The 57,671-nt window shown below is 39.6% G+C and carries 58 protein-coding genes; 41 read left to right on the top strand and 17 right to left on the bottom strand.

The genetic code is table 11. The features are described 5' to 3' along the window. The first annotated feature begins 54 nt into the window (after window positions 1–54). From Q1R07_RS12045 to Q1R07_RS12010, 7 genes are read left to right on the top strand one after another with little or no spacing between them, the layout of a single operon-like run. Window positions 55–870 (top strand): 2,3,4,5-tetrahydropyridine-2,6-dicarboxylate N-succinyltransferase, encoded by an 816-nt coding sequence (locus Q1R07_RS12045; RefSeq protein WP_300490517.1) that lies wholly within the window; start codon window positions 55–57, stop codon window positions 868–870. A gap of 9 nt (window positions 871–879) precedes the next feature. Beyond that, the gene (locus Q1R07_RS16415; protein ID WP_366526339.1) at window positions 880–2,772 is read left to right on the top strand and encodes a glycosyltransferase; all 1,893 of its coding nucleotides are present in this window, start codon (window positions 880–882) and stop codon (window positions 2,770–2,772) included. 50 nt (window positions 2,773–2,822) lie between these two features. Then, complete coding sequence (locus tag Q1R07_RS12030) at window positions 2,823–3,710, top strand: glycosyltransferase family 2 protein (protein WP_300490496.1); 888 nt, start codon at window positions 2,823–2,825, stop codon at window positions 3,708–3,710. Window positions 3,711–3,716: 6 nt separating this feature from the next. Beyond that, complete coding sequence (locus Q1R07_RS12025) at window positions 3,717–4,493, top strand: glycosyltransferase family 2 protein (protein ID WP_300490494.1); 777 nt, start codon at window positions 3,717–3,719, stop codon at window positions 4,491–4,493. A gap of 56 nt (window positions 4,494–4,549) precedes the next feature. After that, window positions 4,550–5,548, top strand: coding sequence for a hypothetical protein (locus tag Q1R07_RS12020; protein WP_300490491.1), 999 nt, complete (start codon window positions 4,550–4,552; stop codon window positions 5,546–5,548). A gap of 4 nt (window positions 5,549–5,552) precedes the next feature. After that, entirely contained in the window at window positions 5,553–6,740 is a 1,188-nt protein-coding gene (locus tag Q1R07_RS12015) for a glycosyltransferase family 4 protein (RefSeq protein ID WP_300490488.1), read from the top strand. A 20-nt stretch (window positions 6,741–6,760) separates the two neighbouring features. Further along, on the top strand, window positions 6,761–7,771 hold the full coding sequence (locus tag Q1R07_RS12010) for a glycosyltransferase family 2 protein (protein ID WP_300490485.1): 1,011 nt from the start codon (window positions 6,761–6,763) through the stop codon (window positions 7,769–7,771). A gap of 98 nt (window positions 7,772–7,869) precedes the next feature. Here Q1R07_RS12010 and Q1R07_RS12005 read toward each other — a convergent pair whose 3' ends face one another. After that, on the bottom strand, window positions 7,870–8,865 hold the full coding sequence (locus Q1R07_RS12005; protein ID WP_300490482.1) for a glycosyltransferase: 996 nt from the start codon (window positions 8,863–8,865) through the stop codon (window positions 7,870–7,872). 156 nt (window positions 8,866–9,021) lie between these two features. On the opposite strand from Q1R07_RS12005, the gene Q1R07_RS12000 reads away from it, so the two are divergent. The 9 genes from Q1R07_RS12000 (at window position 9,022) to Q1R07_RS11960 (ending at window position 18,287) form a co-directional block, all read left to right on the top strand. Beyond that, complete coding sequence (locus Q1R07_RS12000) at window positions 9,022–10,104, top strand: DegT/DnrJ/EryC1/StrS family aminotransferase (protein WP_300490479.1); 1,083 nt, start codon at window positions 9,022–9,024, stop codon at window positions 10,102–10,104. After that, window positions 10,098–10,745, top strand: coding sequence for an acetyltransferase (locus Q1R07_RS11995; RefSeq protein ID WP_300490476.1), 648 nt, complete (start codon window positions 10,098–10,100; stop codon window positions 10,743–10,745). Before Q1R07_RS12000 ends, Q1R07_RS11995 begins: the two co-directional genes overlap by 7 nt. 202 nt (window positions 10,746–10,947) lie before the next feature. After that, window positions 10,948–11,910, top strand: coding sequence for a lipopolysaccharide core biosynthesis protein rfaS (locus tag Q1R07_RS11990; protein ID WP_300490473.1), 963 nt, complete (start codon window positions 10,948–10,950; stop codon window positions 11,908–11,910). A gap of 6 nt (window positions 11,911–11,916) precedes the next feature. Further along, entirely contained in the window at window positions 11,917–13,035 is a 1,119-nt protein-coding gene (locus tag Q1R07_RS11985) for a glycosyltransferase (RefSeq protein ID WP_300490470.1), read from the top strand. 13 nt (window positions 13,036–13,048) lie between these two features. Beyond that, window positions 13,049–14,158 carry a UDP-galactopyranose mutase gene (glf, locus tag Q1R07_RS11980; RefSeq protein ID WP_300490467.1) on the top strand — a complete coding sequence of 370 codons (1,110 nt, stop codon included), beginning with the start codon at window positions 13,049–13,051 and terminating at the stop codon, window positions 14,156–14,158. Then, entirely contained in the window at window positions 14,145–15,140 is a 996-nt protein-coding gene (locus Q1R07_RS11975) for a hypothetical protein (protein ID WP_300490464.1), read from the top strand. The genes glf and Q1R07_RS11975 overlap by 14 nt, the downstream gene beginning before the upstream one ends. 65 nt (window positions 15,141–15,205) lie before the next feature. After that, entirely contained in the window at window positions 15,206–15,769 is a 564-nt protein-coding gene (locus Q1R07_RS11970) for an L-threonylcarbamoyladenylate synthase (RefSeq protein WP_300490461.1), read from the top strand. A gap of 33 nt (window positions 15,770–15,802) precedes the next feature. Beyond that, entirely contained in the window at window positions 15,803–17,236 is a 1,434-nt protein-coding gene (locus Q1R07_RS11965; protein ID WP_300490458.1) for an HD domain-containing protein, read from the top strand. Window positions 17,237–17,267: 31 nt separating this feature from the next. Further along, window positions 17,268–18,287 (top strand): COX15/CtaA family protein, encoded by a 1,020-nt coding sequence (locus Q1R07_RS11960; protein WP_300490455.1) that lies wholly within the window; start codon window positions 17,268–17,270, stop codon window positions 18,285–18,287. Window positions 18,288–18,297: 10 nt separating this feature from the next. Here Q1R07_RS11960 and Q1R07_RS11955 read toward each other — a convergent pair whose 3' ends face one another. The 6 genes from Q1R07_RS11955 to Q1R07_RS11930 all read right to left on the bottom strand — a co-directional run bounded on the left by Q1R07_RS11955 (window position 18,298) and on the right by Q1R07_RS11930 (window position 24,036). Next, entirely contained in the window at window positions 18,298–19,053 is a 756-nt protein-coding gene (locus Q1R07_RS11955) for a LytTR family DNA-binding domain-containing protein (RefSeq protein ID WP_300490453.1), read from the bottom strand. 24 nt (window positions 19,054–19,077) lie between these two features. Next, window positions 19,078–19,413 carry a 2TM domain-containing protein gene (locus Q1R07_RS11950; RefSeq protein WP_300490449.1) on the bottom strand — a complete coding sequence of 112 codons (336 nt, stop codon included), beginning with the start codon at window positions 19,411–19,413 and terminating at the stop codon, window positions 19,078–19,080. 1 nt (window position 19,414) lies between these two features. Then, complete coding sequence (locus Q1R07_RS11945) at window positions 19,415–19,723, bottom strand: 2TM domain-containing protein (protein ID WP_300490446.1); 309 nt, start codon at window positions 19,721–19,723, stop codon at window positions 19,415–19,417. A gap of 15 nt (window positions 19,724–19,738) precedes the next feature. Beyond that, a complete protein-coding gene (locus Q1R07_RS11940; RefSeq protein ID WP_300490443.1) occupies window positions 19,739–21,079 on the bottom strand; it encodes a histidine kinase in 1,341 nt (446 codons plus the stop codon). Between the two features lie 41 nt (window positions 21,080–21,120). Further along, window positions 21,121–21,747 (bottom strand): hypothetical protein, encoded by a 627-nt coding sequence (locus tag Q1R07_RS11935; RefSeq protein WP_300490441.1) that lies wholly within the window; start codon window positions 21,745–21,747, stop codon window positions 21,121–21,123. Window positions 21,748–21,885: 138 nt separating this feature from the next. After that, window positions 21,886–24,036: a carboxypeptidase-like regulatory domain-containing protein gene (locus Q1R07_RS11930; RefSeq protein WP_300490511.1), complete on the bottom strand. Its 2,151-nt coding sequence runs from the start codon at window positions 24,034–24,036 to the stop codon at window positions 21,886–21,888. A 165-nt stretch (window positions 24,037–24,201) separates the two neighbouring features. On the opposite strand from Q1R07_RS11930, the gene Q1R07_RS11925 reads away from it, so the two are divergent. From Q1R07_RS11925 to Q1R07_RS11865, 13 genes are all read left to right on the top strand, one after another. Next, window positions 24,202–24,543: an MmcQ/YjbR family DNA-binding protein gene (locus Q1R07_RS11925; RefSeq protein ID WP_300490439.1), complete on the top strand. Its 342-nt coding sequence runs from the start codon at window positions 24,202–24,204 to the stop codon at window positions 24,541–24,543. Between the two features lie 19 nt (window positions 24,544–24,562). Beyond that, a complete protein-coding gene (locus Q1R07_RS11920) occupies window positions 24,563–24,934 on the top strand; it encodes a VOC family protein (RefSeq protein ID WP_300490436.1) in 372 nt (123 codons plus the stop codon). Window positions 24,935–25,015: 81 nt separating this feature from the next. Beyond that, complete coding sequence (locus tag Q1R07_RS11915; RefSeq protein ID WP_300490433.1) at window positions 25,016–26,287, top strand: chloride channel protein; 1,272 nt, start codon at window positions 25,016–25,018, stop codon at window positions 26,285–26,287. A gap of 1 nt (window position 26,288) precedes the next feature. Further along, on the top strand, window positions 26,289–26,885 hold the full coding sequence (locus Q1R07_RS11910; RefSeq protein ID WP_300490430.1) for an HPP family protein: 597 nt from the start codon (window positions 26,289–26,291) through the stop codon (window positions 26,883–26,885). A gap of 129 nt (window positions 26,886–27,014) precedes the next feature. Further along, entirely contained in the window at window positions 27,015–27,449 is a 435-nt protein-coding gene (locus Q1R07_RS11905) for a hypothetical protein (protein WP_300490427.1), read from the top strand. A gap of 46 nt (window positions 27,450–27,495) precedes the next feature. Beyond that, window positions 27,496–27,885, top strand: a complete 390-nt coding sequence (locus tag Q1R07_RS11900) for a VOC family protein (RefSeq protein WP_300490423.1) — start codon at window positions 27,496–27,498, stop codon at window positions 27,883–27,885. 148 nt (window positions 27,886–28,033) lie between these two features. Further along, window positions 28,034–28,579 (top strand): hypothetical protein, encoded by a 546-nt coding sequence (locus Q1R07_RS11895; RefSeq protein ID WP_300490420.1) that lies wholly within the window; start codon window positions 28,034–28,036, stop codon window positions 28,577–28,579. 98 nt (window positions 28,580–28,677) lie between these two features. Continuing rightward, window positions 28,678–29,736, top strand: coding sequence for a nucleoid-associated protein (locus Q1R07_RS11890; protein ID WP_300490418.1), 1,059 nt, complete (start codon window positions 28,678–28,680; stop codon window positions 29,734–29,736). A gap of 222 nt (window positions 29,737–29,958) precedes the next feature. Further along, window positions 29,959–31,815, top strand: a complete 1,857-nt coding sequence (locus Q1R07_RS11885; protein WP_300490415.1) for a hypothetical protein — start codon at window positions 29,959–29,961, stop codon at window positions 31,813–31,815. Between the two features lie 67 nt (window positions 31,816–31,882). Further along, complete coding sequence (locus Q1R07_RS11880) at window positions 31,883–32,779, top strand: ATP-binding cassette domain-containing protein (RefSeq protein WP_300490412.1); 897 nt, start codon at window positions 31,883–31,885, stop codon at window positions 32,777–32,779. Between the two features lie 25 nt (window positions 32,780–32,804). After that, window positions 32,805–33,644 carry an ABC transporter permease gene (locus Q1R07_RS11875; RefSeq protein WP_300490409.1) on the top strand — a complete coding sequence of 280 codons (840 nt, stop codon included), beginning with the start codon at window positions 32,805–32,807 and terminating at the stop codon, window positions 33,642–33,644. A gap of 16 nt (window positions 33,645–33,660) precedes the next feature. Then, window positions 33,661–35,940, top strand: a complete 2,280-nt coding sequence (locus Q1R07_RS11870; protein WP_300490407.1) for a choice-of-anchor L domain-containing protein — start codon at window positions 33,661–33,663, stop codon at window positions 35,938–35,940. Between the two features lie 58 nt (window positions 35,941–35,998). After that, a complete protein-coding gene (locus Q1R07_RS11865; protein WP_300490404.1) occupies window positions 35,999–36,550 on the top strand; it encodes a GNAT family N-acetyltransferase in 552 nt (183 codons plus the stop codon). Between the two features lie 102 nt (window positions 36,551–36,652). Here Q1R07_RS11865 and Q1R07_RS11860 read toward each other — a convergent pair whose 3' ends face one another. Continuing rightward, window positions 36,653–38,176 (bottom strand): S8/S53 family peptidase, encoded by a 1,524-nt coding sequence (locus Q1R07_RS11860; protein WP_300490402.1) that lies wholly within the window; start codon window positions 38,174–38,176, stop codon window positions 36,653–36,655. Between the two features lie 167 nt (window positions 38,177–38,343). Here Q1R07_RS11860 and Q1R07_RS11855 point away from each other — a divergent pair, with 167 nt between their 5' ends. After that, window positions 38,344–38,826, top strand: coding sequence for a phosphoglycerate mutase family protein (locus Q1R07_RS11855; RefSeq protein ID WP_300490399.1), 483 nt, complete (start codon window positions 38,344–38,346; stop codon window positions 38,824–38,826). 58 nt (window positions 38,827–38,884) lie between these two features. Here the strand turns inward: Q1R07_RS11855 and Q1R07_RS11850 are convergent, their stop codons facing one another. Then, window positions 38,885–39,580 carry an OmpW family outer membrane protein gene (locus tag Q1R07_RS11850; RefSeq protein ID WP_300490396.1) on the bottom strand — a complete coding sequence of 232 codons (696 nt, stop codon included), beginning with the start codon at window positions 39,578–39,580 and terminating at the stop codon, window positions 38,885–38,887. Window positions 39,581–39,729: 149 nt separating this feature from the next. On the opposite strand from Q1R07_RS11850, the gene smpB reads away from it, so the two are divergent. Both smpB and Q1R07_RS11840 read left to right on the top strand, forming a co-directional pair. Then, window positions 39,730–40,182 carry an SsrA-binding protein SmpB gene (smpB, locus tag Q1R07_RS11845; protein WP_300490393.1) on the top strand — a complete coding sequence of 151 codons (453 nt, stop codon included), beginning with the start codon at window positions 39,730–39,732 and terminating at the stop codon, window positions 40,180–40,182. A 66-nt stretch (window positions 40,183–40,248) separates the two neighbouring features. Beyond that, window positions 40,249–41,301: a Fic family protein gene (locus tag Q1R07_RS11840; RefSeq protein WP_300490390.1), complete on the top strand. Its 1,053-nt coding sequence runs from the start codon at window positions 40,249–40,251 to the stop codon at window positions 41,299–41,301. A gap of 29 nt (window positions 41,302–41,330) precedes the next feature. Here Q1R07_RS11840 and Q1R07_RS11835 read toward each other — a convergent pair whose 3' ends face one another. Continuing rightward, a complete protein-coding gene (locus Q1R07_RS11835) occupies window positions 41,331–41,972 on the bottom strand; it encodes a protein-L-isoaspartate(D-aspartate) O-methyltransferase (RefSeq protein ID WP_300490387.1) in 642 nt (213 codons plus the stop codon). 168 nt (window positions 41,973–42,140) lie between these two features. On the opposite strand from Q1R07_RS11835, the gene Q1R07_RS11830 reads away from it, so the two are divergent. From Q1R07_RS11830 to Q1R07_RS11790, 9 genes are all read left to right on the top strand, one after another. Further along, the gene (locus tag Q1R07_RS11830) at window positions 42,141–43,106 is read left to right on the top strand and encodes a Gfo/Idh/MocA family oxidoreductase (RefSeq protein WP_300490384.1); all 966 of its coding nucleotides are present in this window, start codon (window positions 42,141–42,143) and stop codon (window positions 43,104–43,106) included. A gap of 2 nt (window positions 43,107–43,108) precedes the next feature. Beyond that, window positions 43,109–43,621 carry a mechanosensitive ion channel domain-containing protein gene (locus Q1R07_RS11825; protein WP_300490381.1) on the top strand — a complete coding sequence of 171 codons (513 nt, stop codon included), beginning with the start codon at window positions 43,109–43,111 and terminating at the stop codon, window positions 43,619–43,621. 2 nt (window positions 43,622–43,623) lie between these two features. Next, on the top strand, window positions 43,624–44,511 hold the full coding sequence (locus tag Q1R07_RS11820; protein ID WP_300490378.1) for a 3-hydroxybutyryl-CoA dehydrogenase: 888 nt from the start codon (window positions 43,624–43,626) through the stop codon (window positions 44,509–44,511). Window positions 44,512–44,577: 66 nt separating this feature from the next. Further along, complete coding sequence (locus Q1R07_RS11815; protein ID WP_300490374.1) at window positions 44,578–45,798, top strand: DUF1015 domain-containing protein; 1,221 nt, start codon at window positions 44,578–44,580, stop codon at window positions 45,796–45,798. A gap of 25 nt (window positions 45,799–45,823) precedes the next feature. Further along, window positions 45,824–46,483 carry a YggS family pyridoxal phosphate-dependent enzyme gene (locus Q1R07_RS11810; RefSeq protein ID WP_300490508.1) on the top strand — a complete coding sequence of 220 codons (660 nt, stop codon included), beginning with the start codon at window positions 45,824–45,826 and terminating at the stop codon, window positions 46,481–46,483. Between the two features lie 28 nt (window positions 46,484–46,511). Further along, a complete protein-coding gene (locus Q1R07_RS11805) occupies window positions 46,512–47,873 on the top strand; it encodes an exonuclease domain-containing protein (protein ID WP_300490370.1) in 1,362 nt (453 codons plus the stop codon). A gap of 12 nt (window positions 47,874–47,885) precedes the next feature. Continuing rightward, complete coding sequence (locus tag Q1R07_RS11800) at window positions 47,886–48,725, top strand: ion transporter (RefSeq protein WP_300490367.1); 840 nt, start codon at window positions 47,886–47,888, stop codon at window positions 48,723–48,725. Beyond that, a complete protein-coding gene (gene miaA, locus Q1R07_RS11795; RefSeq protein ID WP_300490364.1) occupies window positions 48,718–49,647 on the top strand; it encodes a tRNA (adenosine(37)-N6)-dimethylallyltransferase MiaA in 930 nt (309 codons plus the stop codon). The genes Q1R07_RS11800 and miaA overlap by 8 nt, the downstream gene beginning before the upstream one ends. A gap of 2 nt (window positions 49,648–49,649) precedes the next feature. Then, window positions 49,650–50,393: an acyl-ACP thioesterase domain-containing protein gene (locus tag Q1R07_RS11790; RefSeq protein ID WP_300490362.1), complete on the top strand. Its 744-nt coding sequence runs from the start codon at window positions 49,650–49,652 to the stop codon at window positions 50,391–50,393. Between the two features lie 152 nt (window positions 50,394–50,545). On the opposite strand, the gene Q1R07_RS11785 is transcribed toward Q1R07_RS11790, so the two are convergent. The 7 genes from Q1R07_RS11785 to recN form a co-directional block, all read right to left on the bottom strand. Next, a complete protein-coding gene (locus Q1R07_RS11785; protein WP_136402546.1) occupies window positions 50,546–51,262 on the bottom strand; it encodes a response regulator transcription factor in 717 nt (238 codons plus the stop codon). A 4-nt stretch (window positions 51,263–51,266) separates the two neighbouring features. Beyond that, on the bottom strand, window positions 51,267–52,853 hold the full coding sequence (locus Q1R07_RS11780; RefSeq protein ID WP_300490357.1) for a HAMP domain-containing sensor histidine kinase: 1,587 nt from the start codon (window positions 52,851–52,853) through the stop codon (window positions 51,267–51,269). Between the two features lie 71 nt (window positions 52,854–52,924). Further along, window positions 52,925–53,509: a dephospho-CoA kinase gene (gene coaE / locus Q1R07_RS11775; protein ID WP_300490355.1), complete on the bottom strand. Its 585-nt coding sequence runs from the start codon at window positions 53,507–53,509 to the stop codon at window positions 52,925–52,927. A 3-nt stretch (window positions 53,510–53,512) separates the two neighbouring features. Continuing rightward, the gene (locus Q1R07_RS11770; RefSeq protein WP_300490352.1) at window positions 53,513–54,511 is read right to left on the bottom strand and encodes a glycosyltransferase; all 999 of its coding nucleotides are present in this window, start codon (window positions 54,509–54,511) and stop codon (window positions 53,513–53,515) included. A 102-nt stretch (window positions 54,512–54,613) separates the two neighbouring features. Next, on the bottom strand, window positions 54,614–55,444 hold the full coding sequence (locus Q1R07_RS11765) for an SDR family oxidoreductase (protein WP_300490349.1): 831 nt from the start codon (window positions 55,442–55,444) through the stop codon (window positions 54,614–54,616). Window positions 55,445–55,454: 10 nt separating this feature from the next. Then, entirely contained in the window at window positions 55,455–55,979 is a 525-nt protein-coding gene (locus Q1R07_RS11760; RefSeq protein ID WP_300490347.1) for a hypothetical protein, read from the bottom strand. A gap of 12 nt (window positions 55,980–55,991) precedes the next feature. Beyond that, window positions 55,992–57,647 carry a DNA repair protein RecN gene (recN, locus tag Q1R07_RS11755; RefSeq protein ID WP_300490345.1) on the bottom strand — a complete coding sequence of 552 codons (1,656 nt, stop codon included), beginning with the start codon at window positions 57,645–57,647 and terminating at the stop codon, window positions 55,992–55,994. Window positions 57,648–57,671 lie beyond the last annotated feature (24 nt).

The raw sequence follows: 57,671 nt of genomic DNA, 5'->3' as shown, positions 1-57,671 counted from the left end.
TTTCTATTTCGTTTTAAAAAAATGGGGTTATATTTGCTAAAAATCGATTTTTATATGAATGCCTTACAGCCAATAATAGAGCAAGCATGGGAAAACCGTGCCTTATTACAAGAAGAAAAAACGACGAATGCCATTAGAGAAGTGATCGAATTACTGGATGCCGGAAAATTGCGTGTTGCAGAACCAACAACCGATGGATGGCAGGTAAACGAATGGGTAAAAAAGGCCGTAGTTATGTATTTCCCAATCCAGAAAATGGAAACGCTTGAGGCTGGAATATTCGAATATCACGATAAAATGCCTTTAAAAAGAGGGTATGCCGAAAAAGGTATCCGCGTCGTTCCAAATGCTGTAGCGCGTCACGGAGCCTATATTTCCAGTGGGGTAATCTTAATGCCAAGCTATGTAAATATTGGGGCTTATGTAGACGAAGGAACCATGGTCGATACCTGGGCGACGGTTGGTAGCTGTGCGCAAATCGGAAAACACGTACACTTAAGTGGTGGTGTTGGAATCGGTGGGGTATTGGAACCGTTACAAGCCGCTCCGGTAATCATTGAAGACGGTGCTTTTATCGGTTCAAGATGTATCGTGGTAGAAGGTGTTCGCGTTGAAAAAGAAGCCGTATTAGGAGCGAATGTTTGCCTTACCGCATCTACTAAAATTATCGACGTTACCGGCGATACACCAGTTGAAATGAAAGGTATTGTTCCGGCGCGTTCGGTGGTGATTCCAGGAAGTTATACTAAAAAATTTGCTGCCGGTGAATATCAGGTGCCATGTGCGCTGATCATCGGAAAACGCAAGCCTTCAACCGATTTAAAAACCTCATTAAACGACGCTTTAAGAGAGTATGACGTTGCCATCTAATAGTATTAAATGAGCAGCAGTCCAAAAATATCGGCTTTAGCCATCATTAGGAACGAGGAAGACAATATCCGGACCTATCTCCGGAATATGGCTTTCGCGGACGAAATTATTGTAGTCGATTCGTACAGTAGCGATACCACACTGGATATCATCCGGAGTGAATTTCCGCAGGTGCGAATCGTACAACGCCCGTTTGACGATTTTTCCCGTCAGCGGAATTTTGCCATCGATTTGGCCACAAATGACTGGGTTACTTTTTTTGATGCCGACGAAAGGGTGACCGAAAATGGAATCCTCGAATTAAAAGAACAGGTGGCTTCACATCCGGAGGAAGTCGCTTTTTGGGTAAAACGCGCTTTTTATTATGCAGAAAAGCCAATGTTTTATGGCGGACAAAATCAGGACAGAGCCATACGCCTGTTCCGAAAATCAAAATGCCGCTATTCCCATAAACTCGTACACGAACAACTTATCGTTGACGGTAAATCCGGGAATCTAAAAGAAATCATCCAGCATTATTCGTTTAAAAACAAAGCTGATTTTCTAGGAAAACGCCTGCAATATTCCAAATTACGGGCTCAGGAATTGTATCAGAAAAATACAAAACCTACCGCTTTTCATTTTTATGTAAAACCGGCTTTTCGTTTTTTTAAGCATTATATAATCGAATTCGGATTCCTAAATGGATCACAAGGTGTATCTTTGGCTAAAATCATGTCACAACACGTTTATATGCGTTATGTGTATCTCCAACAACTACACCGAAATAAAAACCGGGACAACAAAAGCCTAACGATTGGTTATGAAGCGAAACGCGTTTTTCATAATCAGACCGGACTGGGTAATTACAGCCGTGATCTGGTTCGGATTATGAATCGTTTTTTTCCGGAAAACCACTATTTACTATACAATCCGAAACCGGCAAAAAAGCAACTTTTCACCTCGGATTCGGATACGATTATCGAAAAACGTCCGACCGGCTGGTTCAATCGGAAGTTTTATAATATATGGCGCCAGCGCACTATTATTTCCGATCTGAAAAAAGACGGCGTTCAATTATTCCACGGTCTTTCGGGCGAACTTCCTTCGGGATTGAAAAAAGCCGGAATTAAAAGTACCGTGACGATTCACGATCTGATCTTTATGCGTTATCCGGCGTTTTATTCGTTCTTCGACCGGAAAATTCATTTTTATAAATTTAAAAAGGCCGCTCAAAATGCCGATACCGTTATCGCCATTAGCGAACAAACCAAAAACGATATTGTACAGTACCTGAAAATCCCGGAATCAAAAATCGAAGTGATTTATCAGGGATGTCAGCAGGTTTTTAAAGAGCTTTATTCCGACCAAGAAAAGAAAGCCGTTATCGAAAAATACAAGCTTCCGGAACAGTTTGTTTTAAACGTGGGTACGGTCGAAATCCGTAAAAACGTACTGGCAGCTGTAAAAGCCATTCGGAATATCGATACGAAACTTGTCATTATCGGAGGCGAAACGGCTTATACGCAAACGGTAAAAAACTACATCCGGGAACATCAAATGGACGAAAAAGTCCTGTTTTTAAAAGGACTAAACAGCCGCGAACTGGCAATGGTATACCAGTTGGCTACTGTTTTTATTTATCCGTCGTTGTTTGAAGGTTTCGGAATTCCGATTATTGAAGCGTTATATTCCAAAACTCCGGTTATTACAACCAACTCCGGTGTTTTCCCGGAAGCGGGCGGACCCGATAGCCTTTATGTCGATCCAACCGACAGTGCCGACATACAATCAAAAATTGAATTATTACTTCGTGATCCCAATTTAAGAGACGAGATAACAGAAAAAGGTTATATGTTTGTACAGAAATTTAATGACGATGTTATTGCGAACAGGATTATGACACTGTATCAATCATTATAACAAGCATTTTTATTTTTTAAGATATTAAAATCCAAATAAATCCAACCTACATGAAAGTCGCCGGTTTTACCTTTATCCGCAATGCGGTACAAAACGATTACTCTATCGTAGAAGCAATTACTTCAATATTGCCCATATGTGATGAATTTATAGTAGCTCATGGAAATTCTACCGACACCACATTAGATCTTATTAAAAGTATTGGTTCCCCAAAAATCAAAATTATTGAAACTGTTTGGGACGATAGCGTACGCGAAGGCGGTCGCACTTTTGCCCTCGAAACCGACAAGGCATTTAAGGCCATTAGTCCCGATGTAGACTGGGCTTTTTATATTCAGGGTGACGAATGTGTTCATGAAAAATACCTGGACACCATTCGTAAAGAAATGGAGGCATCGCTAAATGATCCAAATGTTGAAGGCTTGCTTTTTAACTATATGCATTTTTACGGATCGTATGATTTTTATGCACATTCCCGCAGATGGTACCGCCGAGAAATCCGTATTGTCCGCAACCTGCCCGGAATGGAATCCTATAAAGATGCACAAGGTTTCCGTTATAACGGTCGCAAGTTAAAAGTAAAACACATTCCGGCTTATATTTATCATTACGGATGGGTTAAAGCGCCTGGCGGATTAAAAACAAAGGTGAAAAACACCGGTCGTTTTTACAATAGCGACGACGAATGGATCGACCGAACCTATAATGAAGATTATGAATTTGACTATGGTAATGCCGAACGCTTACTAAAGTTTAAAGGTACCCATCCTCAGGTTTTCCAGGACAGGGTAAATCGCAGCAACTGGAAATTCTCGTTTGATCCGACCAAAATGGGACGCAAAATGAATTTCAGAAGAAAATTACTGGCCTTTATCGAAGACTTAACCGGTAAACGGCTATTTGAATACCGCAATTATGTAATTGTAAAAAGAAGTTAATCGTATATGACATCGCAATCCAGTTCTATTAAAATCAGCGGACTGATAATCACCTATAACGAAGAAAAAAACATCCGGGAAGTAATCGAATGTCTTGATTTTGTGGATGAGATTATCGTAGTGGATTCGTATAGTACCGATTCTACCGTGGCCATTGCCAATACGTACCCAAATGTTAAAGTGGTACAGCATAAATTTGTTGATTTTACAACACAACGGAATCTGGCACTGGAACTGGCCAGCTATAACTGGGTTTTATTTCTGGATGCCGATGAACGGATTACTCCGCCATTGCGTGCCGAAATTATCGCAGAAGTCCGCAAACCGGAAACCAAAGATGCGTATTACTTTTTAAGAAAGTTCTATTTTGCCGGAAGAGCGATCCATTTCTCCGGTACGCAAACGGATAAAAATTTCCGATTGTTTAAAAAAGACAAAGCACATTATATCCCGGAAAAACTGGTTCACGAAACCCTTAAAGTCGACGGAACGATTGGCATATTTCAAAATAAGTTACTCCATTATTCCTATGACAATTACGCTATTTATAGACAGAAAATGATTAGCTATGGTGTTTTAAAAGGAAAAGAACTTTTCCTTAAAGGCAAAAAATACAGCGTTTTTACCCAATACCTAAAAACCATTTTTAAGTTTATAAAAGCCTTCTTTATCCGTCTGGGAATATTGGATGGAAAAGACGGATTAATCATATCGTATTTACAGGCATTGAGCGTATACCATACGTATAAATCACTAAAAGCAAACCAGAAACAAAATATTTAACCCGTTGTAACAGTTATTAGTAATAACACACTCCCACTAATTATATTATTTGAAAAATGAAGCAGAAGATTTGTTTGATCAGTTTCGATAACTGGCACTACGACAAATATATCATCAAATTGTTACAGCAAAAGAATATTGATGCGTATCATATCAATTTGGGAGGTTATAAGCATGCCAATTTAGCATCGAGAATCGTAAACTTACTTTCTAAAATTTTCCTGGGTATTAACCTCAAAACCAAAAAGAAGCAGGAACATATTATATCCGAATTACAAAAACACGGACAACACGATATTATTTTGGTGATCAATCCCGATGTTATCGAACTGAAATACCACCAGCTAATTAAGCAATATACCAAAAACTATTTTGCCTATCTGTACGACAGTTTACATCGTTGTCCGGTCGATCATCTCTTAAATGCAGGTCTTTTTGACGAAATTTTTTCTTTTGACGAACAGGATGCCAAGGCACACAATTTTGTCAAAATGAACAATTATATCTACTTTGACAAACAGGAAATCCCAGCCGTAAAACCAAAATATAAGGTTACCACGATTTCATCGTTCGACAAACGTTTTCCGATATACAATAAAATTGCCTATCAGTTGGAGCAATTGAAAGCGCCGTTTCATTTTATTTTTGTGAGTCGGAATATCGAATACAAAAAATTCAAATACAATTTCAAAGCCGAAACCGCAGCCAAAACCAATAGCCAGCTGTTATTTCAGTCCAAAAAAATCCGATTAAAACAATTGCTGAAATTGTATTCGGAAGCCGAAATTATTCTGGACATCGTTCAAAACAACCAAACCGGTCTGAGTTTCCGGGTATTTGAGGCTATGGGAATGCAGAAAAAACTAATAACGGATAATAAAACGGTCGTAAATTACCCGTTTTATAACCCCAATAACATATTGATCATTGATCGCGAAAACCCCGTAATTGCCCCCGAATTTCTGGCTACGGATTACGAACCCGTTCCGGAAGAAATTTACAATCAATATACCTTGGACAATTGGGTTACTACGATTTTCGATCTGAAAAAATAACCGTATGAATATCCTCATTTTAACCCGGGAATACAAAAATGAAAAGCTTCCTCCTTGTGGTGGAACTGGGAATTTTAATACTTTACTGGCCAAAGAACTTGTAAAAAGAGGTCATCGGGTATACATTTTTGGCGTAAACAAAACCAATATCGATTTTGACGACGAAGGGGTTCATGTTCATTATACCAAAAACCTTTTTAAGCGAAATTTTGTGTACGATCTGTTTCGATCCGTTACACAGAAGTTTTCGTTTTTAATGCCGTATCATTTTAAAATTCACGAAAAAGAAAAACGCGATATCAGTCGGCGGCTTTTTGCCTATATTGAAAAGAACAATCTGAATATCGATATTATCGAATGTCATGATTTTGAAGGCTTAAGTTTATTTTTAGGCCAAAAAATCCCATATGTGGTACGCTGTCATGGTTCTTTTTCCGTTTTGGAAAAATATTTTGGCTACAAAGTAGAAGCCGGACGTAAACATTGCGAGCGCGAAGCGTTTAAAAAAGCCGAAAATGTAATTGCCGTTTCCCGTTTTTCCGAACAGGTTAATCGCGAACTGTTTGGCGTTTCGAAATTCAAACTTATTTATAACGGCATCAATATACAGGAATTCCAACCGAATCCGAATCCGTCGGTAATTCCGTTTTCTGTTTTCTATATCGGAAATGTTGCCCTCGAAAAAGGAGCCGATACGGCATTTCGCGTATTCGCTCGTCTAGCGGAGAAATTCCCGCAAGCCACCTTACAGTTTATCGGTCGGGAAACACCTTATAAGGCAACTTTGGACAAGGAAATTCAGACACAGACTTTAACCGATAAGGTTGTTTTTCACGGTTATCAGCCTAAAGAAAATATTATCCGTCTACTCAATAGCGCTCATGTTCTTATTTTCCCTTCCAAAGGAGAGAATTTTAGTCTGGCGCTTTTAGAAGCTATGGCGTTGGCCAAACCTATAGTGACTTCAAATCTGGATTCTTTTAAAGAACTGATCACATCGGGCGAAAATGGTTTTGTATGTGATACGGATACAGATTTTGTCGATCGTATATCCGCTATACTAACGGATGGCGTTTTGGCTGAAACACTTTCCCAAAATGCCCGACAAACCATCGTAGATCATTTTAGCATCGAAAAAATGATGACCGAAACATTGGATTATTATACTACTGTTATTAAAAATCACACCTAACCTTTATTGATCAATTAGTTATGAGCCAACCCGTTTTATCAGTAATCATACCGGTATATAATGCCGAAAAATACCTTCAGGAAACGATTGACAGTATTCTGAAGCAAAGTTTTACCGATTTTGAACTAATCGTGCTCAATGATAAATCGACCGATACCAGTAAAAGCATAATCGAAAAAAATGCAGCGGCCGATTCCCGTATTATTTTTGTTGATAAAATAGAAAATGTGGGCCCGGCTCGTTTGCGAAATGAAGGTTTTACAACGGCTAAAGGGGAATTTATCGCCTTGATGGATGCTGATGATATCGCCATGCCCGATCGTTTTTCCAAGCAGATCGAATTCCTGAAAAAAAATCCGGAAATCGGTGTTTGCGGAACCTTTTATACCCTTTTTAAACCGGATGGCAAACGAAAACTAATGGCCCTTCCCACAGAACATCTTGCTATTCGAACGGCTTTTCTTTTTTATAATCCGATTGGAAATCCTACGATAATGCTTCGTAAGGCTTGTTTAAAAGATTTCCGTTTTGACAACGATTTTGTTCCAATTGAAGACTATGAATTATGGAACCGAATGAGTGCTACTACCCTATTTGCCAATGTATCCGAATCGTTACTCGATTACCGTTGGCATGATACGAATATCAGTCAGACCAAAATCGATAACGTAAACCGTTCGCTTCGCAATATTCGTTTGGCACAATTACAACAGGACTTCGGTATAAATCCTGAAAGCACCGATATTGAAGGCTATCTGAATGCATTTGACTTTAAACGGGGATTATCGGCTCAGGAAGTCATCGCTACTGTTGACGCCGCTCAGAAATTAATCGCAAAAAACCGGGAATCCCGTATTTTCGACCAGAAGGTACTCGAAAAACAGCTCTATCAGATTGTGGTACGTACGATCCGTAAATCGAAAGAGTTTAACAAACCGCTATTAAAATACCTCCAAAACGAAGGTAAGCCTGTATTTCAAAAGGTGCGTTGGTTTGATCGTATTTTGATTATGCTGAAATCGCTATTTTAACCCCCTTACAAACTGATAATCAATGTGTTTCTTATTCAAAACTAGGCATTTTATACCACATCAAGATTATAAAAAAGAGGAACCTACGTTCCTCTTTTTTAATTGTATTTGATACCGAAATAGTTCATCTTAATATGACGTCGCCAGAATTTGATTCGCATTCCAAACGATGCCTGTTTTAAAAATAGCTGTACCGCCTGATGAGGTTCTTTAGCATAGGCTTCCTTATCTTTATACAGCTTTAAAGCTTCAAAAGCAGAATCTTTTAGCAACGACTGGATTACTTCCCGTATGTTTGCTGTTTGAGCCTGTGGCAACCTGTCATAAACTTCTTTTACATTCAGATAGGAGGAATAACGCTGGAAAAAAGCTGATTTTAACGAATAAATTCCGCCGGCATGCCAACGGTACACACCGCCCTGAAAATTTAGGAAAGCTCCTTTTCCATTGCAAAGTGCCAAACCATATAAGGTATTGTCTTTGGAATAGCGGAAACTCTTGTACTCTTGTGGTTTTACAGCCGATTTTAAAAACACACACGTCAGCGTATAGGTGCAATACGGTCGGAAAATCGTATCAAAATCGATGGTATACACTTCGGGTAAGGTTTCTTTAAAATCGTTTGGAACCAATTCGTCCCCTTTTTTGTTTAAAAAGTCGGTCCATGTTATAACATAATCCGGGTGGGCTTCCAGAAAATCGACCTGTTTTTGCAATTTATACGGATCAATCCAATAATCGTCACCTTCACAAAGCGCAATGTATTTTCCTTTCGCTTTCGGAAAAGTATGATCGCCCCAAATATCGACATCCGCATTGGAATATTGGTTTTCGGTCTGGTAAATTGGCTTGATCAATAACGGATAACGGCTTTCAAAGTCTTTTAATATTGCTGGTGTTCCGTCTGGAGAGGCATCTTCATGGACAATAATTTCAAACGGAAAATTTGTTTTCTGACTTAAAAATCCTTCCAACGCATCGCTTAAATACGCTTCATGCTTAAACGTGTCACATAAAATACTTACTAAAGGCTTGTGGATATCCTGTCCGCTCCAATCGGCCAGTATTTCTTCCTGACTTCTGCAATGCTTCATATATAATTTAGGTTACGATCCGGCCACTCCCGATCTGATTGATATCTTATTCCGTTTGGGTACGGTTAGATTGCTTAACTTTTTATATTTTTACTGCACAAATGTAACCATTAAGTTCGTTTATCAACAGAAATAAAATTTACAAATCCCATATTAATGATAACAGTAACCAAAACCTTTTTCCCGGATTTAAAAGAATACGAAAAGCAACTTGAACGGATATGGGAAAACAAATGGCTTACTAACCGGGGTGAACTGGTATTGGAATTGGAACAGAAATTAACCGATTATCTGAAAAGCAATTCTATGATCATCACCAACAACGGAACCGTACCGCTACAAATCGCGCTTAAAATTCTGGGAAAACAAGGGGAAATCATTACTACTCCGTTTTCGTATGTAGCGACGACGTCTTCTATTATATGGGAAAATTGCACGCCTGTTTTTGTCGATATTCATCCGGAATACCTTACTATTGATGAAACCCAGATCGAGGCTGCCATAAGTCCAAAAACGACCGCTATTTTAGCCACGCATGTCTTTGGTAACCCTTGTGAAGTAGACGCGATTGAAGCCATCGCTAAAAAATACGGCTTAAAGGTGATTTATGACGCCGCACATGCTTTTGGCGTAACCTATAAAGAGGAATCACTATTCAATTATGGCGATGTGAGTACCTGTAGTTTCCATGCCACCAAACTTTTCCATACCGGAGAAGGTGGCGCGCTGTTTTGTAAAGATGCAACGCTTTTTCATAAACTATTCTACAGTCATAATTTCGGTCATAACGGACCGTTGGAATTTCACGGATTAGGGATTAATGCTAAAATTTCGGAACTTCAGGCCGCTATGGGACTGGCTGTTTTGCCTCATATGGGAACCATTTTGTCCGAACGAAAAAAAGTAGTTGATTTTTACAACCAACATCTCGATTTTAATCAATTGCAAACCATGGCTATCCGACCGGAAACCATCTGGAATTATAGCTATTACCCGATAATACTACCTTCTGAGGCTATACTTTTAAAAGTACAAAAAGCATTAAACGACAACAATATTATTCCGAGAAGATATTTTTATCCATCGTTAAACACGATCGGATATGTGAACCAACCGGATCAGGCAATGCCGGTTTCAGAATCGATAGCCCAACGTGTACTTTCGTTACCGCTTTATGTTGGTTTAACCGTGGAAGACTTAGAAAAAATAACCACCTTAATTAATCAAAACGCATGCTAATAGTTGGAGCCAAAGGATTTGCTAAAGAAGTTTTAGAAGTATTACATCAGAGTGGACAAACCGAAAATCTGGTTTTCTATGACGATGTGAACACCGATATTCCAGCCGTATTATACGATCGTTTTCCGGTTCTTACAAACCTTGACGACGCTACGGCCTACTTTATGCATACCGATAATCGTTTTACCATCGGTATCGGAAATCCGGCTTTACGAAAACGCCTGTATGAAAAATTCAAAGCTATTGGTGGTGTCTTTACTGCTACAATAAGCCCAAAAGCCGTTATTGGCAGTTTTGGGAATCAAATTGACTCCGGATGTAATATTATGACTGGAACCGTCCTTACAAATGACATAATTGTCCAAAAAGGGACACTAATTAACCTAAATTGTACCATCGGCCATGATTGTCATATTGGAGAATTTTCGGAAATTTCACCTGGTGTAAACATCTCCGGTAATTGTAAAATTGGCGCCTATAGTAACATCGGGACAAATGCCACTATCCTCCCTAAAATTACAATAGGAAGAAATGTTATAATTGCCGCAGGAGCTGTAGTCACCAAAGATTTACCAGACAATTGTATGGCTGCAGGTGTTCCTGCTGTTATCAAAAAAGAATTACCTGAGATAACATTTTAAATTCCCTCCTAAAAATTTGATCATCGACTGTTACATCGATTATAAACGCTGTTTGTAATTCGGTCAGGGTTTTTATTGTTCAAATTAAAACAATCTAACAGACTTCAAAAAACAATTCCGGAACAGGATAATCTCTTGTCTGGCAGGTCTGCTATTGTCTGCATTCAACACATATATTAACAGCTGTATAAAATCAAGTCTAATGAAGAAAAGGATCTTATATATTGCTCCGGATCATTATGACTTCTATAAAGTCATCTTGAAAGGATTTGAGGACTTTACCGATTATACCGTCGTTATGGTCCTATCCAACGGATATCCGTATCACTATAAAAATAGTGGCGAACGATGTTTGAATTTCTTTTTGAAATGGTGTTTTAATACGAATATCAAAAAAATACATTCTCAAAAAGTGATCCTTCAAAAAATAAACGAATATCCCACTTACGATATCGTGTATGTTAACCGACCCGATATGCTCTCCCCTAAAGTATTATCTCTTGTTACCAAAAAAGCAAAACATTCAATTGTTCATTATTGGGATAGTTTTGCGAAAATAAAAGGTCAGAAAGAGACAATGCCTTTTTTCGATGTTCATTATAGTTTTGACAAAAACGACTGTGATCAATATGGATTACACTTTACTACAAATTTCTATTTTACTGAAACCCTACCATCTGGTCCTAAATATGATGTCCTTTTTCTAGGCACCTACGACCATCGTTTTACCCAAATAAAGCACATCATCCAACTCTTAAGCTCTAGCGGAAAAAATGCAAAAGCATTGCTGTTTTCTAAAAACAAAAGCATACGTAAAAAACACGCTACAGCAGATATTCTCTTTCTGGATAAAATTATTCCATTTCCCGAAATTGTCACCTATAGTGGCAATACACAAATTATTCTGGATATACATCATCCCGATCAATCCGGCTTATCTTTTCGTCCCTTTGAAGCAATCGGCTTAAAGAAAAAATTAATCACGACCAATCCAGACATCAAAACGTATGATTTTTACGATCCAAATAACATTTTTATCTGGACCGACACCACCTTTTCTATTCCGGATTCCTTTTTCGCTACGCCCTATACTGAAATTCCTATTGCAATACGGCAAAAATATACACTCGAAAGCTGGGTTCATTCAATATTAACTATAAAATAGTCCATTATGATGAAGCAAAAAATTTATTTTATTTGCCCGGATACCAAAACACCAATCGGAGGTATCAAACAATTATACAGGCAGGTAGACATCTTAAACCGGAACAATTTTAATGCTGTTATCCTTCATAAAAAAAGGCATTTTCGTCATAAATGGTTTGAAAATACTACCCGGTTAGAATACAACCTTCCGTTGTTTTTATTGATCAGACAAGGTCTTAGAACCGGTAAAACCTCATTTCTAAAAAGCATTTTCACTAAAATCACTTTAGGCATACAACGGTTTATAGCACCTAAGCTTGATGAAAATGCAATATTTGTTTTTCCGGAAATCTTTAGTCTGGGTTTCTTAAAAATTAAAAAAGATATCCGAAAGGTGATTTTTAATCAAAATTGCTATTATTCGTTTTTATATAATTCTATCGAAAAATTACCCCATGAAAAACAATATACGGATCAAAATATCCTTGCAACGATAACCGTATCCGAAGATTCAAAAAACTATTTGTCCTTTGCCGTTCCCAATACTACCGTTTACCGAATACGAATTGGTATTGATCAAAGTAAGTTCCATTACCATCCGCAGAAAAAGAAGCAAATTGCCTTTATGCCTCGCAAAATGAAAACCGAAATCGTTCAGATTTTAAACATTCTGAACTATAGGAATAGTTTACGCGACTGGTCATTAGTGAGCATTGATAATAAAACCGAACAGGAAGTCGCTCAGATTATGAGGGAAAGCCACATTTTTTTAAGCTTTAATTATTTCGAAGGTTTTGGTCTCCCTCCTGTAGAAGCTATGGCTTGCGGTTGTATTGTGATCGGCTTTACAGGCAGGGCTGGTAAAGAATATTTTAATCCCGACTTTTCATACCCCATTCCGGATGGAGATATAATTGGTTTTGTTCACAAGATTGAAGAGGTTCTGGCCCTTTATGAAATGACCCCTACTACTTTTTTTGAAAAGCAAATAAAAGCTTCACAATCTATTCTGAAGGAATACAGTCTGGAAAATGAGAAACAGGACATTATTACCGTCTGGAAGCGGATTTTAAACCTCCGTAAATCCAACACCATACAATCCGGGCAACACGCTGTTGCCACAACTGATTCACCCTCAATTTAACACCATAAACAAGATGAAAAACTATGACATTCTAATTGTAGGATCCGGGCTTTTTGGAGCTGTTTTTGCCCACGAAGCAACTAAAATCGGTAAAAAATGCCTCGTTATTGACAAAAGGTCACATCGGGGAGGTAATGTATATTGTGAAAAAATAGAAGATATTACAACCCACAAATATGGGGCTCATATTTTTCACACCAATGATAAATTCATCTGGGATTACGTCAATCAATTTACCACTTTTAACCATTACATCAATAGTCCCGTAACTATTGCAAAAGGGAAGCTTTACAACCTGCCTTTTAATATGAATACGTTCTATCAGTTATGGGGCGCTATAACTCCCGAAGAAGCCCGGGCGAAAATTAATATCCAGGTAGATCGGTTTGGCGTTTCAGATCCGTCAAATCTGGAAGAACAGGCACTCTCAATGGTTGGTAAAGATATTTATGAAACTTTGATTAAAGAATATACCGAAAAGCAATGGGGACGCAAAGCGACCGAGTTGCCGCCATTTATCATTAAAAGGCTTCCGGTGCGTTATACGTTCAATAATAATTATTTTAATGATGCCTATCAGGGCATACCGGTTGGCGGTTATAATACAATTATTGACGGATTACTGGAAGGAACGGAAGTTCGCTTAAATACTGATTTTTTTGACGATCGCTCTTATTTTGAATCGCTGGCCAAGACTATTGTTTTTACCGGAAAAATCGATGAATATTTTGATTATGAATTTGGCGAACTCGAATATCGCTCGCTCCGATTTGAAAACGAAATTATCAATAGCTCCAATTTTCAGGGTAATGCCATTGTCAATTATAATGATGCGACTGTTCCTTATACCCGTATCATCGAACACAAACATTTCGAATTTGGCAAGCAACCACAAACGGTTATCACCAAAGAATATCCGGAATCCTGGTCTTCGAAAAAAGAAGCGTTTTATCCCGTTAACGATAAAAAAAATCAGGCAATTTATAAAAAGTATTGCCTAAAAGCCAAAGGAACTAATGTCATTTTCGGAGGGAGACTTGCCGAATATAAATACTACGACATGCACCAGATCATTTCTTCAGCCATTCGAAAATTTAAAACCGAATACTATGAAATTAAATAAAAATACGGCAACATTCTATGTGATCGCCCCGGCGAACTTTGCATCGGGTGGGCCTTTTTTAATGCATCAGCTGGCATCCAAACTCCTCAATATGGGATTTAAGTCCAAAATGGTATATATCGGACAACAGGCATCCACTGATCCGGTGCATGACTTTTACAAGCGTTTTAAAATCCCTTATACCAATACAATAACAGATGCTTCGGAAAATATCGTCATCTTTCCCGAAATCTATACCGGGATGATCTATCACTATAAAAAAATTCATAAGGTAATCTGGTGGCTAAGTGTCGATTTCTTTTTGGCTGCCATTAGGCCAAAACCCTTTTCCTTACGACGCTTTTTGGGAATAAAACCAACAGTGTGCCATTATGATTTTAAAAAGGAGCCCTTGCTCTCTCATTGGGTACAATCACATTATGCCCGGCATTTTCTGGAATCGAAAAACGTCACCGATATTTATAATTTATCCGACTATCTTGACGCTATTTTTATCGATAAATTAAAAAGGAAATCATTTACCAACCAAAATAAAAGCAACAGGATTGTATACAATCCCAAAAAAGGATATAATGAAACGCTGGAATTGATCCGAAAAGCACCACTACTCGATTGGGTTCCGATAGCAAACATGACTCCGTCTCAGGTTCGGCAATTGTTGCTCAGTGCCAAAATTTATATCGACTTTGGAAATCATCCCGGTAAAGACCGTATTCCGAGAGAAGCTGCAATGTGTGGCTGTATTATAGTTACAAACAAAAAAGGAAGTGCTAACTTTGCAGAAGATATTCCGATACCGGATAAATTTAAAATAGATTATATCCCGGGTAAAGAACGCAATATTATTGATTTGTTAGAACATTGTTTTACAGCATATGAAAACGAAGTCCAACATTTTGATACGTATCGCAAAAAAATTGAACAGGAAGAAGCTGTTTTCAACGACGACTTAGCTAAAATAATAACCACTTTTTTTGATTAAGTCGCTGGTATTGTTTAGAATCGCTTCCTGTAACTATTTATAAAAACAGTCTAAATAAATAAAAAATGATTGCAGAAGAAATTCATAAAGCCTACGAAGTGATCAAAAACGGAGGAATCATCCTATATCCAACCGATACGGTTTGGGGAATCGGTTGTGATGCGACCAATCCGGAAGCCGTAAAAAAGATATACGCGCTCAAACAACGGGAAGAAAGTAAAAGCATGATCGTCCTGATGAACGGGGATCGTATGGTATACAATGTTTTTAAAGATATTCCGGAAGTAGCCTGGCAAATCCTCGATTTATCCGAAAAACCAACCACACTGATCTTGGATAATCCGAGAAATGTCGCGCCAAATATCATCGGTCAGGATAATACTTTAGGGATGCGAATCGTTAAAGAACCTTTTTGTTTTAAGCTAATGGAACGGATGAAAGTTCCGTTGGTTTCTACTTCGGCAAACATTAGTGGCGAACCAACACCAAAATCGTTTAAAGAAATAAGCCCGGCAATTTTGCAAGGCGTAGACTATGTTGTAAATTTGCACCACGATAAAATTGGCGGTAAACCGTCGACTATCATAAAACTGTCTGGAAACAGTGAGGTAAAAATTATACGAAAATAAACAACTTAGCCCTGCAAACCGGAGCGACCATTAATGAAAAAACAAACTTCATATAAAGAGGCATTACAGTCAAAAATTTTTGAAATTATATCCAATGCAGCCAAAGAACTGCAAGTCGATTCCTATGTTATTGGCGGCTTTGTAAGGGATTTGATCCTGGAACGCAATCATAAAAAAGACATCGATATCGTGGCCGTTGGCAGTGGTATCGAATTGGCTTTAAAAGTGTCGGAACTGATCCCACATAAACCAAAAGTACAGGTTTTTAAAAACTACGGTACCGCCATGCTTCGCTATGATGATATGGATATTGAATTTGTAGGCGCCCGTAAAGAATCCTATCATTTCGACAGCCGAAATCCGGTTGTGGAAAACGGAACTCTGGAAGATGATCAAAACCGTCGCGATTTTACGATCAATGCATTGGCACTCTCTTTAAACGAAGCCAATTACGGCGAACTGGTTGATCCTTTTAACGGATTGGCCGATATGGAGCACAAAAGTATCAAAACGCCTTTGGATCCGGATGTTACCTATTCGGACGATCCGTTGCGTATGATGCGCGCCATCCGTTTTGCTTCGCAGCTTAATTTTACCATCGAATCGGAATCGCTGGAATCTATTTCCCGTAATAAAGACCGGATCAATATTATTTCCGGAGAACGTATTGTCGAGGAATTAAACAAAATCCTTTTATCGGATAAACCTTCCGTTGGTTTCCTGTTACTATACCAAACCGGATTACTGGATATTATTTTACCGGAGCTAACCGCTTTAAATCAGGTGGAAGAGATCGAAGGACATACGCATAAAAACAACTTTTATCATACCTTGGAAGTGGTCGACAATATCTGCCCGAACACAGACGATGTATGGTTACGTTGGTCGGCTTTGCTACACGATATCGGTAAAGCGCCGACAAAACGTTATAATAAAAAACAAGGATGGACCTTCCACGGGCATGAGTTTTTAGGCGGTAAAATGGTAAAACGTATCTTTGAGCGTTTGCATATGCCGTTAAATCACAAAATGAAATTTGTCCAGAAAATGGTCATGATGAGTTCCCGTCCCATCGTACTCGCTCAGGATATTGTGACCGATTCGGCCGTACGTCGTTTGGTTTTTGATGCCGGTGAGGATGTGGAAAATCTGATGACCTTGTGCGAAGCCGATATCACGACTAAAAACCCGTCGAAATTCCGAAAATATCATAATAATTTTAAAATCGTCCGCCAGAAAATTGTCGAAGTGGAAGAACGCGACCACGTTCGCAATTTCCAACCGCCCATTACCGGAGAAGAAATCATGGCCATTTTTAACCTGAAACCTTCCCGTGAAATCGGTCTTTTAAAAGAAGCCATCAAAGAAGCCATACTCGAAGGAGAAATCCCGAACGAATACCAGCCGGCTTACGATTTTATGATGGAAAAAGCGGCAAAATTAGGATTAAAAAAGGCAACCGAATAACCTTCGGATTTAAACATAAAAGCATACTAAAATGAAAAAACATTTCACCTCCATCGCAAAAACTGCTTTAGTATTAGTCTATTTAGTAATTGTAGCCGGAGCACTGGTTCGTATGACCGGTTCCGGAATGGGTTGTCCCGATTGGCCGAAATGTTTTGGATATTATATTCCTCCAACCGATATCAAGGAATTGACCTGGAGTGAAAACCATGAGTTTAAAAAAGGTCAGGTGATCATTAAAGACGAAAGTCTGTTGGTCGCCAAAGACAATTTTACCACCGGAACGGAATTTGACGCTTCCCATTGGAAAAAATACACCAAGCACGATTATGCGATCTTTAATGCTTCGCACACCTGGACCGAATATGGCAACCGACTGGTTGGTGCTTTGGCCGGTCTGGCTTGTTTTATTATGGCTATTGCTTCTTTTTCAATGTGGAAACAAAGTAAAAAAATTACCCTATTGTCCTGGTTGGTTGTCTTTATGATGGGATTCCAGGCATGGTTGGGCGCAACAGTGGTGTATTCGGTATTAAACCCGGTAAAAATCACCGTTCATATGGTGATGGCACTGGTAATCGTTGCCGTTATCTTATATATCATCCGACTGGCCAAACCGGTTTCGTCGGATAAAATTGCGAATCCGATGTTTTTGACTATCCTTTGGGTTTCACTTGGGTTAACATTAATTCAGGTGGTTTTAGGAACTCAGGTACGTCAGTTTGTAGACGAGCAGGTAAAATCCGGAATCGGAAATGAAACCCTTTGGTTAAGCAAACCTGAAGTGAGCTTTTACTTTCACCGTACGTTTTCCGTAGTGGTGTTTTTATCGAGTCTGTTCCTGTATTTACGTAACAAACGACTGGGTTTGGGCTTTTCAAAAATCAACTGGGTAATGCTTTTATTAGCATTGGAAATCGCCTCCGGAATTGCAATGTATTACCTACATTTCCCATTTGGAAGTCAGACAATTCATTTGGTACTTGCGTCGATTTTATTCGGAGTACAGTTTTATATGATTCTGGAAGCCCGAAAAAATAAAACAGCATAAAAAATGGATCCTAACCGATCCATTCTTTAAAATCACTAACCCTTTCGCGGCTCACAATAACCTCATCGCCTTTATAGGTTGGCAAAACGACTTTTAGTCTGGAATTGCTGTAGAGTACGATTTCTTTTATGGCGCGCATCGGAATGATAAATTTACGGCTTACGCGATAGAAATCTTTTGGATCCAATTCGGTTTCCAATAGCTCCAGTGTCTGATCCAGTAAATAATCGCGGTTATCGGTGGTGTGCACATAAGTTCCTTTGTTTTCGCTATAAAAACATTCGACTTCCTCGATCGGGATCACTTTTAACTGCTGACCGATTTTTACCGTAAATCGTTTTTTATACGATTTATCCACCGGATTCACCAGCATTCGTTTGATTGTTTCAAAATCCAGCGATAATTGTTGCGGTTCCGGATTTCGTTGTCGGTATTTGTTTAATGCCACTTCCAGATCGTCTTCGTCTATCGGTTTTAGCAGGTAGTCAATACTGTTTAATTTAAAGGCTTTTAACGCATATTCGTCGTAGGCCGTTGTAAAAATAACCGCGCTTTTGATATTGATTTGTTCAAAGATTTCAAAAGAAAGTCCGTCGGAAAGCTGGATATCGAGAAAGATAAGATCCGGATGCGGATTGGCTTGAAACCATTGTATCGATTCTTCTACCGAATGCAACATGGTGTGGACGTTTAATCCTAGTTTTTCAACTTTTCGCTGTAATAATCGCGCCGCCGGTTTTTCGTCTTCTATAATTATAATATTCATCGTATTCGTATTCCTATTTTGTGATTATTCCCATTTTTCATTTTTCTCTTTATCCATAAATTCTTTGATTTTGCGCGCTTCCCAGTCACGTCCAAAGAAAAAATCGTATCCAAAAACCCGCAATCCGTGTGCTAGCAATCCGATACCCCAACATATCGCGGTAAAGAAGTTTTTAAACTGAAAATAGCTTTCTCCTACTTTTAAATCCCGAAAGTTTAAAAATACGATAAACAGATTTACCAATAGGTATATCATCAGGTGCGTATAGAATCCTTTGATTCGTTTTACCCTTTTGGCAGCTTCTTCATAACGACTATCGCTACTGTATTGCTCTTCCCATGATTTGTATTTACGGCGCATCTTAGTTCCAGTTTTGTTTGTGTTTTTGCTTTTCTTCTTCTAAAAATTCTTTCATTTTTCGGGCTTCCCAATCACGTCCCAAAAAGGGCATATAATTGAAAACCTTCATTCCGTGGAAAACGACTCCGATTCCCCATCCGATCATCGGATAAAAAAACCATAAATGCTCCGGGGACGTTAGCAGGTTGATTGCTAACAATGTGAGATTTACAGCGATATAACCGGTAAGGTTTCCGTAAAAACCTTTGATTTCTTCTACTCTTTTACGAGCTTGCTCATAGCGCTCCTGTTCGTTATAATTGCGTTCCATGATTGTTCTGTTTACTTACTTCCAGTTCTTTTTACTGTCGTTATCCTGTTTTTCCATCAATTCCCGAATCTTGCGTTCTTCCCAACTTGCGCCATATCCCAGCACGCTAAATCCGTGGATAAAAAGGCCCATTCCCCATCCCAACATCGGAAACCAAAACCACTGGAATCCCGGTGAAAAATAAAGATTGATAAATATGAGGGATGGAATTACCACACAATAGGATGTCAGATTTCCGTAAAATCCTTTTAAGGCTTCAACTTTCTTTTTGGCCCGGTAATAAGCCGTATCGTCATGTTGTTCATACGTTTCCATAATACCAATTTGTTTGGTTAACATCGGTAATTGTACCGTAAATTTATTTTCAGTTTGTTCTATTTTTACCTTACGTTCCGTGAGAATCGCATAACGGTCGATGATGTTTTGTAAACCTACACCCTGTCGGTCTTTTAAAACTTCCTTTTTTTGCAGATCGTTTTGTACTACGAGGTAGCCGTTTTGTTCGAATATGCGAATGTGTAACGGTTTTTGTTCGCTAACGATATTGTGTTTTATCGTGTTTTCCAATAATAACTGCAACGATAACGGAACCACTTTCGCCTCCGGATTTGCTGATTTTTCCGGGTGTTCGTAGAAAATACTGTTTTCAAAACGCATTTTTAATAAGTTCATATACGTTTTGGCAAAAGCCAGTTCTTCTTCCACACTAACCAGTTCCTTATCTTTTTGTTCCAGCACATAACGGTATATTTTAGACAAAGAAGAGGTAAACCGTTGGGCATTATCCGGGTTTTCTTCGATCAGCGAACTCAGTACATTCAGACTGTTAAACAAAAAATGCGGGTCAATCTGGTTTTTTAAACTTTCGAATTTGGCTGAAGCCGTTCCGGCGATGATTTTTTGCTGTTTTAACCGGTTTTCCTGATACGCTCTATAAAAATAGATCATATGGAGAATCAGCGTAATGATAAATGTAATGATGATCGCTGTAAGATAATTCCCTGGATTTTCTTTTTCTAAAAACGCTTGAAAGGTCAATCCGTTGATTTGTATTTCTTCAAAAGCCCGCAATAAAAAAATTACCGCTATAGAGACCACAAAGGAACTTAAAAACCCTATTATTACTCTTTTCAAAGCAAAACGATCTTTCTTAAATATCCGGTCAAGCATCACGAAAACAGCCATATTTGCCATATATAATGCTACTGTATAGAGCATTGTAAATTCAACATTTAGCCAGAAAGCGCCGTTAATTGGTACCGGGTTTCCATTAATCCATCGAAGCAAAAGCAATACAACAATGATGGCTGTTCCGATACCTATGGCTCGTAAAAAATGTCTCAGGTAAAAGTTCATTTTATTTCTGTTTATTCGTGGCTATTCCGCCGGTTTGTTTTTTATTTTGTGTTGCAGTTTTGTAGCACTTCCTGCGCTCTGTCCAATCCCCAGTTCGGATGAAAAGGCGATTCTGGTTTAAAAGTAGCAAAAAGTTCAATTGATTTCGCAACTTGCGCACACATTGGTTTGGTATCTTTTCCGAAAAATTTGGCGCCACCTATTTCAAATTCGGCTTTCGAAAATACAACTCTCGGGTTGTTTGGAGCCAAAGCCAGTGCTTTATAATATTGTTCCATCGTTTTACCGGTATATTTCATTCCGTTCGATTGCGGATCGTATACAATCCAGGCAGTGTAAATCAGTGCTTGTACAACTAATAATTCCGGGTTATTCGGACTGATGGCATTCGCTTCGTTTTCGGCCTGTTGTGCTTTTTCCAATAAAGCTGAAATTTTGTCGCGGTTGGCTGGAACAAAAGCTTCTGTTGTGTTGATCAAAGCCACGTAGTAGTTCGGAAGCCAGTTTTCTTTTTCCACCAAAGCGATGCGTTCAAAAAGGGCTTTTGCTTCGGTTGGTTTTCCTTCACTCCACAAACCAAGGGCTTTTTTCATTCCTTGTTCGTATTGCGTTTGTGAAAATGTAATAGTGCTGATCAAAAGTGTTAGTGCGATGATAATTTTTTTCATGATTTCTATTTTTTTAAATGGATTAATGATTTTGTATTGTGATGATTGAAACTTTATTATTTATAGGTCAAAGGTAGTATGGGGCATTCTGCTTTAAAATTAATCCTGACCCAACTGTCATTTTTCAGGGATGAATTGTTACAGGTTTTCCAATTGGTTGGATTTCTTATCCTGACTGATGGTCCAGAAGAACCCGACAAAGAAAAATCGGTCGGCAGCCTGTCCTATTGCCTGGCGTTGAAACTGTCCGCTTACATCAGGCGAATTGGCATATTGGTAACCAAAAACGTTGTCTTTTCCCATTACATTTGAAACCGAGAAGTATAGTATTTTTTGTGGCGACATCAGGTACGCCCAACTCAGACTCAAACTGTTATAGCTCGTCGTTTTTCCATTCATAAAGGTCATTTCATTCGGATTGTTATACGGACGTCCGGTTGCAAAACTGTTCGTCACACTCAACTGCGAACGCAAATCGTTGATCCAGTATTTTCCCACTACCGAAAGTGTATGGTTCGCTACAAAATTGGGCGTTACTTTATCCGGATAGTTTTTATAATCCCTTTTACTGTCGATATACGAATAGGACAACCAGTATTCCAGATTTCTAACCGTTTTATTATCTCTCCAGAAAAGATCAAATCCCTTGGCATATCCGCTTCCGTTATTGGTATAAATACTGTTGTATTGCGGCAAATCAGTGTTGTATTTTACCAGATTGCTATAATCTTTATAATACAATTCGGCACGTAGCGTTCTTCCTTCCGGGTTGTAGGTGTAATTCAGTATATAATGTGCTGTTTTTTCCGGTTCGAACGCTGAAGTGTATTTCAGGTAATCCTGTTTTGGCAACTGATTAAAATCGCCATAGGCCAGTGACAATTGCCCGTTTTTATTGGTTCTGTAAGCCAGTGAAGCTCTCGGTTCCAATACCGATGTTCCCAATAAATCGCTGTGCATTCCGCGAAGTCCGGCTTTTACGGCAAAGTCCGATGTTACTACGATATCCGTTTCAGCATATAAAGCTCCAATCCCACTGGTATAACCGGTTTTGAATTCATTAGACGGCTGGCGATAGCTTCCGTCAAAATCGGTTGTAAAATAATCCCCTCCGAAAATCATTCTTACTTTATTCGAAAGCTTTTTACCCAGTTTTAGTTTTAGGTGTGCGGCATTTTCCTGATCTTTTACCGCATTACTATCCAAATCCGTTTTGGTCAGACTATAACCGTAGCCTATTCCGGTTTGTATCGTCCAGTTGGCTCCAAAATTTCCTTTATAAGAAGCATTCAGATATAGATTATTGTTTTGAGTAGCTACCCGAATCGGGTCTTCATAATTGATATCTTTTTGATTTAGCTCAAAATTGGCATAATCATAAGCCGTATAAAATTTAAACAATCCGTTTTTAAACTGACGACGGAAAACCATTTCTCCCGACATGGACTGATACGGTTTGATCCAGTCTACATTTTGTTGGATCGTCTTTTGGTACGGCTCCAGATTGATATAGCTTGTATTAAAACTAAACGATCCTTTTTCCCATTTCTGCGTATTTCCTACACCTAAACCAACAGTCATTAAGGATACATCCGTTTTTTCCTGATCCGGTTCATTAATCGTATTCAATAACAACACACTGGATAGAGCATCACCAAATTCCGCCGAATAACCTCCGGTTGTAAAAGACATTCCACTAAACAAGAAAGGTGAAAAACGTCCTCGGGTTGGCAGATTATTGGCCGAAGCACCATAAGGCTGTGCTACCCGGATACCGTCAATATAGGTTTGGGTTTCATCCGATTCCCCACCGCGAACAAACAGACGACCGCTCTCTCCTACAATCTGCGCACCCGGAAGGGTTTGCAAGGCTCCGATTATATTACCGGGCGAACCGGCCGTAGTTACAATATCCAATGGTTTTAAAACCGATGCTTTTGAATTGCCACCAGCCTGAAACGAACCCACAGAAATCACTACGTCATTTAAAGCATTTGCACTGGATTTTACGGTAAACAAACGGGATTTGTAAGTCTCTATTACGATAGTTTCCCGGATGGTTTCCAACAGCAACGAACTGATCACCAAAACCTGGCTCCCTTTCGCATCGGTTTCAAATGAGAAGGTACCGTCGGCTGCAGATGGCGCTCCGTCATAGGTTCCTTCTATAAACACATTCACCCCTTCCTGCGGTTTCCCTTTTTGATCGACCAGTTTTCCGGAAATTTTTGTTTGCGCCTGAAATACCAGACAACATAAAAGACTACAAATTGTAAGTATCGTTTTCATCATTTCTTGTTTTTTAGTGATTCAAAGTTGCAACAGTTGGCTTTCATTTAATAAAAAAGGATACCGAACTGTTATTTTTTTAGGATGAATTGTGAATTAGTGACTACTCCTATTCCGATTTGCCCAAAAATGACGTAACTTAGCTTTAAACCAAGCCTTTACCTTATGAATATAGAAGCCTTACAAATCCTTTGCACTTCTTTTCCGGCTGTTACCGAGGACATTAAATGGGGAAACGACCTGTGTTTTTTGATCGCTAATAAAATGTTTTGTGTGATCGGGCTCGACAGTACACCACTAACCGTTTCGTTTAAAACAACCGAAGAAGATTTTGATCAATTAATCGCCCGACCGCATATAAAACCGGCTCCGTATATGGCTCGGTACAAATGGGTACTGGTAGAAGACAGTTCCGTACTAACCCCAAAAGAATGGGAACACTATATCGCACAGTCTTATCAACTGATCAAGGGAAAACTGCCCGCTAAAATTCAGGCTTCCCTATAATAACGCTAAAAATAGTAGTATGAAAATTCCAGAACAATACCTGCCGGTCATGCCGTATATCATTACCGACCATGCCGAGGCTTTTCTCGATTTTACCAAAAAAGTACTGGACGCCCAGGAGCAGCTTATCGTTCCCGGTGAAGGCAATCGAACCATTATGCATGGCGAAATTCGGATTGGAGACGCGGTAATCATGTTCGCCCAAAAACCGGACAATTATGAGACTCGCTCCTGCGGGATGTTTATTTATGTAGCCGATGTGGATACGGTCTATCAAAAAGCATTACAGCAAAAAGCTGTCTCGTTAATGCAGCCTGTTCGCCAGGATTACGGCTATACCGCTGGTTTTGAAGATCCTTTTGGAAACCAATGGTGGATTGTCACACCGTAACTTTAACGTTTTTATACCGTTTTTTAGCATTTCAATGGTTATTTTTGCGTATCAAATTTTGCATTCATAGCTCCCCCCGAAATGAAAAAAATAACCCGGATCAAAAAGAACCATCGTCTGATTGTTCTTCAAAAGTTGATCATCACATCTGCCGTTATTGGTTTTTTAAGTGCCTTACTCGGCAATACACTCAAAAAAATAACGGAACATTACGAAGCTATTTTCTTTACACTGGCCCAGCAACACTGGCTGTTGTATTTATTATTCCCGGTATTGGGATTTTCGATCATTTATTTTTTAAGGCAGACGCTATTTCGTAAAAAGGAAAACAAAGGTATCAAGGAGATTTATGAAAGTACCGAATCCAAAAACAAAAACCTGCCGGCCTATAAAGTGAGTTCACATTTTATTAATGGTTTGATCACGGTTATTTTTGGTGGTTCTACCGGGATTGAGGTTTCTACCGTAGTGGCTTCGGCAGCTATCGGTTCGGTGGTTCAGCAAAAGGAAAATCTGTTTAAACGTTATAAAACACAACTCATTTGTGCCGGAATTGCTTCCGGAATCACCGCGCTTTTTGGTAGTCCACTTGCCGGACTGATTTTTGCGTATGAGGTGATCTCCCGAAAATGGTCGCGATCGTTTTTGCTAACCAATGGCATTGCCGTTGCAGTTGCGTTTCTGTTTACGTATTTTGTAGACAATCAGCCGCTTTTTAATCTCAATGTATTGCCTTGGCATTTACACGCCCTTCCATATATGATCCTCTTAGGAATGATTGCCGGGGTGAATGCGGTATATCTGAATCGATGTGTCTTGCTTTTTAAAAAGAAATTCGCTGAAATCGACCAGCATCATTTTCGTATTATTATTGGCGCCGGATTGGTTAGCCTTGCGCTACTTGTTTTCCCGCAGCTTTATGGCGAAGGTTATCACGCAGTAAAAGAACTCACACAACAATCGGGTCATCTTACACTCACCGTATCTTTGGCCGCTACGTTGGTTTTTGTGATTTTACTAAAACCTATCGTAACCTCATTAACGCTGGTTTCCGGTGGCGATGGCGGTGTATTTGCACCGAGTTTGTTTATCGGTGCTTTTCTGGGTTTACTAACGGCCTCGGTTTTAAATACGTTTTTCCATGCCAATGTCCTGCCGGTTAACTTTATGGTTATCGGAATGGCGGCTATGTTAAGTGCCAGTATTCATGCGCCTTTTACAGCCTTATTTCTGGTATGTGAAGCCATTGGCGATTATACCTTGTTTTTCCCGATCCTGATGGTTTGTCTGGTATCGAAAACTACTGCTAAATTCATTTATCCGTATACTGTTTACAGCTATTCCCGAGTTTAATATGCCTACCCCTAAAATAAAACGCAATTATCGTAAAGCCCGTTATGTGCTTTACAAAGAAACACTAATCGATTATAAAGAACATTTCTGGGCTTTCCTTGGATCGTTGGTTGGATTGGGAATTATCTCCTACCTGCAATACGGTTTGTTTACGCCTCAGGATTATACCTTCCTGATCGGTTCTTTTGGCGCGTCGTGCGTACTGGTTTACGGCGTGATTCAGAGTCCGCTGGCACAACCGCGCAATCTCGTAGGTGGCCATCTTATTTCGGCACTGATCGGTGTTACCATACAAAAACTAATTCCGGATATTCTATGGATTTCGGCTCCTTTGGCGGTTTCGCTGTCGATTGTGCTGATGCAGATCACCAAAACCTTGCATCCACCGGGAGGTGCCACAGCATTGATCGCGGTAACCGGTTCGCCTCAGATCAAAGAACTGGGTTACGGGTATGTGATTTCTCCGGTATTAACCGGGGCACTGATACTACTGGCAGTGGCCCTCATCTTTAACAATATGACTTCCAACCGACAGTATCCTACGCATCCAAAGTTTACTCATTTTAAGAAAAGTATCATCAGTCGGTTAAAACCTTAAACTAACAAAGTGCTGCTAAAAGTGCGAATTAATAACAAAATGATATCAATATTTTAATTACTCTTAAAATATTATAATTATAAAATTAATTTTCTTAGTATTGCAAAACAATATTAACTACCTTAAACTATGAAATACTTTAAATCTTTATTAGTGATCGTTGCATTATTCGCATTAAACACGATTTCAGCACAGTCCGTTACCGATAAATGGCCGGAAATGAAAAATTTTCAGGATTTATTAACCAAAGTATCCCGTGAGACTCAGAAAGGGAATTTCGCTCCGCTTAAAGGAAATGGAGAATATCTGGTAAAATATGCAGTAGCAATTGATGCCAATAAATTTCCGGAGCATGTAACCCGAACTTCAGGTTTAACAGAAAAGGTAGAAACACTACACAACGAAACCAAAGACTTAAATGACATCATTAACAGTAACGGTTCTAATGATGCGATTTTAAAAGCACTTACCAAAGTAAACAATTCGTTCGAAACGGTATTAAATACAGTAAACGGAACTGCAAAGGCTAAAAGTGCCGCTCCAGCTCCAAAAGCTAAAAAATAATTTACAGAAGCCTGGTTCACACCAGGCTTTTTCTTTTCTCTATTCCATGTTATCGCTTAACAAAATCCACCATATTGCCGTTATCTGTTCGGACTATACTGTTTCCAAACATTTTTATACCGAAATTTTAGGATTAACCGTCCTTCAGGAAGTATACCGAAGCGAACGCCAATCGTATAAACTGGATTTGGCTATAAACGGAAATTATTGCCTCGAACTTTTTTCTTTTCCCGATCCGCCGCAACGCCCTTCCCGACCGGAAGCTGCCGGATTGCGCCACCTGGCATTTGAAGTCGACGATATTGTCGCCACACAGCAGTATCTTTCCGAACGTAAAATCGAAACCGAAACCATTCGTGTGGATGAATATACCGGAAAACGCTTTTTCTTTATCGCCGATCCGGACGATCTTCCGATCGAATTCTACGAAAAATAAATGTTTCTTACCCAAAACAGTAGCTGCTCAAAAATGCACTTAACACACTATAATCAAACACCTTACAAAACTTCGTCAAAAAATTATCAACACTAATTGGAATCAAAAGTATTAACCGTAACTTTGGCTTTTTAAAATAAATAAGGTTATGGTTTATAAATTTAGAGTTATACTCGACGCCGAAGAAGACATTTTCAGGGACATTGCCATTCTTGAAGACGATTCTCTGGAGGATTTACACAATGCTATCGTAAACGCTTTTGGCTTTGACGGAATGGAGATCGCTTCATTTTACACTTGTGATGACGAATGGACACAAGAAGACGAAATCCCGTTGTTTGATACCGGTGACGTTCCGGGCGAACAAAGAACCATGGCTGATTACCCGCTTTCTTCCATTCTGGATGAAGACAGTACTAAAATCATCTATGTATACGATTTCCTAAACATGTGGACCTTTTTCGTAGAATTGGCCGCTGTAGAAGAACCTGAAAACGGGGTAACCTATCCGGATCTGATGTTTGCGCATGGTGAATTACCTGTAGACGCGCCAACCAAAGATTTCAACAGTCCTATTGTATCGAGCGACGATATGTACGGGGAGTTTGAAGACGATTTTGACGAGGAAGATCTTGACATGTTCGACGGAGACGACAGTTTTAACGATTACGGTTTTGAAGAAAACTGGAACTAAAAATCGCTTTAAAAATACAACCACATCATTAATATATCCGGCATAAAAAATCCGACTAAAAAACAGTCGGATTTTTTTGCCACAGCAATTATAACACCATGATAAACTTATTTAATACCCACATCGACAACCTTTCTATCCACAGAGTAGGAAATAAAAGCCGTAGCGAGGCTATCTTTCTTTCGGACACACCTTACGGTCTGAATGATGAGATTATGCCTTTATTAAAAGAGTATTTTTTCAAACCTTTCCGCGAAAAAGAGGAAAATTACTTTCAGTTTGCACACGATGTGGATTTGGATTATAACGAAATGTACAATTTCTCAAATGAGATTTTTGCTAACCCGGGAAGCATTCATGATGTTTCTAAAAAGATAACCAAACACCTTTTTGAGCAATCCAACCATCCGCATATCAAAAACGGAGAGGTATATGTAACCTATCTGACCAATGTTTCGATCGATAATAATGTGGTGGATGCGATCGGAATTTTTAAAAGTGAGTTAAAAGCCGATTTCCTTCAGTTTGAAGAAAAAGGTTCGACATTGGAAATGATTTTGCAACAGGGAATCAACCTGAACAAACTGGACAAAGGTTGTTTGATCTTTAACTATAAAAAAGAAGAAGGTTATAAAATTTTAACGATCGACAGTAACCGTTATGATGCGCGTTACTGGTTGGAGCATTTCCTATCGGTGGATGCGTTTCAGGATGAAAACTTTATGACTAAAAAATACCTGAAATTCTGCCAGGATTTTGCAAAAGAAGTTGTTTTACCGGCCGAAGACAAAAAAGAAGAGGTAATGTTTATGAACCGTTCGGTAAATTATTTTGCTAAAAACGACGAGTTCGAAGAAACCAACTTCCTAAACGAGGTAATCGACAATCCGGATTTGATTTCCGAATTTAAAAACTATAAAGTTGACAAAGGCGAAAAATACAGTATTGAAGACCTGACCAACTTCCCGATTGCCAATGCGGCCGTTTCGGATGCCCGTAAAAAAATGAAGAACATCATCGAACTGGATACCAACATTCAGATCAAACTGGACTTTATTAACCCGGAAAGTGCCGAAAAATTCGTAGAAAAAGGCTGGGACGAAGAAAAACAGATGTATTACTACTTAGTATACTTCAACAAAGAGCAAAAAAGCTAATACACGACAAAGCGGCTGTTTCAAAAATGAACAGCCGCTTTTTTTTATGTAATACTACACCTGACAGGTTTTAAAAACCTGTCAGGTGTAACTATTCCAATATCCCTTGTAAAAGACAAAAAGGGACTTCCCTGTTTTTTTTATTCCACAAGATAACAACATTCGTTTTTTTCCGTTCATTAACGTATCTTTATAACATCAAGTACCGATTATTACCGATAAATGTTACAAAAAATTGCTGCTTTTCTGGTTGTATTTCTCGTTCTCGCATCACATGGATATGCGCAGGACAACAAAACCAAAGCCGATTCGTCAAAAGTCATTTATCAGGATATCGAAAAGTTTTCCAAAAAGAAGAAATTTACCAGTTTTATTCACCGGCTTATTTTCAGGCCAACCCGTAGTGTAACCACTCCAAAAAAGGAAATTAAAAACGCTCCGCCACCCAAAGCGGCTTCCTATTTACTGTTTGAAGGAAAAGTAATCCGTAACATCAAAATCGAAACACTGGATCCGTTTGGTTATTCCGTTACCGATGAAAATGAGGCGCCGCGAAAATGGATCGAACGTTTTGGAAACCGGATTCATATACGTACCAAAAACTGGACGGTGCGCAACCTGTTACTTTTTAAGCAAAACGAAACAGTCGATTCACTCAAAATGCGGGAATCGGAACGTCTGATCCGTCGCCAGCGTTATGTGCGCAGCGTGGTCGTAAAACCCGTTCCCACCACAAGCCCCGACTCGGTCGACGTGGTAATCCGCGTACTCGATTCCTGGAGTTTTGTACCAACCGGAGCCATTTCCAGTTCGCAAAGCAATCTGGAGTTAACCGAACGAAATTTTCTGGGATTGGGACATGAGTTCGAAAATAATTTCAAGCAACGTTTTTCCGATAATAAAAGTGCCTATAGTGCGAAATATACGATTCCAAACATCCGGAATACCTATATCAATACGACACTTCGCTACGAATACGGACTGGAAGACGATTATATTAAAGGTTTTGCCGTAGAACGCGGGTTCTTTTCGCCCTTAACCCGATGGGCCGGCGGCTATGGTTTTGAACAAAACTTCCATAAAGAAGAATTTAAAGACGGTACTTTAGATGATGAGGGCAATCCGAACATGGTTTCCCAAAACTTTAAAGCCGAAGGACAAAATATCTGGGCAGGTCATGCGTTCCGTATTTTTAAAGGACGTTCGGAAGACAACCGGGTAACCAATCTGGTCACCACCGCCCGTTATTACAACCTGAAGTTTATCGAAAAACCTTCCGTACAATACGATTCGATCAATTACTATTCCAACACCCAATTGTATCTGGCCAGTGTCGGAATTACCACCCGTAGTTTCGTTCAGGAACGATTTTTATTTAACTACGGTATTATCGAAGACGTTCCGGTGGGGCGTGTGTACTCGATTACCGCGGGGATTCATCATAAAAACCAATTAAAACGCCTGTATTTGGGTGGCCGACTGTCATCCGGCGATTATTATAATTTCGGTTTTCTAGGAACTACCGTCGAATGGGGTGCTTATTTTAACGGTGCGTCTACCGAACAAACGGTATTTCGTTTTGAACTTAATTATTTCACCAAGCTTATTGAACTCGGTAGTTGGAAATTCCGTCAGTTTATAAAACCCGAACTAATCATCGGTAGTCATCGTTTGCCTACGGAACGGGATTTATTAACCTTATCCGGCACTAATGGTATTCAGGGTTTTGATAGCGTCGATCTCTATGGTAGTCGGAGATGGCAGTTTACGGTTCAAACACAATCGTATATGCCGGGAAGTTGGTACGGTTTCCGTTTTAGTCCGTTTGCCAACTTTTCATTTGGTATGTTAGGCGATGAAAACCATCTGTTTTCCACCCGACTCTATTCCAAATTCGGTTTAGGGGTACTGATCAGTAACGATTACCTCGTTTTTAACAGCTTCCAATTGTCGTTTGCCTTCTATCCTACGATTCCCGGAAACGGAGATAATATTTTTAAGACAAATTCCTTTAAAAACACCGATTTCGGTTTGCAAAATTTCCAGATGGGGAATCCTAGTGTGGTGCCGTATCAATAATTTTATTTTTGTCGTAACAAATCGGTTGGTGGTTCGTCATATATTTTATCAATCAAAAAAATATACTTTGGAAACAATCCTTACTATTCAAAACTTAGATAAAAAGTTCGGAAATGTACATGCCGTAAAAAATGTGTCTTTCGAGATCAAAAAAGGAAATGTATATGGCATTTTAGGTCCGAACGGTAGTGGAAAATCCACTACATTGGGTATTATCCTGAATGTGGTTAACAAAACCGCTGGAAATTACACCTGGTTCGACGGCAAACTGGACACGCATCATGCGCTGAAAAAAGTCGGTGCCATTATCGAACGGCCTAATTTTTATCCGTATTTAACCGCTGAACAAAACCTAAAACTGGTTTGCAAAATCAAAGGCGTTTCGTATGATAAAGTAAAGGAAAAACTGGAAGTTGTAGGTCTTTACGAACGAAAAGACAGCAAATTCAGAACCTTTTCATTAGGAATGAAACAACGTCTGGCTATTGCATCGGCACTTTTAAACGATCCTGAAATCCTGATTCTGGACGAACCCACTAATGGATTGGATCCACAGGGAATCCGTCAGATTCGTGATATCATCCGACATATTGCCTCAATGGGTACAACAATTCTACTGGCTTCACACTTATTGGACGAAGTAGAAAAAGTATGTTCGCACGTGGTCGTACTTCGCAAAGGCGAAATCCTATATACCGGTACCGTTGACGGTATTATTTCGAACGAAGGCTTCTTTGAACTGCAATCGGACAATCACGAAATCCTAAAATCGACGCTTACAAACCTTAGCGCTATTGATAAAATTGAAGAGGAAGAAGGCAAATTGCTGGTCTATCTCAATGCACCATTGGAAGCTTCGGAGCTCAATCGTTTCCTGTTTCAGCACAATATTGTCCTGAATCATCTGGTAAAACGCAAACACAGTCTCGAAGAACAGTTTTTACAATTAACCAGCAAGCACTAATTCTCATCAATCACAATCGCATATTATGAAACGTCTTTTAGAAATCGAACTTCAAAAACTATGGAAAAACAGAGCCAGTAAAGTCCTGATTCTTTCCTATTTTATTTTATTATCATTTATTGCCTTAATCGCAGCCATCAAATTCGAGTTTGGAAACTTCAGACTCCATATTGCCGAACAGGGAATTTTTAATTTTCCATTTATCTGGCATTTTAACACCTGGATTGCGTCCATTTTTAAACTTTTCCTAGCCATTGTAATCGTTTCCATGATGGCGAACGAATACAGCTACGGCACATTAAAACAAAACCTTATCGATGGTTTGAGCAAAAAAGAATTTATTCAGTCCAAATTCCTGACGGTATTACTATTTGCTTTTGGATCGACTGTTTTTGTATTTATAATGTCACTTATTTTAGGCTATAGTTATTCGTCCTATAATGAACTCGGCATTGTTTTTTCCGATCTGGAATATCTATTCGCCTATTTTATAAAACTAACCGCTTTCTTCTCGTTCTGTTTGTTATTGGGTATACTCGTAAAACGTTCGGCTTTTGCACTTGGTTTCCTTTTATTATGGAGTATTTTAGAAGCGATTGCCATCGGATTAATGCGTTGGAAGTTTTTTAAAGACACCGATGTTTACCAACAGGTAAGTCAGTTTTTTCCTCTGGAATCGATGAGTAATCTGATTAAAGAGCCTTTTACCCGTCTTTCGGTTATTAAAAACCTAAGCAGCACAATCAGCGGACAGGACATGGCAAAAGACTACAGTGTTCATTTTGGTGACCTAACAATCGTGCTTGTCTGGACCGTTATTTTTATGTTAATATCGTATAAAATTCTAAAAAAACGAGATTTGTAGTATCTTTGCAGGCATTATGCAGGTACAGATCTCCCGTTTTTTTACAGCAATAGTATTGTTGTTTTCCACAACAATATGGGCACAATACATACAGGTAACCGAGAATTATACAGATGATCAACTCGTTCTTGATAAACTATTTAACAGTTCCTGTGCACAGGTTTCCAATATTGCGATCAATGGATACACTTTTTCGGATGGCGCCAAAAGTTACGGCTACTTCCAGGGTTACAACGGTTTTCCTTTTAACGACGGTGTGATCATCACCACCGGAAAAGCGATATCGGCAGTAGGTCCGAATTCCTCAATTTTGAGTGAAGGCCCGGCCAGCTGGCTCGGCGATCCGGATCTGGAACAAGCCATTAACGAACACAACACGATTAATGCCACCGTTTTAGAGTTCGACTTTGTACCGATTTCCAATAAAATGAGCTTTGACTACGTCTTTGCATCCGAACAATACTTAACCAATCCGAGTGCCAATCAATGTAATTACTCGGATGGTTTTGCTTTTTTATTACGGGAAGCGACTACGCCACAATACCAAAATCTGGCCGTAGTTCCGGGTACCAATATCCCGGTTAAAGTAACCACCGTTCGCGGACCGGGAACTATTTGTCCGCAGGCGAATCCGCAGTATTTTGGTGGATTTAACGATGTAAACAGCCCGACCAATTACAACGGTCAGACACAAACCTTACGAGCAGAAGCAACCGTAACACCGGGTGTGACCTATCATATTAAAATGGTTATTGCCGATCAGGGGAACCAATATTACGATTCGGCTATTTTCTTAAAAGGCGGTAGTTTTAATATTGCAACCGATTTAGGTCCGGACCGACTTATTGCTACCGGAAATCCATTATGTCCCGGAAGCAGCTATCCGCTGGATGCGACAGTAACGGGTACTAATGTTACCTATCAGTGGTTTGATGCTACTGGAGCTATTACCGGTGCTACCAATCCGATTTATAACGTAACCGCTCCGGGAACCTATCGCGTGGAAACCACGATTACTTCGGCTGGCGGAAGTTGTACATCGAGTAGCGAAGTGACTATCGAACATGCTCCGGTAACGGCAAATGACGCTACTTTAATACAATGTGCGGCTCCAAGCGGACCAACAAAGTTTAACCTGACACTTGCCAATCCTACCATTACCGCTGGCGGTACCAATCTTAGTGTGGCTTTCTATCCGACTTTAGCCAACGCACAGGCACAAACCAATCTGATTACCAATCCCGACGATTATCAATATAACAGTGCCACTACCGTTACAGCCCGTGTTGAAAACCAATACGGTTGTGTGGATTATGCTACGGTAACGCTACAGGTTGTAAACAATACGATTACCCCTATTGGTCCGCAAAGCGAATGTGATAACGATGGCGACGGTAAAGCCAATTTTGATCTGAATGCAATGACTGCGATGTTTACCGGCCTACCGGCAGGTGCTACGGTACAGTATTTTGCATCGGCGAATGACGCCCTTTTATTAGTTAACCCGCTCAATTCTCCTTATAACACAACCAGTACCACCATTTATGCCCGCGTGGTAAACGGTTCCGATTGTTACGGTATTGCTCCCGTTTCGCTGGTTGTGAATAATTTTAACGGTTCGAATATTCAGGACGAAACCAAAACAATTTGTCCGAACACCATACTGTCACTTTATGCACCGGCTGGATTTATTTACGAATGGAATAACGATTCTACACAAACCGCTCAGCATATTACCGTGAATCAGGCGGGTACGTATAGCGTAAAAATCACCAATTCCGACGGTTGTTTTGTGACCAAAACCTTTACCGTAGTGGCTTCGGCACCGGCTACCATCCTATCGGTTGCGGTAGATGATTTTCAATCCGGACAAAACAGTGCTACTGTCAATTACCAGGGAATCGGCGATTACGAATTTTCTATCGACGGCGTTCATTTCCAATCATCCCCTACTTTTACCAATTTGGATTCCGGTGAATATACCGTTACGGTAAAAGACAAAAAAGAATGCGGCATCACGACTAAAACCTTTTTCGTTTTGGATTATCCGCGCTTTTTCACCCCTAACGGTGATGGCTATAACGACGTATGGCGTATTCCGTACCTCAACCGTTATCCAACCGCACAGGTGGCTATTTTTGACCGCTACGGAAAACTGCTTTACTTTTTTAAAGGAAACGGCAGTGGCTGGAATGGAAAATACAACGGCCGCGACCTGCCTTCGACCGATTATTGGTTTACTGTAACGTTTGACAGCGGACGAGTTATTAAAGGACATTTTTCAATGTTGCGATAAAATCGTTTTTTGAATCGAAAGTTTTTATACTTTTATTTCGATTTTAAATTCTGATACTATGCTCCATTTGAATTTTTCCCCATTTCCGATTCTGGAAACCGATCGCCTGCGATTGCGTCAAATTGTTGAAACGGATGCCGAACAGATGTTCCAACTTCGTTCCAATCCCGAAACCATGCAATATATCCCGCGTGAGTTACCCAAAACAATCGATGATGCCATTGCGCATATCAATTATATGAATGACCTACGGTTGAATAACGAATGTGTAAACTGGGGTATTACCTTTAAAGACGAAGACATCATAGTGGGTCTTATTGGTTATTTCCGACCAAAGCCGGAAAATCACCGTGCCGAAATTGGTTATATGTTGTCACCCGATTATCACGGAAAAGGAATTATGCAGGAAGCTTTGGTAAGAGCTATCGATTATGGTTTTAACGAAATGAAACTACATTCCATCGAAGCGATTACCGCTCCGGAAAATTTTGCTTCCTGGAAACTACTGGAAAAAAACAATTTTATCCGCGAAGGGCATTTTAAAGAAGATACTTACTGGAACGGTCAATATCTGGATAGTTATGTTTATTCTTTGATCAATAAAAAATAAAAAGTCCTGACCCGTTTTTAAAAACGGGTCAGGACTAAAAAAACACAAATAAAAAAGGGTTGCCCGATGAAGGCAACCCTTTTTTATTTGATCATATTATAATTATTGTACCGCTAATTGTGCATTGATGTTTCCGTGTCCGAAATCTGCATTTTTAGTTGGATAGAACGTCGATGACTGTTTCATTTTGGTCAACACCTGATCGCGTGTCCAACCTGGGTTTTTAGCCCAAACCAAAGCCGCGATACCCGCTGTTGTAGCCGTTGCTACCGACGATCCGCCTACATAATTGGCCGCGTTATTATAGTAGCTTAATACCGGTACGTTGTTATTCGTTCCGGCGCGTTCCATTACGATCGTAAAGTCGATTTTACCTCCTTTATGACACACATCACATTCCTGGAAGGTCGTTCCTTCCTTAACACCGGTTACAGCAACCGCCTCGCTCATCGAAGCCGGGAAGATCACACCTGCGAAGTTGGTAAAACTGGTAGACGTTCCACCGGCGCAGAAAATCAGTTTTCCTTTGCTATAGGCATATTTTACACCGTCTTCAATTTTTCCAACTGAAATGATATGCCCCATCGACATCGAAATGATTTTAACATTGTTGTTATTTCCTAAAGCGGTAAAGGCCAACTTAACCCCTTCCTGCTCGTGATAACCGTCCAAAACCACATTCGAAGCCGCTCTATACGTAATCAGACTGGCATTATAGGCCACACCCACCGGTAATCCGCTGTTGTTTCTTGGCGCCGTTGCCACCGATGCCATACTCGTTCCGTGTCCGCATTGATCATCCGGGCCGTCAAATCCTGAAGACCATGGCCAGATCGAATCGACATAAACACCAAAACGTTGTACCGTTCTGCCAGACGAAGATCCAGAGTTAAAACTGGTTCCCATCAGGCTTTGTTGCGGCGATAATCCGGTGTCGACAACTCCAATGGTGATCCCGCTTCCGGTACTGTAATTCCAGGCACCCGGGATATTGTGTTTGTAAAAATTCCACGGCACACGCGCATTCGGTGTTACCGTTGTATAATCGGCTGTCGCAATGGTAGCCGATGAAAAACCACACCCCGAACTCGAACTTACTTCCGGTCCATAAACCGGACGTGCCTCGACAGTATCGAAATAACGGTAATCGGCCGGTTCGATATAACGAATATGTTGTTCTTTTAATAAGGCTTCCAATGTTTCGCGCTTTTTAATAACCACATCCATAAGGTTTAGATCATTGTCTTCTTTAAAGATCACTTCTTTTTCGGATCCTTTTTCGGATTCCAGAATGATGTTTTTTAAACGGGCTTTAATCTCACTTCCTTTTCCGGATTTGTGACTGTCGAAATCATCGGCATTCACACCATACCCGATGGTAACAGTGTTATTCCCGCGGATAATTGCACTCCACAACATTTGGTAGCCGCCATCTTTCCAATGAAACGATCCTTTTTCATTGCTAATTTGATCAATACGGGAATTGATCGCGGCTTTAGACAGGGTATCCTTTCGAAACAATTCTTGTCCGGACTGGTTTTCACCCGGATTGCGATCTTCATCTTTAGAACAGGCCGAAAAAAGCACTACACTCAGCAGTGCCACTACAACATAATTTTTTTTCATTATTTATCTGTTTTTGGGATTACATTTTCTAAAAATAACAATATTTTTAACACAAAAACAAAATTTTTATAACAAAAATATTTAAAACAAACAATAAAAAACAACAAAACCCTTACCACTACTGGTTTTATAAAATAATGTTACCTTTAAGCACTAAAGATCAAAAAATGAAAAATTTACTATTTATTTTTACCCTGATCATGACACAGGCACTCCACGCACAAGAAGTTACGACCTCCTATTTTTTAATTCGTCATGCCGAAAAAGCCGATTCGTCAAAAGATACCAATTTGTCTGAAAAAGGCCTGGAACGCGCCGCAAAATGGGATCGGGCTTTACAAAATATTACTTTTGATGCGGTGTATTGTACCGTATACAAACGCACACAACAAACAGCTCAGCCAACTGCTAACCGGAATCATAAAGATATAATCGTATACAACCATAAAGACCTCGATATTCTGAAGTTTAAAAAGGAAACGCTGGGAAAAAATGTGCTTATCGTTGGCCATAGTAATTCCATACCCGGTTTTGTCAACGCGCTGATTGGTCAACCGAAATACCAAGAAATTGACGAAAGTGTATTTGGAAATCTATACCTCGTAGTCGTTAAAGGCGATAGTGTTACCGATTACCTGTTACAGTTTTAAAAAAGAAAAAGGTTGCCTGCTGGCAACCTTTCTTATCAAAAAACCACTAAACCATGTATTAGAATTTCATTCCAACCCCTAACCCTAATAACCATGGATTTATTTTAACATCTGCCGGGATACTTAAGCCATCGGCTAAATTGGAAGCATCCACTGTAACATCTGTTTTTAAGAATAATCGTTTTACATCGGCATTGATAAAGAACTTATCGGTCACCATAAGGTCAAAACCAGCCTGAACCGCATAGCCTAATGCATTGTCATATTTTACATCTTTAACCGTATTTCCGGCTTTAACATCATAAAAGATGGTATAGTTTAATCCGGCACCTACATACGGTTTGAATACTTTTTCGTTCATCGGATAAAAATGGTACTGCGCCATCAATGTCGGTGGTAATAAACGTACAGAACCCAGATCGACATTCGCTTTTGACGGCCCGCCAACAGCTGAGATATCAGAACCTACCGTATGTACATCGTGTTTGGATGTTCCTAAAATCAATTCCACAGCGAAATTTTTAGTAAAGAAATACGAGAAATCCAGTTCCGGAATAATCGTATTCGAAATGGAAACATCACCACCTATGGTACTGATATCGGCACTTTCATTTGGTACCACACCTACACCACGTACGCGAACCTGCCATCTTTTAAAATCTTCGGTTTTATATTTTGTATTGATTTCCTGAGCCTGCGTTACACCCGTACCGAACATCAATACTATTGCTGCTAATAAAGTTATTTTTTTCATGTTTAATTTTGGTTAAGTATTACAAGGCAAAAGTAGCCGCATAATAACCGGTAAAAACTGATAAAAATCATAGTCCATAAACTTTTTCATTAGTAATTGGAATCACAAAATTTTTACGATTCGCTTTTTGTTCTTACATTTGCCGTCCTATGCTAAAAACAGTTAACATACTTAACAAGAGAGCGAAATTCGATTATGAAATACTCGAAAAGTATACCGCCGGAATCGTATTAACCGGAACGGAAATCAAATCGATCCGTTTGGGAAAAGCCTCTATAGCCGAGAGTTTCTGTGAATTTCACGGTCATGAACTGTTTGTGATCAATTCGCATGTCGAAGAATACCTATACGGCACGCATTACAACCATAAAGCCAAAAGCGAGCGTAAGTTACTGCTAAACAAAAAAGAGCTGAAAAGTCTTTTAAAAAGCATGCAAAACAAAGGACTTACCATTATTCCGCTTCGTTTGTTTACCAACGAAAAAGGACTGGCAAAACTGGATATCGCGCTTTGCCGTGGTAAGAAAAACTTCGACAAACGGGAGACTATAAAAGACCGGGATAACAAACGGGATTTAGACCGAATCAAAAAAGTACACTAAATTATCGCTTAAAAGTGTTTTACATTTGCTGATTTATGACTAAAATTGTCATGAAAAGCCTGAAACATGAAAGACCTACTCAAAAACGCCCGCGAACAAAAAGGACTTAAAACCCGCGAAGTGGCGCAGATGCTTCAGATCGATCAGGCATTGATTAGTAAATTTGAAAACGGTCAGCGTAAACCAACACGCGAACAACTTGTCAAACTGGCTACCTTACTCGAAATCGATTTCGACACCTTATTGGTCAACTGGCTTAAAGAAAAGATTCTCTACGAAGTCGGTCAGGACGAATTGGCTTTAAAAGCGATACAAATGGCCGAGGAAGAACTCAAACGCAACGCTTTTACCAAAACCTATTCCATACCGGCTGCACTGCAAATTCTATTACACGAGATCGACAATTTAAAGGAAAAAGTAACACGCTTCCGGTCGTTCGAAACCGAAACCATCCGGCAAACCCTTGCGCTGGATTATATATTTTGCAGCAATCAGTTGGATGGAGCGGCTTTTTCACTGGACGAAACCCGTGCCGTAATTCAGAAAGGCGAAACCATTTCCGGGAAAAGTATGCGGGAACACCTCGAAGCGATCAACCATCAGGAAGCCATTCGTTACCTCGAAAGTCTTCCGGAAAAGAATAGTTTTATAGCCGAAAAAGATATTTTCACGCTTCACAATCTGATCGTCCGCGGTATTGCTCCCGACGAATCCGGAAAATACCGAAGTACGGACAATATTCCAAACAATAGTTCCGACACCTTACCCCGTGCCAACAGTATTCCAAAACTAATGGGCGACCTATTTTTATGGTACGAAACCAATAAAAATAAATTACATCCGGTGATTCTGGCGGGTGAAATCCTTTCGCAGTTCTGTTTTATACAGGCTTTTACACACGGGAACAATAAGGTTGCCCGTTTGGTAATGAATTCCATTTTAATCCAACACGGTTATCTTTATGCTTTGATCAAAGGTGATCCGGCCTCCAAAATAGTGTTTGAAAATGCGCTGAATGAAGCCAATACAACTCAAAACAAAGAAAACCTGTTGCTAATCGTAGCTCAGGCGGAAAAAGAAAGTCTGGAACGCTACCTCAACCTGTTGGTGCATCAATAAAAAAACGTCCACCAAGGCGGACGTTTTCATTAATTTTTATCTTCCAGCAAAGGAACGAATCGGAAGTCACCTAATTCGTGCTTTTCAAATTGTGTTTCGTTTTTACGGATCAGCAAGGTCATCACCTGAACATCTTCTCCCAATGGAATAACAAGTCGGCCGCCAATTTTAAGTTGCGCCATAAGCGGTTGTGGAATAAACGGTGCTCCGGCTGTTACGATAATACTATCGAAAGGCGCAAAATTTGGCAATCCTTTATAGCCGTCGCCAAATGACAATTGTTTCGGGCGAATTCCCAGTTTTGGCAATAATAAAGACGTGCTTTTAAACAGCTCGTTCTGGCGTTCCACACTGTACACTTTTGCCCCCATCAGACACAAAACGGCCGTTTGATAACCCGAACCCGTTCCGATTTCCAGTACTTTGTCGTCTTTTTTCACCTGTAATAATTCCGATTGAAACGCTACCGTGTAGGGTTGCGAAATCGTCTGCCCGGCTCCGATCGGAAAGGCCTTATCCTGGTAGGCAAAATCTTCAAATCCTGAATTTAAAAACAGATGTCTCGGGATTTTTTTAATGGCTTCCAATACATTTCTGTCCGTAATACCTTTTTGTTGTAATACGGTTACCAGCTGATTTCGAAGTCCTTGATGTTTGGCAGTATCTCTCACTTTTATGGCAATTATTAAAGGGTAAAAATAACAAACAAATTTACAATTTGAAATCCATCTCCGGAAATTATTAACACGGTCTTCTCCTTAAAAAAATCCCCTAACTTTTAAATTTGAAATAGAAGTTTTTACGTCGAAATCTTTTATTTTTGTTGAAAATAGATGCTCATGCTAAAAGTTGGCGTATTAGGTGCCGGCCACCTTGGAAAAATACATTTGCGATTACTCAATCAATCTGAAAAATATGAATTAGTAGGGTTTTACGACCCGAATACCGATAATGCCGAAAAAGTGGCTCAGGAATTCGGTTACCGGAAATTCGACTCGATCACAGCGCTTATTCAGGCTGTTGACGTGGTTGATATTGTAACTCCTACCCTTTCGCATTTCGATTGTGCCAAAGAAGCGATCGAAAATGGAAAACACGTTTTTTTGGAAAAACCCATCGCGAATACGGTAGAAGAAGCACGTGAAATTATTGCGCTGGCAACCAAACATCAGGTTAAAGGTCAGGTAGGTCATGTGGAACGTTTTAACCCGGCTTTTAAAGCGGTAAAAGACAAAATCGAAAATCCGATGTTTATCGAAACGCACCGTCTGGCGGAGTTTAATCCGCGTGGTACCGATGTTCCGGTAGTACTGGATCTGATGATTCACGATATCGACGCGATTCTAAGTGTGGTACAATCCAAAGTAAAAAATATTAGCGCCAGTGGTGTTTCGGTGATCAGCGATTCTCCGGACATTGCCAATGCCCGTATTGAGTTCGAAAACGGTTGTGTGGCCAACGTAACTTCCAGTCGGATTTCGATGAAAAACATGCGTAAAGCCCGTTTTTTCCAGAAAGATGCCTATATTTCGGTGGATTACCTCGAGAAAATCTGCGAAGTGGTGAAAATGAAAGACGCTCCGGAAGTACCCGGCGATTTTGATATGATCCTTCAAAATGCCGAAGGGGTCAAAAAGCAAATCTATTACGACAATCCGAGTGTGGAACAAAACAATGCCATTCTGGACGAACTGGAGACTTTTGCCGATGCCATCAACAACAATACAACACCAATTGTAACATTGGAAGACGGAACAGAGGCACTTCGTGTGGCACATCAAATTATTGACTGTTTTAAAAAATAACCATGATCCAAAAGTTGCTTCAGGATACGGAAACGCTGGTACATTTCGCAATTATTTGCGGACTGACGTTGCTATTCTCGTATTTTGCCAATTTGTATCTAAAGCGACTGATCTTCAAAAAATCCAACATCATAGACAGCGATCCGACGAATTATGTTTTTTTTAAACATTTCGCGACCGCTATTATCTATCTTTTCGGATTTGGATGGGCATTGCTCACCTTACCGATCGCCAAAACCTACGGTCATTCGTTACTCGCCGGTGCCGGTGTAACCACCTTAATCGCCGGATTTGCCTCACAACAGGCACTGAGCAATATCGTAGGCGGTATTTTTATCCTGATTTTCAAACCATTTCGCGTAAACGATTATATCGAATTTCAGGGCAAATCGGGACGTGTACTGGAAGTAAATTTACACGACACCATTATTCTGGACGATACCCAAAACAGGATTATCATCCCGAATACGTTACTATCAAACGGAATCATAACAAACATTAAAAAACAACCATAAAAATGAAAAACATAGCTGTAATCGGAGCCGGAACAATGGGCAACGGAATTGCGCATACTTTTGCACAAAGCGGTTTTAAAGTATTATTAATCGATATTTCCGAAAAATCACTGGAAAAAGGAATGGCTACCATCGTAGGTAACCTGGATCGTATGATTGCCAAAGGAACCATTACCGAAGCCGACAAAAAAGCGACTATCGAAAACATCATCACCTATACCGATATTGCAGACGGTGTGGTAAATGCTGACCTGGTTGTAGAAGCAGCTACGGAAAATGTAACGTTAAAACTGAACATTTTTAAACAACTAAGCGAGGTTTGTAATGAAAATACCATTTTAGCTTCCAATACTTCTTCCATTTCCATTACGCAGATTGCTTCTGTGGTGAAAAACCCGGCACGTGTTATCGGAATGCACTTTATGAACCCGGTGCCGATTATGAAACTGGTCGAAATCATCCGCGGTTATAACACGACAGACGAAGTAACCAAAACGATTATGGAGTTGTCTGTAAAACTAGGTAAAACACCAGTGGAAGTAAACGACTATCCCGGATTTGTAGCTAATCGTATTTTAATGCCAATGATCAACGAATCTATCGAAACGCTATACAATGGCGTAGCCGGTGTATCCGAAATCGATACGGTAATGAAACTGGGAATGGCACATCCGATGGGACCATTGCAATTAGCTGATTTTATCGGATTGGACGTATGTCTTTCGATCCTTAACGTAATGTACGACGGATTTAAAAATCCGAAATACGCACCTTGCCCATTATTGGTAAACATGGTAATGGCTGGAAAACTGGGTGTAAAATCCGGTGAAGGTTTCTACGATTATTCCGAAAGCAAAAAAGCAGAGAAAGTTGCGAAAATGTTCGCATAATGATACGTATACCCGATTGGCAATTGGTAATTTCGGTTATCAATTGCCAATTTTAATTTCGATTCAATGGCTATAATACAACCTTTTAAAGCGGTTCATCCTACGGCAGACAAAGTAAGTCTGGTGACTTCCCGTTCGTACGACGATTACGGGGCAACCGAGTTGGCTGCTTACCTGGAGTTTAATCCGTTTTCCTTTTTGCATATTTTAAATCCGGCGTATATGAACCAGCAAAAAATCGGTTTTGACAAGCGCTTTAAAGCTGTGGCTCATAAATATGCCGATTTTAAGCGGGACGGGATTCTGGTTCAGGAAGAAAAGGCGGTATTGTATCTGTACCAGATCGAATCCAAAAACCATGCGTTTATCGGAATCCTGGCCGGAACCTCCATCAAGGATTATCAGGATAACGTGATCAAAAAACACGAAGATACGTTACAGTATCGTGTGGATTTATTTAAAGATTATTTGCATCAAACCGGTTTTAATACCGAACCTGTATTGATCACCTATAACAGTACTACCGCTTTAAGCGAATGGATCACAGCGAAATCGCAGGAACGTCCGCTATTGGACTTTTCTACGACAAATAAAGAGAAACATACGCTCTGGAAGATTGCAGACGAAAACGAAATCCAATGGCTACAGGAACAATTTAAAAGCATTGGCGATTTGTATATTGCCGACGGTCATCATCGTTCTGCATCGGCGGAATTATTATACGAACAGGACAAAAATTCCGGGAATCAGAATCTGGATTATTTTATGAGTTATCTGATTGCCGATACCAACGTAAAAATATACGAATACAACCGATTGATTCGCGATTTGAATGGTTTTACCAAAGATGATTTTATCAAAAAACTGGCCGATAATTTTGTGATCAAAAGCAAAAAGCAGGAATTGTGGAAACCAAAGCATAAATTTGAGTTCGGTATGTATCTGGATAACGATTTTTATTCTTTAAAACTTAAAGAAGAAAACTTTATCTTTGATGATGCCTTGTCCGGGTTAGATGCTCAGATTCTTTACAAAACGGTTTTACAACCGATACTGGGTATTGAAGATTTGCGAACGGACGACAGAATTGCATATGTTCCCGGTACAAAATCCATTACAACCATCAAAGAACAGGTCGATAATGGCGAATTTGAAGTCGGTTTTATGCTCTTCCCGATTAATATTAAAGAAATTAAGGATCTGGCCGATGCCAATTTGATCATGCCACCAAAAAGCACGTTTATCGAACCGAAGTTCAGAAGCGGTCTTGTGGTTTATGAAATTTAATTTTGGCAAAAACAGTAATGACGCTATGACAATACGTGAAAATCTTACCGCAATACAAGCAGGCTTACCGGAACAGGTTACGCTGGTAGCCGTTTCCAAAACCAAACCCGTTTCCGATTTAATGGAAGCCTATGAAGCCGGTCAGCGTATTTTCGGTGAAAATAAGATCCAGGAAATGACCGAGAAATGGGAACAAATGCCTAAGGATATCCAATGGCATATGATTGGACATGTTCAGACCAATAAAGTGAAATATATGGCGCCTTATGTGAGCCTAATTCACGGTGTGGACAGTTTAAAATTATTACAGGAAATTAACAAGCAGGCGCAAAAAAACAATCGGGTTATCGATTGCCTGCTGCAGATATATATAGCCGAAGAAGAAAGCAAATTCGGATTGGATGAAAACGAATTAAAAACATTGCTCACTTCCGATGCTTTACAGGACTTACAAAACGTGCGAATTACGGGATTAATGGGAATGGCAACCTTTACCGATAGTAAAGCACAAATTAAAAAAGAATTTAGCCGTTTAAAAGCTATCTTTGACACGTATAAAAATAACAAAACCCAAACTACTGACCTTTCCATTTTATCTATGGGCATGTCGGGCGATTATGCGATTGCTATCGACTGCGGCAGTACAATGGTACGGATCGGAAGCAGTATTTTTGGCTCCCGCTAACCGCGAATTTTAAAACTCAGACACAGAATTGTACGCTATACTTGACATAGAAACGACAGGAGGACAATATAACGAAGAGGGCATTACCGAAATTGCTATCTATCGTTTCGACGGCCATGAAGTGGTTGATCAGTTTATTAGTCTGGTCAATCCTGAAATTCCCATACAACCGTTTGTAGTTAAACTGACCGGTATTAATAATGCCATGCTGCGTTCGGCTCCTAAATTTTATGAAGTCGCCAAACGCATCATCGAAATCACACAGGATTGTATTATCGTAGCCCATAATGCGGCTTTCGATTATCGCGTGCTCCGTATGGAATTCCGCCGACTGGGTTATGAATTCAACCGAAATACGCTGTGTACTGTGGAGCTGTCCAAAAAACTAATTCCCGACCAACCTTCCTACAGTCTTGGAAAACTGGTTCGTAGTCTTGGAATTCCAATCGCCGACCGTCACCGCGCAACCGGCGATGCAATGGCTACCGTAAAGCTGTTTAAAATGCTTTTGTCCAAGGATCTTAAAAAGGAAATCGTTACCACGTTTATCAAAAAGGAAATCAAATCCGGGATGTCGCCAAAATTGCTGGATATTGTGGAAGGTATTCCATCCAAAACCGGCATTTACTATATCCATCGCGAAGACGGAACCATTATTTATATCGGCAAAAGCAAAAACATAAAAAAACGCGTAAACCAGCATTTTACAGGGACTTCCCGTAAGGCTAAAAAAATACAAAACGAGGTCTACGCCGTCACTTTTGAAGAAACCGGTAGCGAATTGATTGCGCTTTTAAAAGAAAGCGAAGAAATCAAGATCAACAAACCGGTTTATAACCGCGCCCAACGCAAAACCATCTTTCCATGGGCTTTATATGCCGAAAAAGACAGTGAGGGTTATTTGAGCCTTCGTCTGGCTAAAGCCGATGGTCGTAAAAAAGAGATCACCTCTTTTGTAACCGTTGTGGAAGGTAAAAACTTCCTGCATAAGATTACTGTCGAATACCAGTTATGTCAGAAGATCAATGGTTTGTACGACACTAAAAAAGGTTGTTTTCAATACGATATCAAACAATGTAACGGCGCTTGTATCGGTAAGGAAAGTCCTGCAGAATACAATGTACGCGTACAGGATTTTATTGACAACTATCAGTTTCAGAACCAAAATATGGTTATTGTGGATCGCGGTCGCAGTATCGACGAAAGAACGGCCATATTGGTAGAAAACGGCATTTATAAAGGCTATTGTTTTTACGACCTGAATTATCAGATCAATAATATCGATATTCTAAAAAAGATCATTATCCCGATGGAAAACAACCGGGACACACGCAATATTATCCAGAATTACCTGCGAAAGAAAAAAGTCAACAAAGTAGTAACGTTTTAACACCTAACCGTTTTGAAAGCTTTAAAAACCAAATACGATCTTTTTAAGCAAAAAACGTATATTGTTATTTATGGTTCCAATACGTTTGCCGGACGTCTTTTCGATTTGGCCTTATTGGGTGTTATTCTATTGAGTGTTTTACTGGTAATGCTCGAATCGATCGAAAAACTCGATTTGAAGCACCATACATTTATCGTGGTTTCGGAATGGATTATCACCGTGTTTTTCAGTATCGAATACGCACTCCGAATCATTTGTAACAGACGTCCGCTACAATATATTTTTAGCTTTTACGGTATCGTGGATCTTATTTCCATCTTACCGATGTATTTGTCCTTTTTTGTCCCCGGATCACGAATGTTGTCTGTTATCAGAGCCTTACGACTACTTCGTTTGTTTGGAATTCTGAATCTGGTGCATTTTACCGGTCAGGAATCCCAGCTAAAACTGGCCATTAAAGCCAGTCGAACCAAAATCATCGTATTTATTTACTTTATTTTGGTGGTTTCCATTTTACTTGGCGCCATCATGTATGTTATCGAAGGTCCGGAAAGCGGGTTTACCAGTATTCCGGTAAGCATTTACTGGTGTATTGTTACCCTTACAACCGTAGGCTATGGCGATATTGCTCCGATCACAACCTTAGGTCAGATTATCGCGGCTTTTATTATGATCATGGGTTATGGTATCATTGCAGTTCCAACCGGTATCGTAACAGCCGAGTTTGCCAACGCCAAACGAAATGCTCCGGATATAGACGGAAAACGAAAATGTCCGTCCTGTACAACCATCATTTATAACGAAGATTCCAGATATTGCCATCATTGTGGCGAAAAATTAACAAATGGCTAACTACCTGATCACCATTATAGGCCCAACCGCTATTGGCAAAACGGCTTTAAGCATAGAACTCGCCCGACATTTTAAATGCGATATCCTTTCCTGCGACAGTCGTCAGTTTTTTAAAGAAATGACCATCGGTACCGCGGTGCCGTCTGCTACTGAACTTGCCGCAGCGCCGCATCATTTTATCCAGCATATTTCGGTTTTCGATCCGTATACGGTTGGTGATTTCGAAAGAGACGCTACAACCAAGCTCGACGAACTGTTTGCTAAAAACAATGTCCAGATTATGGTGGGCGGTTCCGGTTTGTATGTAGATGCCATTTTAAAGGGTTTTGATGATTTTCCGGACATCGATCCGTCGGTACGGGAAAACATTCGGGAAAACTACGAAAACACAGGAATTACCTACCTTCAGGAAGAACTCGCACGACTCGATCCGGAATATTATCAAAAAATATATGCCAAAAATCCGCAAACATTACAAAACCCACAGCGTATGATGCGTTTTGTGGAAGTTAGTCTTGGTAGCGGAAAACCGTATTCTTCCTTTCTGAATCAGAAAAAAAATGCACGCAATTTTATTCCGGTAGTCATCGGACTGGAAGCAGAGCGCGAAGTAATGTACGACCGTATCAATCGCCGTGTGGATCTGATGTTGGATGCCGGTTTGCTCGAAGAAGCCAAATTGCTTTATCCCAATAAAACGTTAAACGCCTTACAAACCGTCGGTTATCGGGAATTATTTAGTTATTTTGACGGTGATTACACACTCGATTTTGCTATCGAAGAAATTAAAAAGAATACACGGCGCTTTGCCAAACGGCAGATTACCTGGTTTAAACGTACCGAAAACGCCCAATGGTTCGATTATAATACACCGGTTGAGCAGCTTATCGCGTATGCGGATCAACAAACCCAAAATACATAACAATGCCTATATCCCCTGATTTTACTTCCGTTTTCGAACACGAATGGGAAATTAATTTTACACAATGTACTCCTTTCGGTTACCTGAAATATGTCGATTTGTGCAATATCCTGCAATTAACAGCTGCAGAACATTCCATTCACGGTGGATTGAGTTTTAATGATATGCAACAACACGATCAGGCCTGGGTTTTGAGTCGTATTCGCGTAGAAATAACCGACGTTCTTCCCAAATGGATGGACAAAGTAACCGTTAAAACCTGGATCGAAGACCTACAGGGTTCGCGTTCCATCCGAAATATCGAAATGTATCTGAATGGAAAAAAACTAGCCGGAGCGTCTACTTTTTGGGCGGTTTTTAATACCAAACTCCGAAAAGCCGAAGCCTTGGCGTTACCACATGAACATTTTGAGAAATATCCGGAATGGCATGCCACCGAACAGCACTTTTCCAAGATTAATGTTTCCCGCGATACGGAAACGGTAGCCAACCGAAATGTGGTATTATCTGATCTGGACATTGTGAATCACGTAAACAACGTAAAATACCTGGAATGGTGTTTGGATACGCTCGATGCTAAAGCCGTCCTGAAACAGGAAATCAAAAGCTTTGAAATGAATTTTTTACGGGAATTGAGCCTGAATGATACGATCTCGATTCATAAAACACCGGAAGTCAAACCAACTTATTTTTCGGTTGCTAAAGCCGATAAAACCTGTTTCGCACTACAATTGGACTGGAAATAAGCGAACCCTATAATACACCTGACAGGTTTTTGAAACCACCTAAAACACCTGACAGGTTTCGAAAACCTGTCAGGTGTATTCAATAAGTCATAAAAAAAGCGCCCGGATTCAAATCCGGGCGCTTCTTTTTTTCTAAGTAGCTTGGGTGCTTTTTATTCTGTAACTTTATTTTTGATCACCAAACGGAAACCTTCTCCGTGGATGTTCAGGATTTCAACATCCTCATCCTGTTTCAGGTATTTACGTAATTTGGCAATATAAACGTCCATACTTCTTGAGGTGAAGTAGTTGTCGTCTCTCCAAATTTTGGTTAATGCTAATTCTCTTGGCATCAAATCGTTTTCATGTAAGGCCAACATTTTTAGCAATTCATTTTCTTTTGGTGACAATTTGATCGGCTCCTCATTCTGGAACGAAAGGAAACGCAATTTGGAGTTCAGATGGAATTTACCAATCTGGAATTCAAATTTTGTATTGTCTGTTTTTACTTCTGAAGCTTTACGCTGAATGATCGCTTTGATCTTCATCAATAAAACTTCCGAGTCAAAAGGCTTGTTCAAATAATCATCTGCACCTACTTTATACCCTTTTAAAACGTCTTCTTTCATTGATTTGGCCGTTAAAAAGATAATCGGCACTTCTTTATTTTTCTCGCGGATTTCTCTCGCTAAGGTATAACCATCTTTGTAAGGCATCATTACGTCCAAAATACATAAATCGAAGTTGTCTTTTTTGAATTTTTCGAAACCTTCCATTCCGTTTTTGGCTAAAGTAACTTCAAAATCATTTATTAAAAGGTAATCTTTGAGCACTGCTCCAAAATTGGGGTCATCTTCTACTAAAAGAATTTTTTTGTTAGTCGTATCCATATCATTAATTTATTAGTGGCATTTTTATAATGAAGGTACTTCCTTTTCCCTTCTCACTTTCAACGAATATCTGACCGTTATGGTCTTCAACAATTCGCTTTACATAGGCTAATCCAAGCCCGTGTCCTTTTACATTGTGTAAATCGCCGGTATGTTCCCGGTAAAATTTCTCAAAAATTCTTTTTTGAGCCACTTTACTCATTCCCGCTCCGTGATCTTTTACTTTTATCAGTATAAAATCTTTGACATTTTCTGTTATCACGTCAATTATCGGTGCTTCCGGTGAATATTTTATTGCATTATCCAGTATGTTAACCATTACATTCGTAAAATGTACGTCGTTTAACAATATCGTGGTTCGTTTGGCATTCAGATGTTCTTTAATGATCCCGCCGCGGTCTTCCACAATAAGGTTAACATGCTCCATTGCATCTTCTATTATCGTATGAACATCTGTTGGTTCTTTACTGATTTCCAATTCCCGTTTTTCAAGCTTGGAAATCCGCAGTACATTTTCTACCTGTGCGTGCATTCGTTTGTTCTCATCCCGTATCATTTGCAGGTAGCGTTGTACTTTTTCTTTATCATCGATGATCTTTGGGTTTTTAATCGCATCCAAAGCCAGATTGATCGTGGCAATAGGTGTTTTAAACTCATGGGTCATATTGTTGATAAAGTCGGTTTTGATCTCCGAAATCTGTTTTTGTCGTATCAGCTGGTTTAGTGCGCTAAAATAGGCTACAATAATGACCAGCGTAAAGATGATGGAAAGGGTGGTTATACCGACCAATGACGAAAAAAGGAATTTATTTTTTTGTGGAAAACTCAACAATAGCTGGTATTTGCTTTGTCCTTCGTTATCCGGAAACACCGGAATACTGTAGGTTGAGTTTTTATCGTAATTAAAATTTTCCGATTTTACTTTGGTGGCCAGCATATTGCTGTAAATTCCAAACTCAAAAGGCGTCTTCACACCGTACTGACTGAGTTCGTTTTGCAGCATATTGTGCAGCTTCTCTTTCGAAACACGCTCCTGAATCGGTTTTAAACCTACGATATCCTTAAAGTAAATCTCAAACTGGGCTTTATCCAGAATATCGAGATTTCCTTCCTTTTCGATCGTTACATCAGGCATTGGTGCTTTCTGAAAAGTTGCGGCATTATCGACCACATTTCCATTATAGATTTCTGTTTTTCGTTTCGCTACGAAACTTTTGAGCGAAACGGAGTCAGATCTTTTATCAAAGAACGAACGGTTTAAATTGTAATCTTCTAAAACGATGGTATTGGAGTAAATGATTTGCTCGTTGGTTTTCGGATCGCGTTTTACATAAAAATACTCTAACAAATCGCTTTGTCTCGGTACTTTTCCAATACTGTCCTTTAACTTGTTGAACTTTTCATAGAACTCAAAGTACTCCTGTTGTTGTAGTTTATTCGCTACACTACCGATAACCTGTTGTACGTGGTACTTGAATTGTTCTTCGTTGTTCTTGTAGGAAGTATTAATCCAGAATAATTGTACCAGAATAATACCCACCAACGACAGGCTCATCAGGATTATCAATAAGAGGAATCTCGTTTTATTCATCAAAACAAAATTAACATTTTAACATTTATTCCTTAAAAACATTAACCAAAGATTAACATCTATGGCGGTTTTTACATTTTATTCAATTCTTTAAGAATTAAATCCACTTCTTTTAAAGAAATGACCAAATCGGTGTTGTCTATTATATAATCGCTAAATTCTGCTTTCCTCGCATCGTCCCACTGGTTTTTCATACGGTCGAGTACCTGATCGCGACTAACTTTATCCCGATTCATAACCCGTTCAATACGAATATCTTGCGGAGCCGTTACCAATATTATTTTATCGCAATCTTTATAACTACCGCTCTCAAAAAGAATTGCAGCTTCTTTAACTATAAAATTACTTTTTTTATTATTTTTTAACCATTTATCAAAATTTTCTTTAACAGCCGGATGTATAATTTCATTTAATTTTTTTAATAAATTAGGTGAAGAAAACACTAATTCTGCAATTTTTTTGCGATTTAATTTTTCATTTTCTACAACATTCTCGTCAAAAATTTCCCGGACTTTTTTTACAATTTCAGGATCGTCCATTATTCTTTTCGCCTGATCATCAGCTATATAAACCGGAATACCTTTCGAATGAATATATTCCGCGATGGTCGACTTCCCACTTCCGATCCCGCCGGTGAGTCCTACAATTTTTGTCATGTCTTATTTTTTAAAAAATAATTCCGGAAATGCCTTTTCCGGCTGTTTTTTTAGTACAGTTATCCTAAAAAACGATTTAAAAAAGCCGATTCCGTAGCCGTAAAATTGAATTACGGCGGCTATAACCGCTAAAAACCCAATCTTTAAACTCGCATTTTCAATGATTCCCGATAGGAATAAAATCGCAAAATATAAAGCATAACACTGAAAAAGCAACGGAATTCCAAATGCATAAAGCGCTATCGCAACCAGAAATCCAAAGCAAAATAAGGTTGGAAACCAGAAGGTTATTTTCCGGTATTTTGGATACCAGGAATCCAATATTGGTCTTGCTTTTCCAAATTTATTGACCTGTTTATAGAATTTACTCCAATCAATACGTCGTTTATGATATACATACGAATCTTTGTACAATCTGGTTTCAAATCCCATTTCCCACAGTCGTATCGACAGATCCGGATCTTCTCCCGGATGAATGTTTCCAAATCCTCCGGAGGCTTCAAATGCTTTTTTAGACAAGCCCATATTAAAGCTTCGCGGCTGGAATTTTCCGATTTTTTCGGAACCGCCCCGAATACCGCCCGTGGTCAGAAATGCCGTCATCGTAAAATTAATGGCCTTCTGAATGTCCGAAAAAGAATCCAATGCATTGTCAGGTCCGCCAAAACAATCTACATAGTTTTTTTGTAGGTTATTGGCTATGGAAGTTACGTAATTTTCCGGTAAGATGCAATCGGAATCCAAAATAATAAAATAGCGTCCGATAGCTTTTCGCATTCCGTAGTTACGGGAATCGCCCGGCCCGGAATTGGGTTTGTTGTAATAGGAAATAAACAATTTGCTTTTAAACGCCTCCACAACCGTTTCACACGGAATAGTAGAGCCGTCTTCCACTATCACGACTTCGAAAGCTTCGTTATAATTCTGTCGCACCAAACTTTGCAACAGTTCCTCAATTTCATCCGGTCGGTTATACACCGGAATTATCAATGAAAAATACATGGGTTCTTTATTTTTTAACAAAGATAAACTTTATAAAAAGAAAAAAACCACCTCAAAGAGATGGTTTTCACGAGTAATTCTATTTTCAATTACGCTATACTTTTAGTCGTTTTTATTGGCTAATCCTTCTTCGAAAGCTTCCATTACTTCCTGACTTACTCCCATATTCGAGAATCCTCCGTCATGTAACAGGTTTTGCAACGTTACTTTTTTAGTAAGATCCGAGAACATCATTACGGTATAGTTAGCACAGTCTAAAGCAGAAGCATTTCCTAGCGGCGACATTTTATCGGCGAAAGAAATAAATCCACCGAAACCTTTTACTCCCTGACCGGCAGTCGTTGGCGTAGGCGATTGTGAAATCGTGTTTACACGTACTTTTTTGTCTCTTCCGAAGAAATATCCGAAGCTACGTGCGATCGACTCTAAATAGGCTTTATTATCGGCCATATCGTTATAATCCGGGAATACACGTTGTGCCGCCATATAGGTTAAGGCTACGATACTTCCCCATTCGTTCATGGCGTCTTTTTTGTATAAAACCTGCATTACTTTATGGAAGGATACCGCAGATACGTCCCATCCTTTTTCTGTAAAATCATAATTCTGATTCGTATAGTGGTTTCCTTTTCTTACATTTACAGACATCCCAATGGAGTGCAAAACGAAGTCAATCTTACCACCAAGGATTTCCATTGCCTTTTCTACCAGGTTTTCCAAATCTTCAACGGAAGTAGCATCAGCCGGAATTATCTGGGAACCTGTTTTTTCTGCCAACTGGTTGATCGTACCCATACGCATTGCAATCGGAGCATTGGACAAAACAAATGTTCCTCCCTCTTCATGTACGCGCTCAGCCGTTTTCCAGGCGATTGAATTCTCATCTAACGCTCCAAAAATGATCCCTCTTTTTCCTTTTAATAAATTGTACATAGCTATGTTTTTAAGTAAATTTCAATTTTAATTTTTCAAAAATAGTCATTTTATCTTTCACCCTGTTCATATTCATCTTCATATTCTCAATAAACTGAGCGCCAAACCCGTAGGACGCCGCTTTTTTATAGGCTTCATAAGCCGGAATCAGGTTAAATTCCATTTCATAAATCCGTCCCAATTCGCTATTATAGGATGCTTTATCGGCTCCTTCAAGTGTATTCAGCGTTTCGGCGATATGCTCTTTAGCCTCCTCTAATCGTCCCAGATCAACTAATAAATAGGTATAATTCAGGTAAGCCGCCGGGTATTTCGGGTCAAAACGCATGGCCAGTTTGTAGTGATAGGCTCCTTTTTCGTGATTACTCAGTTTCGTATAATAGATCCATCCCAGGTGATTGTGTGCTTTTCCAAAATCCGGATACTGATCCAGAATTTCTTCGAGAATTTCTTTTGCTTCGGACACATTTCCATCCGAAATCAAAGCATCAGCCCGGATGAACTGATTTTCGTAGTAACTAATATTTTCTTCCAAAACAAAATCCTTTTAATCCATTAATAACGATCGGGCGTGGTTTCGTGCCGAATCGGAGATATCTTTTCCGGAAAGCATTTCCGCGATCTCCACAATACGCTCCTCATTGGTCAGCAGTTTTAATTCGGAAACCGTGGTTTCTCCCTGTACGAATTTGAATACTTTATAATGCTGATTTCCTTTGGCGGCAATTTGCGGTAAATGCGTAATGGCAAAAACCTGCATTTTCCGACTCATCTTTTTCATAATATCCCCCATTTTATGGGCAATTTCCCCGGAAACTCCGGTATCAATTTCATCAAATATAATGGTTGGCAACTTGGTATAATTGGCCAGTATGGCTTTTACAGCCAGCATAATTCGCGACATTTCCCCTCCGGAAGCTACTTTTTTCAGCAATCCGAAACTGGTTCCTTTGTTGGCCGAAAACAACAATTGCGCTTCGTCTTTTCCCAATGGTAAAAACGTTTCCGACGGGCGGATATCGAATTCAAAACGGGCATTTGGCATACCCAGTTCCGCGAGTATTTCGGTTATTTGTCCGATTAAAACCGGTGCTGCTTTTGTACGGTTTGCCGAAATCGTTTCCGCCAATCCGTTTAAACTTTCTTTTAGCTCCGTTTCTTCCCGGTTTAAGGCTTCAATCCGGCTATCCATATCGTCGGCCTGAACAACTTTTTCGTCAAGCGCCTGTTGGATTGCCAACAGTTCGGCAACGGTATTTACCTGGTGCTTTTTCTGAAGCGAATAGATATTTTGTAATTTCTGATTGGTCAGTTCCAATTGTTCCGGGTCACTCATTAAGGCTTCAGAATGCCGTTGTAATTCATCGGCAATATCATCAAACTCAATCAGCACACTGGAAACCCGGTCGGACAAATCCTGATATTCTATAGACAACGGTGCTATTTTTAGCAAGGTCGCTTTGACTTCTTTTAAGTTCTGAATAAGTCCGATTTGCTCTTCATTAGCAATCATCATCGACTTATCCAGTGCTTCCCGAATAAATTCCACGTTGTTTAATCGTTCGAAAGCGGCTTCCAGTTCTTCCTGTTCGCCGTCTTTTAAATTGGCCGCCAATAGCTCTTCCAATAAAAAACTATTATAATCCTGTTCTTTTAACAAGGCGTCTTTTTCCGATTGCAATTGTTTTAATTGCGAACGGATGGCTTTATAACGCGACAAACGGGTTTTATAATCCTGTAACAAGTCCTGATGACCGGCTAAGGCATCCAGAATTTGCAACTGATAAGCTTCGTCTGTTAATTCCCGTGTTTGGTGTTGTGAATGAATATCCAGTAAAAAATCGCCCAACTCCTGTAATTCCTGTAGGTTTACCGGACTATCATTGACGAAAGCCCTCGATTTACCCGATGGCAGGATTTCCCTTCTAATGATGGTTGTCGTTTCGTAATCGAGATCGTTTTCCTCGAAAAAAGGCTGTAATGCGTAGGATTGAATTTCGAAATGTGCTTCGATCACACATTTCTGTTCTTTATCTTTTAGGGAGGTTAAATCCGCACGGCGTCCCAACACCAGGCCTAACGCGCCCAATAAGATCGACTTTCCTGCTCCGGTTTCCCCGGTTATAATCGAAAACTCGTTCGAAAAACGAATATCCAACTGTTCAATCAGAGCAAAATTTTTAATCGATAAGGATGTCAACATAATTTGTGCAGCGGTTTAGTAAAA

The organism is Flavobacterium sp. (assembly GCF_030146175.1).
Taxonomy (GTDB): Bacteria; Bacteroidota; Bacteroidia; order Flavobacteriales; family Flavobacteriaceae; genus Flavobacterium.
Note: the sequence above shows the minus strand (reverse complement) of the source record. Positions and strands in the feature narration are given on the sequence as shown.

What these genes read in the sequence shown, in the direction of transcription:
- Q1R07_RS12045 (WP_300490517.1), top strand. Translation starts at nt 55, where the DNA reads ATGAATGCCTTACAGCCAATAATAGAGCAAGCATGGGAAAACCGTGCC.
- Q1R07_RS16415 (WP_366526339.1), top strand. Translation starts at nt 880, where the DNA reads ATGAGCAGCAGTCCAAAAATATCGGCTTTAGCCATCATTAGGAACGAG.
- Q1R07_RS12030 (WP_300490496.1), top strand. Translation starts at nt 2,823, where the DNA reads ATGAAAGTCGCCGGTTTTACCTTTATCCGCAATGCGGTACAAAACGAT.
- Q1R07_RS12025 (WP_300490494.1), top strand. Translation starts at nt 3,717, where the DNA reads ATGACATCGCAATCCAGTTCTATTAAAATCAGCGGACTGATAATCACC.
- Q1R07_RS12020 (WP_300490491.1), top strand. Translation starts at nt 4,550, where the DNA reads ATGAAGCAGAAGATTTGTTTGATCAGTTTCGATAACTGGCACTACGAC.
- Q1R07_RS12015 (WP_300490488.1), top strand. Translation starts at nt 5,553, where the DNA reads ATGAATATCCTCATTTTAACCCGGGAATACAAAAATGAAAAGCTTCCT.
- Q1R07_RS12010 (WP_300490485.1), top strand. Translation starts at nt 6,761, where the DNA reads ATGAGCCAACCCGTTTTATCAGTAATCATACCGGTATATAATGCCGAA.
- Q1R07_RS12005 (WP_300490482.1), bottom strand. Translation starts at nt 8,865, where the DNA reads ATGAAGCATTGCAGAAGTCAGGAAGAAATACTGGCCGATTGGAGCGGA.
- Q1R07_RS12000 (WP_300490479.1), top strand. Translation starts at nt 9,022, where the DNA reads ATGATAACAGTAACCAAAACCTTTTTCCCGGATTTAAAAGAATACGAA.
- Q1R07_RS11995 (WP_300490476.1), top strand. Translation starts at nt 10,098, where the DNA reads ATGCTAATAGTTGGAGCCAAAGGATTTGCTAAAGAAGTTTTAGAAGTA.
- Q1R07_RS11990 (WP_300490473.1), top strand. Translation starts at nt 10,948, where the DNA reads ATGAAGAAAAGGATCTTATATATTGCTCCGGATCATTATGACTTCTAT.
- Q1R07_RS11985 (WP_300490470.1), top strand. Translation starts at nt 11,917, where the DNA reads ATGATGAAGCAAAAAATTTATTTTATTTGCCCGGATACCAAAACACCA.
- glf (WP_300490467.1), top strand. Translation starts at nt 13,049, where the DNA reads ATGAAAAACTATGACATTCTAATTGTAGGATCCGGGCTTTTTGGAGCT.
- Q1R07_RS11975 (WP_300490464.1), top strand. Translation starts at nt 14,145, where the DNA reads ATGAAATTAAATAAAAATACGGCAACATTCTATGTGATCGCCCCGGCG.
- Q1R07_RS11970 (WP_300490461.1), top strand. Translation starts at nt 15,206, where the DNA reads ATGATTGCAGAAGAAATTCATAAAGCCTACGAAGTGATCAAAAACGGA.
- Q1R07_RS11965 (WP_300490458.1), top strand. Translation starts at nt 15,803, where the DNA reads ATGAAAAAACAAACTTCATATAAAGAGGCATTACAGTCAAAAATTTTT.
- Q1R07_RS11960 (WP_300490455.1), top strand. Translation starts at nt 17,268, where the DNA reads ATGAAAAAACATTTCACCTCCATCGCAAAAACTGCTTTAGTATTAGTC.
- Q1R07_RS11955 (WP_300490453.1), bottom strand. Translation starts at nt 19,053, where the DNA reads ATGAATATTATAATTATAGAAGACGAAAAACCGGCGGCGCGATTATTA.
- Q1R07_RS11950 (WP_300490449.1), bottom strand. Translation starts at nt 19,413, where the DNA reads ATGCGCCGTAAATACAAATCATGGGAAGAGCAATACAGTAGCGATAGT.
- Q1R07_RS11945 (WP_300490446.1), bottom strand. Translation starts at nt 19,723, where the DNA reads ATGGAACGCAATTATAACGAACAGGAGCGCTATGAGCAAGCTCGTAAA.
- Q1R07_RS11940 (WP_300490443.1), bottom strand. Translation starts at nt 21,079, where the DNA reads ATGAACTTTTACCTGAGACATTTTTTACGAGCCATAGGTATCGGAACA.
- Q1R07_RS11935 (WP_300490441.1), bottom strand. Translation starts at nt 21,747, where the DNA reads ATGAAAAAAATTATCATCGCACTAACACTTTTGATCAGCACTATTACA.
- Q1R07_RS11930 (WP_300490511.1), bottom strand. Translation starts at nt 24,036, where the DNA reads ATGAAAACGATACTTACAATTTGTAGTCTTTTATGTTGTCTGGTATTT.
- Q1R07_RS11925 (WP_300490439.1), top strand. Translation starts at nt 24,202, where the DNA reads ATGAATATAGAAGCCTTACAAATCCTTTGCACTTCTTTTCCGGCTGTT.
- Q1R07_RS11920 (WP_300490436.1), top strand. Translation starts at nt 24,563, where the DNA reads ATGAAAATTCCAGAACAATACCTGCCGGTCATGCCGTATATCATTACC.
- Q1R07_RS11915 (WP_300490433.1), top strand. Translation starts at nt 25,016, where the DNA reads ATGAAAAAAATAACCCGGATCAAAAAGAACCATCGTCTGATTGTTCTT.
- Q1R07_RS11910 (WP_300490430.1), top strand. Translation starts at nt 26,289, where the DNA reads ATGCCTACCCCTAAAATAAAACGCAATTATCGTAAAGCCCGTTATGTG.
- Q1R07_RS11905 (WP_300490427.1), top strand. Translation starts at nt 27,015, where the DNA reads ATGAAATACTTTAAATCTTTATTAGTGATCGTTGCATTATTCGCATTA.
- Q1R07_RS11900 (WP_300490423.1), top strand. Translation starts at nt 27,496, where the DNA reads ATGTTATCGCTTAACAAAATCCACCATATTGCCGTTATCTGTTCGGAC.
- Q1R07_RS11895 (WP_300490420.1), top strand. Translation starts at nt 28,034, where the DNA reads ATGGTTTATAAATTTAGAGTTATACTCGACGCCGAAGAAGACATTTTC.
- Q1R07_RS11890 (WP_300490418.1), top strand. Translation starts at nt 28,678, where the DNA reads ATGATAAACTTATTTAATACCCACATCGACAACCTTTCTATCCACAGA.
- Q1R07_RS11885 (WP_300490415.1), top strand. Translation starts at nt 29,959, where the DNA reads ATGTTACAAAAAATTGCTGCTTTTCTGGTTGTATTTCTCGTTCTCGCA.
- Q1R07_RS11875 (WP_300490409.1), top strand. Translation starts at nt 32,805, where the DNA reads ATGAAACGTCTTTTAGAAATCGAACTTCAAAAACTATGGAAAAACAGA.
- Q1R07_RS11870 (WP_300490407.1), top strand. Translation starts at nt 33,661, where the DNA reads ATGCAGGTACAGATCTCCCGTTTTTTTACAGCAATAGTATTGTTGTTT.
- Q1R07_RS11865 (WP_300490404.1), top strand. Translation starts at nt 35,999, where the DNA reads ATGCTCCATTTGAATTTTTCCCCATTTCCGATTCTGGAAACCGATCGC.
- Q1R07_RS11860 (WP_300490402.1), bottom strand. Translation starts at nt 38,176, where the DNA reads ATGAAAAAAAATTATGTTGTAGTGGCACTGCTGAGTGTAGTGCTTTTT.
- Q1R07_RS11855 (WP_300490399.1), top strand. Translation starts at nt 38,344, where the DNA reads ATGAAAAATTTACTATTTATTTTTACCCTGATCATGACACAGGCACTC.
- Q1R07_RS11850 (WP_300490396.1), bottom strand. Translation starts at nt 39,580, where the DNA reads ATGAAAAAAATAACTTTATTAGCAGCAATAGTATTGATGTTCGGTACG.
- smpB (WP_300490393.1), top strand. Translation starts at nt 39,730, where the DNA reads ATGCTAAAAACAGTTAACATACTTAACAAGAGAGCGAAATTCGATTAT.
- Q1R07_RS11840 (WP_300490390.1), top strand. Translation starts at nt 40,249, where the DNA reads ATGAAAGACCTACTCAAAAACGCCCGCGAACAAAAAGGACTTAAAACC.
- Q1R07_RS11830 (WP_300490384.1), top strand. Translation starts at nt 42,141, where the DNA reads ATGCTAAAAGTTGGCGTATTAGGTGCCGGCCACCTTGGAAAAATACAT.
- Q1R07_RS11825 (WP_300490381.1), top strand. Translation starts at nt 43,109, where the DNA reads ATGATCCAAAAGTTGCTTCAGGATACGGAAACGCTGGTACATTTCGCA.
- Q1R07_RS11820 (WP_300490378.1), top strand. Translation starts at nt 43,624, where the DNA reads ATGAAAAACATAGCTGTAATCGGAGCCGGAACAATGGGCAACGGAATT.
- Q1R07_RS11815 (WP_300490374.1), top strand. Translation starts at nt 44,578, where the DNA reads ATGGCTATAATACAACCTTTTAAAGCGGTTCATCCTACGGCAGACAAA.
- Q1R07_RS11810 (WP_300490508.1), top strand. Translation starts at nt 45,824, where the DNA reads ATGACAATACGTGAAAATCTTACCGCAATACAAGCAGGCTTACCGGAA.
- miaA (WP_300490364.1), top strand. Translation starts at nt 48,718, where the DNA reads ATGGCTAACTACCTGATCACCATTATAGGCCCAACCGCTATTGGCAAA.
- Q1R07_RS11790 (WP_300490362.1), top strand. Translation starts at nt 49,650, where the DNA reads ATGCCTATATCCCCTGATTTTACTTCCGTTTTCGAACACGAATGGGAA.
- Q1R07_RS11785 (WP_136402546.1), bottom strand. Translation starts at nt 51,262, where the DNA reads ATGGATACGACTAACAAAAAAATTCTTTTAGTAGAAGATGACCCCAAT.
- Q1R07_RS11780 (WP_300490357.1), bottom strand. Translation starts at nt 52,853, where the DNA reads ATGAATAAAACGAGATTCCTCTTATTGATAATCCTGATGAGCCTGTCG.
- coaE (WP_300490355.1), bottom strand. Translation starts at nt 53,509, where the DNA reads ATGACAAAAATTGTAGGACTCACCGGCGGGATCGGAAGTGGGAAGTCG.
- Q1R07_RS11770 (WP_300490352.1), bottom strand. Translation starts at nt 54,511, where the DNA reads ATGTATTTTTCATTGATAATTCCGGTGTATAACCGACCGGATGAAATT.
- Q1R07_RS11765 (WP_300490349.1), bottom strand. Translation starts at nt 55,444, where the DNA reads ATGTACAATTTATTAAAAGGAAAAAGAGGGATCATTTTTGGAGCGTTA.
- recN (WP_300490345.1), bottom strand. Translation starts at nt 57,647, where the DNA reads ATGTTGACATCCTTATCGATTAAAAATTTTGCTCTGATTGAACAGTTG.